The organism is Methanofastidiosum sp., from assembly GCA_035362715.1.
Classification (GTDB): Archaea; Methanobacteriota_B; Thermococci; order Methanofastidiosales; family Methanofastidiosaceae; genus Methanofastidiosum.
In genome coordinates this window covers 112,663-169,653 of record DAOSDU010000001.1, presented here as the reverse complement: position 1 = coordinate 169,653, position 56,991 = coordinate 112,663, and the positions used below count along the sequence as shown (strand labels likewise).

The following is a 56,991-nucleotide window of genomic DNA, read 5'->3' as shown; positions in this document are numbered from 1 at the left end:
GAACCATTTTCGGCTAAGACATAAGCCATAAACAACGTTAAGGTAAAAAAAATAAGAGAAAGTGAAATACCCACCCTGAGTTTCCTGTCCATAAACAGCATTTTGGAAAAGAATATTTAAATCTTTCTAAAAAGATTAAACTATCGTCTATAATCTATAACAAATACTGTATATAACGATGATAATTAATAATTAATTATCAGTTTTTACAAATATTTATATAGATATTTTTTTAGTATTAGTAGAAACAAGTGATATTATGAGTAAAAATATAATTGCAATACTCGGCATACTTATCCTTATTCTCGGGGCGGCATCTTATTTGATGTTCACTGAAAATAAGGATTTGAAGGATGATATTGAAACGCTTACTATGGAAAAAAATCTCGTCACAGATGAGAGGGATAATCTAAAAACACAGATGGAAACAATGATCCCAATTTCAGAGAAAAATGCATTGAAGCTAGTAGATGCTTATATCTGGGAGAATGGGCAGAAGATAGCAGACACAAGATCATATTCATTTCACCCTTACAGCCCAACATACAAGATAGCCGACAAAGGTACTTACTATGAAATAGAAGTTTTGAGAGGAATTGGAAAACTTGAAGGAAATAATCTCACTGTAAGCTACCACGCCTTAAAATTTGAGGTTAGCAAAAATACAGGAGAAGTAGTTTACAAAGGGATGGCAGAATCAGGTTTCCCAAACACCGTTTACATAAGAGTTTCTTAAGGATGGCCCTGAAACAATATATTCAGACAATTAATACAATAAGTTTTCTTTTTTTCATCTATGTCGTAGATATCTTTTGAAATGTTCATTGCGCACCCAGGGGTCTTACAGTGGTCAAGCCCAAGAGTATGGCCAAGTTCATGCATGGCTTCTTTTAATGCTCTTTCCTTAATGAGAAAACTGCTCTTGAAGTGATTTTCTAGGGGGGCTGTCGATATAATTGCTATTTCTTTCCCGACTTCCGCCTCTCCAAATAAGGTTCCCGTAAATCCTTGCTTGAATATCTCAACATCTACGATAACTAATACCTTTATTAGCGCATCTAACTTTCCTACTTTTTTTAATGACTCTTCTCGCTTTTTCTGGCCATAGGCAAATAAGGTGTGCGTATTATACTTTCCAATATGGGATGTGTAGGCTCCACTTGGGATATGATCAATTTCAATGCTGCTCCCTGAATTAGAAAAAAAACAAGTTGCTTTTATCCCAAGTTCCCAAAGAAGGTTTTGTAATTCTTTCTGAAACTCTAAGAGAAATTTTTTTTCGAAGTTACCTGCAGCAGCCATTCTGATAAAGACTGGTTTATAAGTCATTAGTGTCCCATGAATGAGGCAACTTAAAAGTTTTACTATAATGGGCTTTTAGCTTCTTTACACTAAACCATAAAAATCAAATCACCCCTAATCAGTATATGAAACGATTCATAGTCTTTGAGGGCATAGATGCATCAGGGAAAGAAACACAGGCAAAATTACTATCCTCATTTTTTAAAAAGAAAGGTTTTGATGTCCTATTGACTCACGAGCCCATATATGAGGAGCCTATTGGAAAAGTCATTAAATCAAATCTAGAAAAAAAGATCTCTCTTGCGTCTGAAACAATTGCAATGCTCTATGCTGCCGACAGGCACGAACATTATCTCAAAGTAAAGAAGGCACTAAATGAAGATAAGATTGTGATATCTGATAGATATAAATATTCTAATATGGCATACCAAGGTGCGAATGGAGTTGATCCTAAATGGATTGAAGAGATAGAGAAATATTCTCTTGATCCTGATATGGTATTCTATATCCGCGTGAGACCCGAATCTGCTATGAAAAGGAGAAAAGAAAAAGACCTTTACGAAGAAAATTTTGATTTTCAAAAGAAAGTTTTTGATATATATGAAAGTCTATCAAAAAAATACAAATTCATCATAATTGATGGGGAAATGAGCATAGAAGATATCCATAAGAACATATTAAAATATTTAGAATAATTACTTGTAAGAAGGCTTTACGACATGCTTCATTGTATCCTTAAACTGTTTTAGATCACGAAGAACTATCGAAAGATCCTGATTTTCAATTTCTTTTGGGAGTTTAATAAGCCAAAACTCACCTAAATGAAAACTTTTATAAGCAGTGCTACGAAATCACCATTGGTGCTATGGTGATAAAATGAAAGTAACAACGATTGATTTTGATAACATATCCTCAGAAGATTTATCTAAAAGACTTTCTGAGTTTCATGGGCATCTCGGGCCTTATCTGGTGCTTGGTGCAAAAATGGGCATCTTTGCGAAAAAGACCCTTAGTAGCTCTCCGTTTGAGATTTCTGCCGAGATTACAATGCCCCTAAAGCCACCTCTATCTTGTACAATTGATGGGATACAGTTCACATCAGGTGCAACAACTGGGAAGGCGAATCTAAAAGTGTCCGATGGTTTACCAATAAAGATTGTTTTTTATAAAGGCACTGAAGGCATTGCCATTATCCCCAAAAAAGATGTACTAGATGAAATTAGACATCATGTTGGGCATGACGATCTTGAAATGCTTGCCGAAGAGATTATGGGTAAAGATTATACTGAACTTTTTGAGGTTCAAAAATGGACAAAGCAATAGAGCTAAATGCAGTAGACACAACATACGAAGGAGAAAAAATTCCTTGTTTAAAAAATATCTCGCTTAATATAAACAAAGGCGAATTCATAGCTGTGATTGGCCCAAATGGCGCCGGCAAAACAACCCTGCTTGAAACTATCAACGGGCTCCTTGAATCCAACAGTGGCGAGGTCAAGGTACTGGGAAAAGCTTTGAGAGGGGATGGGAATAGTATAAGAAAATATGTTGGCTACGTCCCTCAGGATTATTCTATTGACGAGCTAACTCCATTTTTAGTTTCAGATGTTGTTTTAATGGGAAGATATGGAAAGATTGGCCTATTGAAACCAATAACAAAAAAGGATAAAGAAATTGCGAGCAACATGATGGAGTATATGGGTATCAATAGTATTTCAAAAAGACCCATCGGAAAACTCTCAGGTGGCCAAGCACAGAAAGTAATGATTGCAAGGGCACTTGCAAAGGAACCAGAGATTATACTAATGGACGAACCTTTTTCAAATCTTGACTTTGAAGCAAGAAGAGAAGTTTCAGAAAAACTTATCCATTTTCATAAAAGCAAAGGCATGACCTTTGTGATCGTTATCCATGATATAGCCTCGATTCCAAAATCATGCAACAGAGTCATTGTGATGGACAATGGGAGGATTGTTGCTGACGGCAATAAAGAGGATATCTTAAAACCAGAGCTTCTTGAGATGGGATACAAGGGAATGGTATGCTAGACTTCTTTTCTACAAAAATAATTCTTTTTGCGATTATAGGCGCTGTTTTAACTGGCTATACCTGTTCTTTGATGGGCACATTCGTTGTGAGGATGAATCTTTCTTCTCTGGGATTTGCCATGTCCCACGCAGCATTTGCAGGTGCAGCCCTTGGTTTATTCTTAAGGAAGGATCCTTTAATTTTTGCACTATTATTTTCTACTTTTGTTTCGCTGGCTCTAGGGCCTTTGGCTGACAAAGCAAAGCTAAAGACGGATGTTGTAATTGGGGTAATATTTTCTTTATCAATGGCAATAGGATTATTGTTTCTGAATTTATCTCCCGACACGGCCATGTCAAGCACTGCTATGAGCATACTATGGGGTAGCGTATTAGGAATGACAACAGCCGACATCATTTATTTGTTAATCATCACAGTTATTGCAATATTATTTGTAGTAATGTTCTTTAAAGAGATCAACGCAATTTTATTTGACAGAAAACTTGCAAGGTCCTCAGGAATAAACGATAAGCCCTTTTATTACCTGATTCTTATTTTAACAAGCCTAACAGTGGCATTTTCATTAAAACTTGTTGGTGGGCTATTGGTATTTGCTCTGATGATAAATCCCACCTCTTCAGTATACCAGTTTTCGTATGACATGAAGAAGATAATAATCTTCTCGCCTATAGTAGGGGTGGTATCGTGTCTTTTAGGAATGCTGATGTCATTTTCCTTTGATTTGCCGACAGGCTCATCAATTGCCATAGTGTGTTCGGCAATATTTGGAATATCTGTTCTTATCTCTCCAAAAAGAAGAAAAGGCTAAATATTAGCAAAGATATTTATATTTGTAGATTTATAATTATGGCATGACAATAGTTTTATCGGTACTTAATGAAGGAGAAGTATTTATCGTAAAAGAAATTGACCCAAAAGTGATTAGTTACCTAGAGAGAAACATTGAAGGGCTCATGATAAAAACTGATAACTTGCAAGGTGTAGCTGGAATGAAGTATATCACGTTCCCAAAAGGCTACAAGATAAAAGCTGAGGATAAATTAATCAAAATTAGTTTTCCAGAAGGCAAGATAAAAAAAGGGCCAATTAATATTCTCTATTAGTATCTAAATAGGTCCTTCTCTTTTTCTCTTAATAGTTCTTTTGAAGAACCTTCGCCTTTTAGGTATCTTGCGCCCCTAATAACTACAACTGGGATTCCTTCGTCTGCTTGCCCCATGAGAAGTGATGCTGCCGAAGCCGCTTCGTCTGCAGTTGCTATTATCGAAGATTTTAACTCATACCCATATAGGTCCTTTTCCCCAGCCCTTTTCCACAAAGGCTTCATGCCTGAAACGCCTATTGCAACTCCAATAGCACCGCTTCTAAAGGGTCTTCCTTGGGTATCTGATATAATTATGGCCACATCTTTCCCAGTTATCTTTTTCAATGAAATCCTAATTTTATCTGCTTCTTGATCCGGATCTTTTGGCAGAAGCCCGACAAACGATTCATCCCCGCAGACATTTGAAACATCTATGCCAGCGCTTGCGCATATATTTCCATCTTTAGTCTCAACTACAATAACTGTGTCGCCAGTTTTCAGCACTTCCTTTGATTCATCAAGAATAAGTTGCACTAGCCTTGGATCTTTTCCAGTTTTTTTAGAGAGTTCCATAGCTTTATTGCCCGGCTTTATTTTTTTGATATCTATGATTCTCCCTTGCGCTTTTGAAACGACAGTTTCACAGATGACAATAATATCATTATCTTTTAGTTTAATTCTTTGAGAAATAATCTTCGCAAGGTCATCTTTTTCTTTAATAAGCGGTATGTCTAAAACTGGTATTATTCTTATTTCCTCTGTCAGCTATTTCACTCTCTTAAACATTTAATCTTTAGCTTGCTTTTCAGACCTATTAATTATCCTTTGTTTTTAAGATATTTGGCCGCTTTTGTATGCCTAAGTAACTCGATGAAATAATATCAATATATTTTAAGAAAAGTATAAAATAAAAAGTCTATGCAATTGTTGCTAGAACATCACCAGTTTGTACGATATCGCCTTCTTTTACAAAGACCTTCTGTAGGACACCGGATGCGGGAGACACAATTTCATTTTCCATCTTCATTGCAGATATGATGAAAACGACTGAATCCTTTTTCACAGGCTTTCCTATCTCTCCAACTATTTTTAGGATAGCTCCTGGTAAAGGAGCCTTCAAAGAGACGCCCCCATTAGGCTGTGGTTGCTGTTTTACTGGTTGAGTTTTTGTGATTTCTTTAGGCGCTGCTTTTTCTATTTCTTTGTGCTCAACTTTTGGTTTTGCCACATGATTTTTTCTTTTTTCAAAGAAGGCCAGTGCGATCTCAGGAAAAAGTGCATAAGAAAGTACATCTTCTTCCTTCTCGATTTTGTCCTTTACCTCGTCTTTGAATTTCTGGTAAGAAGGATTCTTTAAATCGGGAGATTTTTCATAAGAAACCTTTTCGTTCCCAATTATGAGCTTTTGGATATCTTTGTCAATAGGTGCAGCGGGTCTGCCGTAAAGTCCCTTAACATAGTTCTTAACTTCGTTTGGGATAAGTTTGTATCTCTGGCCAGAAAGGACATTCAATGTAGCTTGGGCACCAACTATTTGACTAAGAGGGGTAACTAACGGCGGGTATCCTAATTCTTTCCTCACTTTTGGAACTTCAAGAAGTATTTCGTCAAGCCTGTTCTCTGCATTCTGATCTCTTAGCTGTGATACGAGATTTGACATCATGCCCCCAGGTATCTGGAAATGAAGAATCTGAGTGTTTACTGTGATCGATGCTTCACTAAGAAGTCCTTTGTATTTATCCATTAATTTTTTGAAGTAATTGGCAATCTTGTAGACTCTTTCAATGTCTAGGTCAGATTTGTATTCTGTGTTTTCAAGCATTGCGCACATTGTTTCTACGCCAGGCTGGCTTGTTCCAAATGAAAAAGGGCCTATTGCGGTATCAATTATATCGACACCAGCTTCAATTGCCTTGAAGTAGCTTGTTGGCGCCATCCCGCTTGTGCAGTGTGAATGTAAACATACAGGCAGATCAAAGTTCTCTTTAAGTGATTTGACAAGATTAAAGGCATCCATCGGATTAATCAAGCCCGCCATATCTTTAATACAAATAGAATCAATTTCTAAGGCAACCATCTCTTCGGCCACCTTGATGTAATAATCAATTGTGTGAACAGGGCTAATTGTATAGCTTAGTGCAGCTTGGGCATGTCCGCCAACTTTCTTAATAGCCTCAATTGGAACTTCCATGTTCCTAACGTCATTTAAGGCATCAAAGATCCTAAAGATATCAATACCCCTTGTAAACGAGGCCTCAACAAATTTATGGACAATATCGTCAGGGTAATGTTTGTAACCAACTAAGTTCTGCCCCCTTAAGAGCATTTGAAAGGGTGTTTTAGGTGCAATTTCCTTTAGCTTTGTGATTCTTTCCCATGGATCCTCATTTAGATACCTTATAGCAGAATCAAAAGTGGCCCCGCCCCACATTTCAAATGAATGGAATCCTACTTTATCCATTTCTCCAACTATCTCTAGCATATCCTCAATTTCAAGCCTTGTGGCTATCAGTGACTGATGAGCGTCCCTCAATGTTGTGTCTGTTATTTTGACCTTTGACATAATAATCCCCACCCTAGAATATAAGTAAAATCATAAATTTACTTCAAATTAGGAGCCTATGAATAAAATTAAAATCCCGTCGTATTAATAAAAGTAGTTTTCATACTTATGGGCTCCATAATATCTATATTAATCTGATTCCAAATGATTTAAAAATATTACTGTTAATTTATCAACTTAATTATCCATTTTTGTTCTATAATGGTCATATTCAAGCTAAATTCTACTTTTCTAAATTATAAATTACCACTGGCCCAAATTATTTTTCTAGTGGGCGTAATATCCCCATTAAAGTCAAATAAAAATATCATACTGGCTTTATCTGGCCTAGATTAATCAAGTATCTATAAATAAATATAAATATTAGAGGATAATAAGATTATTTAGCTATTAGATATACAAATGAAAAATAAATATTGTTTCTAATGGAATTAATAGATTAAGGAGTGATATAATGAGAAGAAGAATAGGATATCTGGAAGGTACGGATTCAAAGATATTAAGCTCTTTCATTGCGAAAGGATACAATACAATGACATTGGGAAACGGTTTAGATGGCCATGGAAAGTTTCTTGCACATATCGATTCTACTGATAAGCTGTGTGCAGTTGTTGGATATCTCCACAAGTTCCTGCCATTGACAGACCAAAAGATAACACCAAATGATTTGCTTTATGGATGCAGACTTCAGAACATCCCAGTTTTCATAATGGTGCCCAAAGAGGTAATGGCAGAAGGGAAAAAAGTCTTGGAAGACGTATCAGATTTTGTCAATTTTGTAGAGCCAGAATCCGCTCTTGAGGCAATTTTGGTCTTTTTAGAGAATAAATAGGAGTAATTTTTTAAGTCTTATATTTTATTTTCTTTTATGTTCTCTACCTTTGACCTGAAAGAGATTTCAAAAGAACTTGCTGACCTTGAGCGGATGCGAGTTGATAAAATATATCAGCTCGGAAACGAGATAAGGATCAAATTTTTTGGTCGGGGCAGAGAAGATTTAGTTATTAAGCCACCACTTGCAGTTTTTGTCACATCTTATCCCAAGCCGGCACCAAAAAATCCAACATGGTTTGCAATGCTTTTGAGAAAGCACCTGAAAGCGATGTGGCTATTTAAAATAGAGCAGTATGATTTTGATAGGATTCTAATGTTTTCCTTTGGATTTTATGAGGAAAACAATCCAGTTGTAAAATTTGTTTTAATCGTCGAGATGTTTAGGGACGGTAATATATTACTAGCAGATCAAGATAACATGATTGTCGGGATATTGTCAAGAGAATATATGAAGGATAGGACTCTTGCCCCAAAATCGATTTACGTATTTCCAGAAAAGAAAAAGGGATTTGATCTAAGCATTGATGAAATAATCGAACTCTCTAAAGAATATGAGATAGTAAAGGGGCTTGCAACACAGCTTAACATCGGCGGTCTCTACGCCGAAGAAACCTGCCTATTGGCCGGGGTGGATAAATCAAAAATTGGCATCTCAAATGAAGAAGCTGTTAGAATAAAAGAAGCCCTGCTCCAATTAGAGCAATTAAAAAAAGACCCGATGATTATAAAGAAAAATGATCAGGTAGTCGATATACTTCCTTATGATTTAACATCGTACAACGGCCCCGAATATGAAAAGGTCAGATACGAATCTTTCTCAAAGGCGCTGGATGAAGTTTACGGAAAGGGCGAATCTGAAGAGATTATGAGGGAAGAGTTATCCACTCACCAGAAAAAGATCCAGAAATTTGAAAGAATGCTGAAATCTCAAAGAGACCTTTATAACTCATACATAGAAGAAAGAGAGCTTTACAAAATACTGGGGGATTTGACATACGAAAAGTACCCCATAATTGAAGAATCGATAAAGGTCATAGAACAAGCCAAAAAGAATTATTCTCTTGAGGAGATTAAGAAAAAGCTTTCTGAAAATAAATTAATTTCTGATGTTGACTTTAAGACTGGTATAATCACATTCAACTTCGATACACCGCTTCCTATAGAGCTTAAAAAAGATGTCAACGAAAATGCAAATCTATTTTATGAAAAATCGAAAAAGATGAAGAGAAAGATCGATGGTGCTAAAATAGCCATGGATAATACCGAGGCCAAACTATTAACGCTAAAAGAAGAAGAGGAAGAATTTGAAGTTGAAGTGCCTAAGGCAATTGAAAAGAAAGCAAGGGAATGGTATGAGAGATTCAGGTGGTTTACGTCAAGTGAGGGAAACATCGTTCTTGGGGGGAGGGATTCTTCTTCTAACGAAGTCATTGTAAAAAAGTACATGGAAGACAGCGATATTTATTTCCATGCAGATGCGTACGGCGCGCCTCACGTTATCGTAAAGGAAGGCGTCAAGGCAACTGATATCACTTTAAAAGAGGCAGCAATATTTGCAGTATCTTTTTCTTCTCTCTGGAAGGATGGATATGGTGGCGGGGATGCATACTGGGTCAAACCAGAACAGGTCACAAAGGAAGCCCCTTCAGGAGAATATCTGAAAAAAGGTGCTTTTGCAATAAAAGGTAAAAGGAACTACATTAAATCCGTATCAATAAAATTGACGATAGGCATCACTTCTGAAGGTAAGATTATGTGTGGGCCTGATGTTCCGATAGAAAAGCATACAGTTAAAAACGTTAAAATAATGCCTGGCAAACATAAGAAGGAGTCTTTTGCCAAGAGAATAGCAAAGATTTTAGAAACTGATGACATTGATGGAATTGTCCAGGCTCTTCCGCCAGGCGGATGTGATGTAAGAGGGAAGTAAGATGGATCCATATCTGTATATTTTTTTAATATCAATTGTCCCCTGGCTTGAGCTTAGAGGCAGCATACCTATCGGGATAATAATGGATCTAGATATCACAAAAGTTTTCTTGGTAAGCTTACTCGGCGGGATATTAGTTATACCTGTTCTCTTTATCGCCTTTGACCACATATTTCCAATTGTAAGGAGAATAAAGATTATTGATCGTCTGTATATGATATGGGAAACAAGAGTCCATAGGAAGTATGAGAAGTATGCCGATTGGGAGATGCTTGGATTAATGATATTCGTAGCTATTCCACTCCCCGGAACAGGAGTTTATTCTGGGACATTCTTAGCTTATCTATTAGGCCTCAACAGAAAATGGTCATTTCTTGCTATTTCTCTAGGTGCAGCTATTGCCGGAATACTAGTAAGTTTAATATCTCTTGGACTTAAATCTAACATGGTTTATCTCGGAGGATTCTTTTGAAGATTGCCGTAATGTCTGATATTCATGGTAACAGCGAAGCATTATCCGAAGTCCTAATCGATATAGAAAAACAATCAGTTGATAAGATAATATGCACGGGAGACTTAGTTGGCTATGGCCCCTACCCAAACGAAGTTGTCAATACATTCATCGACCAAAAGATCCCATCAACTCTTGGAAATCATGATCTTGCAACTTTTGATATGGAATTATTGAATGACCTTACTGGAATTGCACATGAGAGCATCATGCTAACATTGGATATTTTAGGAAAAGATGAAAAAAAATATTTGCAAAAATTACCTAAGGCAATTGATTGTAGAAATTTCCACTTTGTGCACGCATCTCCTCCGGATAATGTGCGTGGTTATATTACTAAGAAAAGCGACAATGAAATAAAATATCTTTTCGGCCAATTTGATTCTAAACTTTGTTTCATAGGCCATACGCACCTCCTTGCAAAGTATCATCTCGAAAATAATGAGTTGAAGCATGAATCAATGGAGCAGGGAAAACTAAAATTGGATCCGGAAAAGAAATATATAATTAATGTTGGAAGTGTTGGGCAACCAAGGGATGGGGTACCCAAGGCGAAGTATGTAATTTTTGATGAGGATGATTACTTGCTAGAGATCAGATTTATCGATTATGACGTAAAAAAGGTCCAGAATAAAATATTAGAACTTGGATTCCCAAGAAAGAACGCAGAATTTCTCGGCCCTATATAATCAAAAGATCTTTTGTAAAAGTTGTAAGTATTTTTGGCTTTCCCTTTTTCACAACTAGCGTATCCTCTATCCTGACTCCTCCAAAGTCAGGGATGTATACACCGGGCTCAACGGTTAGAACCATATTTTCCTCAAGTGTATACTCACTTATTGGACTTAGACCAATAGTGTCATGAGTTTCAAGACCTATTCCATGGCCTAAAGAGTGGATAAATCTCCCTTTAAATTCTGTGCCATCGATGAATTTTGACACGGCATTATGTACATCTTTTGCAATTGCTCCTGGCTTCAATTCATCAATTCCTAAAAGCTGTGCCTCAAGCACAGTTTGATAGATTTTTTTCTGCTCGCTACTTGCCTTTCTGTAGAAAAAGGTCCTTGTCATATCGGAGCAGTACCTATTATATCTCCCTGCAAAGTCCAATAGAACAAAATCCCCCTTCTTCAAAGGTGAATTTGAGCTTTCATAATGCGGTAAAGAGGAATTGGCGCCGAAGGCTGCAATTGTGTCATATGAAAGTGCTTCAGCCCCATTTTTCTTGAGTTGAAACTCTATCTCAAATGAGAGCTCCTTCTCTGTAAGCCCATCCCTCAACATATCTGGAACTTCACTGAATGTTTTGGATGTTATCTCAGAAGCTTTTTTGATATTATCAATTTCAGATTTATCTTTTATAGCCCTTGTAAAATTGATCTCCTTTGTTAGGTCTATGAGGTTTCCCTTATAGGTCTCCTTTAGCTTTTCAACTTCAAAATAAGTTATCGAGGAAAAAGAGAGGCCGAGATTCTGTCCTTTTATATGCTCTTCAAGAAGCTTAATCCGCTCATCTCTTGAGTTATAAACATAGATTTCAAAATCCCCTTTGGATTTTTCCGCTGCTTCCAGCTCCATTGTCGAGGTAAAAAGTTTTGAGGTGCCGTCAGGGTATAAAATTAGAAATGAACCGTCAAAAAGGCCCCCCGAAGCGTTACTGAAATAAAAGAAGTTAATGTCAGGAAAAGTTGACCTTGAAATAAGCACGCAATCGACATTTTTCTTTTCTTTAGCGATATATTCAAAAAGCCGCTCGATTCTATTCTTCATCGCAATCACTAACAGTAAATTATATAACAGAATTATTAGATGTCTATAAAAGAGTGATGTCCTGGTGAGATTATGGACGATAGAGCGCTAAAAAAAGATTTCAAGAAAAAAGCAAGTCAAAATTATCAAAAGTATTATGCAGTTGATACATTAAAATCACTTGGTTTTACTAGAAAACAGTGTAAAAAATGCGGCACTTATTTCTGGTCTGTAAAGGATAGAGATATTTGCGGGGACCCTGAATGTGAGGGTGGATATTCGTTTATAGAGAATTCACCTGCAAAGAAAAAACTTGACTTTATACAGGTTTGGAAGGAAATGTCTTCCCTCTTTGAGAAGAAGGGGTATTCTATAATCAAGAGGTACCCAGTTGTAGCTAGATGGAGAGACGACACAGACTTTGTCCAAGCTTCAATTTATGATTTTCAGCCGCACGTCGTGAAAGGGGTACAGGAGCCGCCAGCAAATCCTTTATTGGTGCCACAGTTTTGTGTAAGGTTCAATGACATTGACAACGTCGGTGTCACATTGAGACACTACACAGGCTTTGTCATGATAGGCCAGCATGCCTTTTTCCCGCCAAAAGAATTTTCTCAAGACAGGTTTCTCTCTGACATTTATGACTGGTTAAAGACCGGTCTTGGCATACCTTCCGAGGAGCTTATATTCCACGAAGATGCTTGGGCAGGCGGAGGGAACTTTGGGCCGTGCATGGAATTTTTCTCTAGGGGTTTAGAGCTAGGGAATCAAGTTTACATTGAATACGAAGTAACACCTTCTGGCGGAAAGGAGCTTGATCTGAAGGTACTGGATATGGGGGCAGGACAGGAAAGGTTTTCCTGGTTTTCCCTTGCAAATCCAATCGGTTACGAGACGGTCTTCCCGACAGTTTGTGACCATCTTTACAGAAGGACAGGCATAACTCCCGATAAGTCATTTTTGAAGGGATTCATACCCTACTCTGGAATGTTGAACATGGATGAGGTCGAGGACATTGAGAAGGTCTGGGATAGCATCGCAAAGAAACTCTCTACAGACAAAGAGTATCTGAAGCAACAAGTCTTACCCCTTCAGGCGATATATTCTATAGGGGATCATTCTAGATCATTATTATTTGCACTTTCTGACGGTGCCCTGCCTTCTAATGTCGGTGGTGGGTATAATCTAAGGGTAATTTTGAGAAGGGCATTGTCTTTCATAGAGAGATTCTCGTGGGATATTGAACTTCAGAAAGTCATTGAGGAGCATGCAAAATATCTCAAGCCTCAGTACCCCGAACTCAAAGAGAATATTAGCGATATCTGTGAAATAATTTCCTATGAAATGGAGAAGTTTGAAAATACAAAAGATAAGTCAAGAAGGATAATTGAAAGGCTAAATGAAAAAGGAGAAGAGCTATCTGAAGATAAACTAATCGAATTATATGATTCTCACGGCATTACCCCAGAGGTAATGGGGGTAAAGCCGCCCAAGGACTTCTACAAGCGCGTAACTGAAAGGCACGAGAAGAAAGACTCATTGGCAAGTGAAAAAGAAATCCACTACGACATGCCAGACACAGAGAGACTCTATTATGACGGCATAACAGAATTCTCTGCCAAGGTGCTTGATATTAAAGATAACATCGCCATACTTGATAAGACTGCATTCTACCCCGAAAGCGGAGGTCAAGAGGGAGACAGAGGTCTGATAAACGACTGTCCTGTTTCATACACCGAAGTTTCTGGGAATGTAATCCTCCACATCATGGAGGGCAAGATTAGCTTCAAGAAAGGTGACACAGTAAAAGGTGTTGTCGATAATGAAAGAAGATTAAATCTGACAAGGCACCACACAGCAACTCACATCATAAATGGCGTTAGCAGACAGATCTTAGGGAATCACATATGGCAGGCAGGAGCAGAAAAGACTGAAGAAAAAGCAAGGCTTGACATAACTCACTACAAACTGATTGATAACGAAGATCTATTCAAGATTGAGAAAATTTCCAATGAACTAGTCCTAAAAAATCTCCCCATAGAAAAAGGATTTTTCCCAAGGGCCGAAGCAGAAAAAAAGTACGGATTTAGATTATACCAAGGTGGAGCGGTACCGGGAAAGAAAATCAGAGTCGTCAATGTCAAAGGGCTTGATGTCGAAGCGTGCGGGGGAACTCATGCAGATTCTACCGGCCAGATAGGACCTATCAAGATTTTAAAGCAGAGTAAGATCCAAGACGGAGTCGTTAGGCTTGAATTCTGCGCTGGACTCAAGGCACTTGATGCGATTCAGGAAGAATCTATGCTATTAAGGGATTTATCAGATGTCTTTAAAGTTGAAAAAGATAAACTCCTTGACACTGGAAAGAGATTTTTCAATGAGTGGAAAAACAGGGGAAAAGAGATTGAAAGACTCAAAGCTGAAATGTCTTGCCTTAAGAAGGAAGGGCTTGAATGCAATTATGTAGAATCTGACGGGATACTATTTATGGAAGAAAATGTGGATACATCACCTGATGAAATGAGAAAAATTGCAAAGGAGCTTTCAGGGGACAACAAGGTAATTGTATTGACCAATAACGAGGGCAACATAGTTGTATCATGCGGGAAGATAGCCATAGAAAGCGGACACAAAGCCTGCAATGTAATTAGGAAGTACGGTAAAGGCGGAGGAAGAGACGACTTTGCCCAAGGTGTAAAAGGATAGTTTTTTATTATACTATCCTCTATTTTATTTTATGAATAGAAAAGCAGTTTCCCCAGTCGTTGCTACAATGTTACTCGTTGCTGTAGCTGTCTCTTCTGTCAGCGCTTATTGGGTGTGGGTTAGGAGTTTTCAGACCCAAATTCAGGAAGAAGTTGAGCAGAGGGCCGGAGTTTCAACTAGCATAAAGTTGGATGTTTTGAGTATAAATGACGATGGAAATAAATATTATGTTACTTTAAAAAATTCATCTTCATCAGGAAGTATTAGTTTAAGCAATTCAGATTTTATTCTGGATGGCCAAAATACTTGGATTGAAATATCTCCACTCCCATCTTCCTTAAACATATCTGCCGGTTCTACGAGAACATTTGTTTTGACTCCGCCAATGAATAAAAAACCCGTTTCAGGTACCCAACACAGCTTTGTGTTCATAGGTCACACTCCGAGGGATCAAGTCGTTGCAACATTCTCCTACAGAGATTCATAGAAATAAATAAGATTTTTATATCTTAATTTAAAATTAATTTTGGTGTTTAAGATGACCAACCTTAAAATTACTGCTGGAGGATTTATTTTTAAAGCAAAGCTAGAAGAAGAAAACGCACCAAATACTTGTTCTGCATTCCTGAAGTTATTGCCTTTTAAGAACAAGATTATCCACGTGAGGTGGAGTGGTGAAGCTGTCTGGATACCTTTAGGTGACTTTAATCTAGGTCTTGGATATGAAAATCATACAAGCCACCCTTCAAAGGGGGAGATCCTTCTCTACCCTGGTGGGATAAGTGAAACTGAGATTTTAATCCCTTATGGAAGCACCTGTTTTTCAAGCAAGATGGGCCAGCTTGCCGGAAATCATTTTCTTACAATTATTGAAGGAAAAGAAAAATTACCCGAATTGGGGAAAAAAGTATTATGGGAAGGAGCCCAAGATATATTATTTGAAAAGATATAAAAAATTAGATATTTTTCTTGATTTCGTCTATCTTTACCCTGTGCTGATTCATTGAATCCCTTTCCCTGATTGTCACGGTGTTGTCTTCTAATGTCTGGAAGTCAATAGTTATTGCGAAGGGTGTTCCAATCTCATCCTGTCTCCTGTATCGTCTGCCTATCGAGCCTGAATCATCATAGAAAACATCGCAGCACTTCGATAGATTGTCATAGACGCTCTTTGCAACTTTCTCGAGGTCCCCTTTCTTTTGAAGCGGGAAGATTCCAGCTCTAAAAGGAGATACTTCTTTGGGAAGTGCTATTACTTTTCTGTCACCTTCATCTTTGTAGAATACATCAAGCAAAGTCCAGAAGTTTCTATCTACGCCAAATGAAAGCTCAAGCACATGAGGTACAAACTTCTTGCCGTCAATATTGACGTCAAGCCTTTCTCCGCTTGCGTTTTGGTGGCCGCCGAGGTCGTGATCAGTCCTGTAGTGGAGACCCCCCATCTCCTTAAAGCCGCCAAGAGATTCTGTGTATACTTCAACATCCCAGTGGATCTTGTTATAGAAAGCCCTTTCATCTGCAGAAAGCTCCCTGAATCTGAAGAGCTCTCTTGGGAATTTCATTTTATCAAGGTAGAACTCCTGAATCTTTGCCAGGTGATAAATGTAAAACTTCGGTATGCCATAGTTCTTATGGAGGTCTGATGCAGTTATATCATCAACTTCACCGCTAGCCCTGTTTTGAAGCGGGAACATCCTTAGATTTACGTCCTTTATTTTGTCAAAATCAGGATGGTCTTCGATTGTATCTGGATCAAAGAATATCTGAAGCTCAGCCTGATTAAATTCTCTTAACCTATAGAATCCCTGCCTTGGGGAGATTTCATTCCTGTAGGCCCTGCCTATAATTGCGAGGCCCATTGGGAGTTTACCCCTTAAAGTGTTAAAGCTTCTCTTGAAAGCCAAAAATGCTCCCTGTGCAGTTTCGGGTCTAAGGTATGCTACCTCTGATTCCCCAGTGGCGCCAACTGATAGCTCAAACATCATGTTGAACATCTTCACATCAAGAAGATGCCCACCGCACTTTGGGCATGGGATATTGCTGTCTTTTAGCAATCCTGTCATCTCTTCTGCAGACATGCCTTCTGCGCTCCTTTCTAGAAACTCTTCTACAAGGTGGTCTGCCCTAAACCTCGAGTGGCACTTCTCACATTCAGTCAGCGGATCATTAAAGTTTTCAAGGTGACCTGAGCCCACAAAAACATTCTTTGGCATTATATTAGTAGCATCAATTTCAAAGAAATTAGGATTTAGGCCAAGGTAATGCTTTCTCCAAGCATTTTCCCATTTCCTTCTCATAAGGGTACCTAGATGACCGTAATCATAAAAACCAGAAATACCGCCATAAATTTCAGAAGATGGATAAATAAACCCTCTCCTCAATGCAACGTCCATTATCTCATCAGATTTCATGTAACTACCTCTTCTTTAGCAAAGAACAGCGAAGACGACTTATAAATTTTTTGTAGTTATATCTTTCTGACTAATCAAATATCAATTAAAATGTAAAAAAAGCTAATCTAAACGTAGTTATCTTGTTTAGAAGCAATATATTTTAAAAAAGAAAAAATTTACAAAGATTTTTTTAATTCTTCAATTCTTTCTTCAACACCTTGCTTTTCCTTATCAAGCCAGGTCTTGTATTCTTCGAGCATTTCTATTTTTTCCTGCTTTGTATAGAAGTGTCTTCTACCATGGCAACCATGCCTATGTTCCATATGTCCATGTCTTGGTCCATGCCCCATATTTTCATTTTTCCACATTCCTATCACCCCCTTATCGGTTCTCCAATATCGTATATCCGATATTTATTTAAAAGTCTTTCGGTTAACCGATATGTTTTAATACTACAAATATATTTGTTAAACATGCGAGACCATAAGCACCAGGGCAGAGGATTCCTATCATTTTTGATTTTGTGGATGTTAAGAAACGATAAGATGAACGGTTCTGAGATAACAGATGAAATGGAAAAAAGAAAGGGCCGTAGGTTTAGTCCAGGAACAATTTACCCTGTCTTAAAAAAACTTAAAGACAAAGGCCTAATTCTTGACGACGAAGAAAAAAGATACTCGCTTACTGAAAAAGGGAAGAAGGAGCTCATCATACGTATTGACAACTTTTTCAGATCATTCCACGATTTGGAAGAAATGCGAAAATATCGAAATGATTACGAATAATAATCAAGAAATATAGTGAAATCATTTTAGTTTAACTTATTTAAACTCAATAGGCAAATGCTTAAATATAAATCACGATTTATTTATGCAATTATAAAGGAGATTTATTATGAATAAAATACTAGCTATTACGTTATCTATGGTATTATTGCTGGCGGGAGTGGGAATGCTCTACGCCAAAGGGGGAAACTATATTCAAGTCTATGACAATTCTATTTCCTCTTGCCAGAGAGAGCTCCTCATATATGACCTTGATATACCTTCAATCCCCTATACTTTTAATCTAGAAAGATGTATCCAGCCGGCTGCTTTGTCAGGAGTATGTCTTGATTGCACTGTTGAGCCACCCATTAACCTTGGACGATGCGAGTATACGCTTTCAAATTACCGCTGCGAACTAATGGGGGAAAGCTTTTGGCTTTATGTATACTATGATGGATCAGGTACTATAACAGTTAATGGAAGGAATTTTGATACATCTGAATACCCATCTCCTTTACCATTTTTAATCTATGACAGCCAAGAAGAAGACCCCGATCCTCGTGTCTTTTCACAAATCCCTTCGTCAGTTACAATAAGCTCTGATGGACAGTTCACTCCAGGAGAATTTGGGATTATTTTAGAAAGAGAGTGCTGCTGGAACTGCGTAAAGAAGTCGTTTCCTGCCGCCATTCTATATCCAAAGGTCGATATAGAGAGCTTCAATGTAGAAGGAGGGCCTCAAGTTATAAAGGACGGCAAGGTACTTTCAGAATTCAAAATGTCACCGGGCAGCCAAAATGTTTTCCTGCAAGTTGAGAACAGGGGATTCTTTACCCAGAATGATGCAAGGGTGAGATTTGAAGGGCTTCCAGAAGGTGTAACAGTAAATATAACTCCGGAAACACAGACAATAAATGCACACAACATAGGCACATACTCTGCCAACTTCACAGTTGGACCAAACGTCCCGTCAAGTACGTATCAAGTAACTATGGTAGCATTTTCCCCAAATGGCGTCTTTGACATAATAACATTTGAGTTCGTTGTTCCTTAAGACTAAATATATTTTATTTTTATATTACAATCCTTTCTTGGATAAAACAACTTTTATAGTCTAGGCTTATCTTAACGCCCCTATAATATAAACTTAGTAAAATAATCTTGTATCAAGTTCATCGAATATAGTTTGATGCAATATAAAGTCCAATTAAACTTCCTATAACTGCTCCAATCAATGAGCTTCTAAAATATCCTCCGATAGCATATCCCAAAAATGTCCCCACCGCTACTAATAAATACGCTACAATCTGATTTGAACTATATTTTTTAGCCATTGTTTCACCAACATATATATGAATTGTAAATATTTAACTCTAATGGGGCATAGTTATATTTTTTCTTCATAATAATAATCTTAAGGGATAATGAAGGACAGTTGAAATTCAAAATATATAATAACTCCATATTAGATAAAAGAATCAATCACATGGACAATTCCTCTAAATGCACGCTCTTCTTCTATGTCCTTAGTATCTAAAAGCCTTTAATAAAGTTCATTTTGAGAATAAGAGTTAACTCTATAAATCTCAATTCTGTATTTTGAGTAATTGGGGGAATATTGTTGAAATTGTGGATATTGGCAGAAGAACGACCTAAAGTTGAAGTGATTAAACAAATACTAAATAAAATTTCTGAAGATTTTAGTTATGATCTAAAAGTCGATAAAATATTTATTAAGCCGGTTTTTATCGAGAATCATTTTTCATTTGAATATATTGTGGAAGGAGCACATATACCTGAATTTAGTCAAATTGTTATAAGAATTGTAAGTGGCGGAAGCAGTTTTGTTGATTTTCTTATTTATTTTTCAGATAATGAACCTTGTTCAAGCCAAGAACCTGTATATGCAATAGAAGAAACAAAAACTTCAGACAAGGAATCCCGAAATACTGGAATATATCAAAGAAGTTCAAAATTTGTTTATGTAAATCTTTATTATCCAAATTGTAAAAAAATAATGCTTTATAATTTAAGAGTGAAAGATAATTTTAAACCTACCGAAACAAATATTTTTGGCAGTCGACTGCTTAAAACAATTGGTGTAGAAATTATAGGAAAAATACAAGAAGATAATCTATTTCGCAGTTTTAAAAATATTGAAGAAATTATTGAGTTTAAATCCAAAATGAGGAAAGCACCTAAAGGAAATGTACCAATCACTATTAATAAACATGAAAATAAAATTTTAATTTCTGGAAGATTGTATAAATCAGGTAGTCTAAGTCATGACCCTAATATTGGAGCTTTATCCCTAATATCTCAAACATTAAGAAATTTGGGCTGGAATAAAGAAATAATTATTACTAATCATAAATTATCTGATTCTAATCTGGGAATAAAAAATAAATTTATACAAATAGCTAATGAGCTGAATATAGTCCTTGATGGATTAAAAATGCCAAAAACAATTTTACCTAAAGATTATTGGCATTTTGAGAACAATTCTGAAAAAATAGTCTCTATTTTTTTACATTTATTACTAGATCAACTTGATAATTATACAGTAATTTATGAAAATCACGCAGGTTGTGAAAGAGGATATTTTTATACAAATGAAGGAGTTCCCACGACAGTCCATAAATATATTAAAAATAAAAAAAGTAATGGAATTATTTATTTACCTGATTTAATTGTCAGAGATGATCTTAATAAAACTATATACACTCTAGAGGCAAAGAGATATGAAAGAAGAATGGAAGGTCTTAAAGAGATAAATAATTTTTATTTGATTGAAGAAGAATATATTAAATATTACTACCCCGATTATAAAATTATTCGAGGGGTAGTTATATATGGTGGAACTACCTCAGTAACTATCGATAAAATCTATGTCCAAATTAATTGCCTTGGAGAAATATTTATTTCTGATAATGCACCATCAATATTTAAGAAAGAAATAAAAAATATTATTCCCGTCTAACATTACAATAAAAAATATACTCTTTTAATATTTTCTTTTCATTAGTTCCATTTGAATTACTTTTGAATCTTCTATATTCTTTCGTATATATTTTTATCTCACCTTTTTTCGATAGAATTCTAATTATTTCGTTATAAGGAATAATACCTTCTGAATTATAACTAAATAATATATATTTACACTTTGCGTTATTTATTAGATATTCAAATGCGGAAATACATTTATTTTTTAAACAATATTCTGATTTCTGGTATATATAGTCTCTCAATCCTGTTTTATTATCTTTTATTTTTTTATCCCAAACTGCAATAGTCTCAAGTACGTGATAATTTGGTGCGTATTGCCTTGAATTGTAAGGGGGGTCAATGTATAGAATGTCTGATTCTATTTCTTTGATTAGTAAGTTACTGTCTTTTTTATATACTCTATGATTTTTGCCTTTAAATATTAGTCTCGGTATTTCTAAATTAAGTTTCTTAAATTTACGCGGATCATCAATTTTCAGAAAAGCGCCATACGTTCCAGATATATTTGAAATTGATGGAATTATTTCAAGGAGTGATGTTAGTAAAATATAAAATTCATTTTCTGTAATTTTATTTTCTTCATACCAAATTTGAATTTGTTCCCTGATTGCATCTATTTTCTGAGCATTCTCAGAAGAAAAATAATTTCTTTCATGTTTTTTATTTTTTGTTCCTTCTTTAGAAAAATTATTATATATAAATCCTTTTATTCCGGGTATTTCGTTAAGAAAATTAATTGCGTCTTGAAGAGAAGCAATATTTACTTCAGATTTAAGTCCTTCAAAAGTTGGAACATTATTATTTGAAATATACGCTTTTTGAAACACATAAGAATACTCCATAAAATCATTAGAAATCACCGTATAATCTCTCTCTTTAAAATATTTAGCAACACTAGTTGTTCCACTAAAAATATCACAAAAAACTTTTTCATTAATACAATTTTCGGTAACAACTGAATATATAAACTCTAATAAATTTTGTTTATTTCCTATATATCTCATTTAATTCCCTTAGAAAATAACTTGTATAATTAAATACTAATGTATTTTTTTATTTATTTTAATTTTAATTCATTATTTAAAACATACATGGGCTATTGTTTATTAGTTTTATTAATTCATCAATTGGCCTTAATTCTTTGTCATATAGAACATAATTATCTAAGTATCCATGGTTTTCAATACGATTTATTTTAATAATATCTTCTTTTGTTGCCCAGCCTACAATGAACCCTTGTTCTTCTTCTGGGAATAATCTTACTGAAACGTAAACGTCTTTAGGCTTACTCTCAAATTGTTCCTTCATTTCTAAAGTTCTAATATGGTAATCTTTTGTTCTTGTTTTTACATCAATTAATAACCCACTAGGCAAGATGAAATCATAAGTGTCAGGTAAAGTAAAATCAGTTTGATCTTCCTTAAAAGTTATTTTGTTTTCAATAAGAAATAATTTAAATATCTTTTCTCCCATCTTACCTTCAAGCATCTTTCTCTTTTTAGCATCAAGACCTCCTTCATGAAAATCATGTCTGTTGGAAGTGTATTCTTTAGAGGCCATTGCGTAACCAATAGCTTCCTTCATTAATTCTTCAGGTATTCGATATATCTTAGGTGGCATTTTTTTCTTCCTTTCTAAATATTAGAATAAATTGATGTAGTTGATTTGATACATAAGAAAAGGGATACCCATATGGATAAAGATTAATGGTCTTATCATACCATATTTTATAACCTTTAAAATTTAAATTAGGTATTTTAATAAATTCTTCGACTATTTCAGCATGGACCAAATTATGGTGTTTATCTGTGGGTTGCATATCTTTACAAAAAATAACTAAATATCCTTTGTTTTTGAGCAATGAAACTGATTTTTCTATAATATCTCTTAATTCAACAAAAAAAGATTCATAAGACATGTTGCCTAAATCTCTATCATCATTAGTAAATGCCCCTTTATCCTTTCTATCGCCTCCTGTTCTTTTACGAGAAAGCATATTTGCGTAAGGTGGATCTGTTAATATGAGGTCGAATTTCATATTTTCTATTTCTTTAATTTTTAAAATATTTCTTGAATCATCACATATAGTTATTTGTTTTTTTAATTTTTCTTGTTTGCAAACATCTTCATATATCCTAATAAAGCTTTTTTCAAGATCAATTCCAATAGCATTCCTTTCAGGTAGTAATGAAGCTCCTAGTAAGGTTCCGCCTACACCCATAAAAGGGTCCAATATCCAACTATTTGATTTTGTAAAGAATGCAATAAGATCTCTCATTAATTGAGGGGGTTTTGGTGAAGGGTGAGTTTTTCTAAGATTATGTCCAAAAGAATCTTCTCCTTTAGTTGAGTATTTAGTTTCTATAATAGAAGTTTGTAAGAATTTCCATAATTCATATTCGTCTTGATTATTGGCAAAATCAGTTATTTGAACAGAATTGATGAAATAAGTCCACTCTTTTCCAGTTAAATCGTTTAGTTTATTTTTCTTGTTATATATCCCTCTTTCCCCCATATCAACTTCATATTCTTTTAATTTTCTCTTTATTTTCTTGGGATTAGAGTAATCTAAATTTTCTTCTTTATATCCGCCGGTCAATGTTGTTTGTTTAATTTTATCCATTTTAGAATATCAACTCACATTTACTACTCGGTAATTATACTCTGTCAAAGTCGATATATACTTTTCTATAATTTTTAGGAAATGTAGATATTAATTATATATTTTATTATTGATAAAGCATTGGACAAATACTACAATTAATTAAATAAACAAATCTATAACGTTTACTATTCCTCTAAATGCATTTTCTTCATCTTCGGAGCTAGCTATAATAACAACATCATTGTCCTTCAGTTCTAATTTATTCAATAATTCATTTTCTAAGTCTTTATTTAGATTAATCTTTATATTTGGGATTTCTAATTCAGGCTTAATTTTTGGTAGATAAAAATGATTTTTCGCATAAATTAATGTAATTGCAGATTTTGCCCCTCCAAAAACAGCCCTGTCTCTTTGTTCCATTCCGTCTTTTATTTGATTAGATACTCCGCTTATTACAGATCCATAATTTTGTTTATTCAGTGTAAGATTCATAGCATCAACTTTAACAGGCATAGTAAACTGAATAGATTTGCTAATATAATTTTTTCCTTTGTTTGTTAGTTTATGGCCCAATCTAGAAGAAGTAATATAATCCATTTCCTTTAACTTTGTAAGAATTGATCTAATACTTGTTTCATTTAGAAAAATTCTCTTTGATAGAAGCTTTCTCCCGATACTTTCCTCCTTCTCAATGATCTTTAGCACTATAAGGATGTCTGCATTGGTGAAGTTTGCCTGCGGGATTATCCTTCTCTCAAACATATCAATCAATTTGAGATGTTAATATATATTACTTTTGTTTGAAAAACTAAAGAAAAAGAAAAAATTATAGTATCATATCAAGAAGATATGAAAGCTGTTTGATTGGCTCGTTTAGATCAGACACATTGGTTGCGTTTAGGATGAGTATATCCTTTTTGCCGTAGATGTCTTTTAGGTATACCATGCCTTCAGAGTCAATGAAGTTTCCAATATCGTAGACCCTCTTTATTTCTTCGTTATTGTCCTTGTTTCCAATGAGGATCATGTTATATTTTGCTCTGTCAGTAGCTGTAATTTGCTTGTCTGTCCTTATCAAGTTAGTTGGCTCAACCTTCACATTGACTGTCTCTTTCTTTGGAACTAGGTCAACCCTCTGTATCTTGTATTTGACATAGTATTTCTCTTCATCGTAGTCTTCAACATATACTCTAAAGTACCTGTCCGGACCCCAGAATACCGCACCTTCTTTAAGGCAATCAAATGGGATTGGTTCGCAGAGCTCGATCTTAATTGAGCGCAAATCCTTGGTACAATCTTGGCATCTATCCACCCAGGGGCTGTAAACATTGCCGTCGTTTATCATGAACTTTAACTTCCACTTTGAGCCGTCGTTTGATATGTAGTTGCAGTCACAGTCGTCAATGCAGCCGTAGTCTGTAAGGGAGTAGATATTAAACTTTGCAATCATGTGCTTCTTAATCTCGCCATCAATGTTCTTCTCTAGATCGTGCTCCATCCCAACAAAAGCGACATCAGCGCCTTCAATTGCAAACTCTACTTCTTCCTCCAATTTGTCGCAGTCTAGATCTTTGTTATACTCAACGATACACTGACAGTCTGATGAAGCAATGTCTGGCGATAGATTTGCACCTGGGGTTGGGGTGAAATGCCTTATTGCAGAACCATAAATTTTTCCTGTATTTTTATCCTGAAGGAATGCTACCATACCACAGTAGTTTGTACCGCAAAGATTAATTTCTGTTCTGTATACGTCGCCACCCTCTAAGTCCTTCCAATTGTAATCTGCAACTTTTTCACTGCATTCTGTTGTCCAATTATTGATATTCTGCCAGTATTGTGAAGTTATTAGCCCTGTAACAACAGGTGCACAGCAATCGCAGCTTATACCCCATACATTAAGGTAAAGTTCTGTATTTGGAAGATCTTTGTTTAATCTTACAGTTACTAGGGCTTCTTTATCTTTGGTAGTTGTAAATCTTTCAGAGTCCATGTTTGTGTTGATAACTATCTTTGCATCACAGCAACTGCTGACATTTGATTCATATGCTGCTTTGAACGCTTCATAATATACGTCTTCGGTATTTGGCAGTATTTGAATTGCTTTTGATTTGTTTCCGTTGAAGATTAATGTTGGATAATTTGTGGCTGCATTATAGTCGTATCCATAGCCATAGATGTATGCATAGGATGGCCATGAACCACTAGCCCCTGCGGCAAAATGATATCTAGCCGCTTCAAGATATAATGGATCAATTGCGGATTCACCCATATTTGAATGAAATATTATAGGAGTAATATCACAAAGGTATCCTTCCTGTTTCAATCTACAAATTGCCTTTGTTGCAGCATCTGATTCTGCTTGGGTGTCTACAAAAAGCTCAACAAGAGTATTATCGCAACAATCAACTGTCATTATATGCCATTTAACAATGCCATCTGGGTCTGTAACTTCTACAGTTACCTTCTTTTCTCCTAGATAATCTTTTCCAGTTTTGTGGTCAAAGTTAACTGTTGTCTGACTCTTGTCCCAGTTGATATCAACTAGTTTTACCTTGTAGCCGCCGTATGTCTTAGTTTGCCCAACTTTGAACTCTTCATCTTCCCATATCCTTGGAGTTCCATAGAAAATTCTACCAACTGTTTTATCCGGAAAAGTTTGATCTTCGTTATATTTGTACATTCTTAGAAGATTCACTTGTCGACTTAGGAGATTATAGCTTGACGTTTCAACTGAGTAGCTCTTTCCGCCTGTCTGGATAAAATCTCCAGGCAATGTTTCTTTAACATCCTCAATCCAGTAATCCAAGTTCTTTAGAAGATTTTTATCCTGTCCTGGAGTCTTATCTGCCCAAGTGAAATCTACATAGTAACTGTTTCCATAAAGGACAGAAAATGAAGTTCCCTTTACTTCAAATTCATATAGAGAATGAGGAAATGCAAGATTTGGAGGCATATTTGGAAAAGTTGGGTCTAGTACTATTAGCAATGCATTTGTTTTAACAGGCTGAGTCAGACTAAATGAATCTGTTATTTTAGGTGCAGAACCAGCACGTGGCCATCCCCCTGTCACAGGTAAAAGTTGCCAATTACCAGTAAGATTCCACGAAGTATTAGGGCAGTAGCTGCTTAGATAGTAAACATCATAATCAGTTAAATTTTCAAATGTAAAGTTTATATCTGATATTTCTTTGTAGTCGTTGAACTTTACAATAATTTCCTTTGAAAATTCCCAGTTAGCAAAATCAAGATTATGTCTACCTACAATCCTAGTGTTTCTATCCCCGTCAAATAAAGCCTCTACACTCTCTTTATAAAAGGGACAAAACGGAGATAGTGGTGATGGGTCACCCCCGTGAGAGAAGAAATAGGCTGGGGTAGTGAATCTTCTGTAATTGTAGCCCCAATCTATATTTGACTTTACACCAGTATAACCAAGCGCAACATTGTCATGGTCATCTTCAGTGAAGTTTCCAGACTCCCATATTATCTTCTCATCAGTACCAGTCACACTGTAGTAAGTTTCATTTGTAATTTTAGTTACAACTTCCGCCACTTTCTCTATGTCCTTTGCAGTGGCAGATTCACTTACAACTATCAAAGCTTGGGGATTTCCATTTTCATCAATAAAGAAGTCTCTTCCAGGCAGTTCCTGCGCAGAGTAGTTTGGCACTATAGATAGTACAAAAGCTAATAGTATAAATATAGAAATAATTTTTTTCATAAGCTCACCTTAATTTTGGAACGAATCTGTGTATTTCCACTCGATTCTCATGCCGTTAGCCACTTTAATATTGGAAATACCTAGTTGCGAATAGTCATTGTTAATCCAGTACTGCCAGTATCTTCCAGTGGACCTGTTTTCAGCAAGACCTTCTATGGAAGTAACAAAGACCCCCAGTGACTGTATATTGTAGTCAAACTTCATTCCAGAAGCCTTCATCGCATCAAAGATTGTAGAGTCTTTTGAAACTTTCACATCCTTCCATTCTTTGGTGTAACTGTTCCCAAAGTCAGCTGTGATATTAACTGTTACATTGTTTTTGTCTTCTGTAGTAGTTGTAGAAACTGAGATTGCAGGCGCTTCTGAGGTGATAGTTATCTCATCTTTTTGAACAAACTGGTCACCGTTATTATCCTTCCACTTTAATAGTAGAAACTGTGAGTTCCCGTATTTCTGTAAGTTTGCCTGATCTTCTAGAATAAGCCCTGCTGCAAAAGTACCTTCCCTTGACGCGCCCCATAGCATCAGGACATTTGAGTTATTTGACTTCCCAAAGTAGATGATCCCTATGTCTTCCCCAGAGCCTATTTTTGCTTTAGATAGAGTAAGGTCTTTTGCAGTAATCAATACTCTATCTTGAGTTTCCTCATACTTTATTCCAAAAATATCATTTAGTTCCTTTGTCTTGGAATTAATTACTGGCCCACCTACAACAACAAGCTGCTTATTGGAAGGTGCTTCAAAGTCCAAAGAATTTGTGCTTAAAACACCCATTTCTTTGAAGCTTTTTGAGACAGTATCCCTTGTAAGAAGGTCAAGCGAGTTTGCACTCTTCCCCGTTACAAAGACTGTACCATTGGAGAATGCAGATTGCACGTTGCCTATACTCTCTGCAATAAATGGAGATGGCAACTGCACAAATAATATCAGAAATACAAATAGTATATAGAAATTCCTAAACTTTATCCCTTTCATTTTATTTTCCTCCGGTTTAATATTGCTGTATGGATGGTGTAGCCATCCATATATATAGTTTTCGGATTTAGAATTAGAAAAGGTTAAATAATACGGATGGCTAGACCATCCAGGGATTAAATGCTCGAACTTGTCTACAAAAGAAAAAGGTCAGTCTTCCATGACGCCTCGCCATTTTTGAAAATGTCATGGCTTTTTTCCATACTTATGATTTCTATCATCTTTGAGCACCCTATAATCCTGTTTATAATATTCCTATCTTCACTGCTTATGGCTTTGATGTCAAAAATATTCTCCGATTGGGCAAGGGTAATGAAACTTGTCGTGTTCTTTGTCCCTTTCGTTATACTGTTTAATCTTTTGGTGAATGCTAATGGCGAGACGGTGCTTTGGCAGTTGCCTTTTAGGATCCCCATATTTGGCATACTAAATATTACCTTAGAAGAGCTCGCCTTTTCACTCACAATGTGTATAAGGATTGCTGCAATCTTAGGTGCTTTTGCAGTCCTGAATCTCACAACAGACCCAGACGACCTTTTGATTGCAGTCACAAAACTTAGGCTGCCATACAAGTCTGTAGTTGTAACATCCCTCTCAACAAAGTTTGTCCCTGTCCTGTTTTCTGACCTAAAGAATATACAGGAGGCCCAGAGGTCAAGGGGTGTTGACTTCTCAAAAGGAAAGCTTTTTGATCGAATAAAAAAATACGGCGCCATATTCTTCCCCCTTCTTTCAAAGAGCCTCGATAGGAGTGTCCAGATCGCAGAGTCCATGGAGACAAGGGGATTTGGGAGGTATGAAAAGCGAAGCTTCTATAAGGATACTAAAATTTCTGCTTCGGACATACTTCTAATATTTGTATCAATTGCGCCCCTAATTATCTCGCTCTTTATGGTGTCCCAAGGTATTGGAGTCTTTAAGTTCTACCAAAGGATAGACTCCCTGGTAAAATCAAATTCTGAAGCATATTATATCTTAGCCATCCTCCTAGTCCAAGTATTCCTATTGCCCTTGCTAAAAATCAAAGAGATGATGACATATGATTAAGTTCAATGATTTTTCTTTTTATTATCCTGATTCCCTAAAGCCCTCTCTTGACAAGATAAATGTTGAGATAGAGGAAGGGGAGTTTTTAGTCATAACAGGCCCATCAGGGGGTGGGAAGTCAACTTTCCTTAGGTCAATAAACGGTCTCGTCCCTAATTTCTATGGCGGGAAGATAAAGGGCGAGGTAATAGTCCACGGCAAGAATGCTTCAGAAACTCCAACTAACCAGATGTCAGAGCTCGTCGGTATGGTCTTCCAAGACCCTGAAAATCAGCTGATATCTAACAGAGTGGAAAGGGAGATTGCCTTTGGGATGGAAAATTTATGCTTTCCAAATGAGCTTATGAAAAAGAGGATAGAAGAGGCGCTTGACGCTGTTAATATCTCAAGGCTTAGGAATAGGACAACATCAGAACTTTCAGGGGGGCAAAAGCAAAAGGTTGCAATAGCATCCGCACTTGCAATGCACCCAAGCATACTCTTGCTTGACGAGCCCACATCAGAGCTTGACCCAAGAAGCGCTGAAGAGGTGCTAAACGTTATAGAAAAGATTAACGATGAGCTCGGCCTTACAATACTTTTAGTCGAGCACAGGTTAGAGAGGGTCATTCACCACGTAGATAGGATGCTCATGATCGACGGCGGCAAACTGATCTATGACGGGAGCCCCAGAAAAATAAAATCAGCCCACATAGAGAACTGGAAAGTCGGACTTCCTCCAGTGACAAGGCTATCGCTTCACTTCAAGGACAAAATAGCAAACAACGGGATACCCCTCACAGTAAAGGAAGCTAGGCTTGCCCTAAAAGACGTCTTGATTAATCCAAAGAAAAATATCGCTTGGGAGAGGAAAAATAGCTCTGGGAAAGTTTCCATTTCCATGGAGAAAGTTTTCTTTTCATATGACGGCGAAAAGGATGTTTTGAAAAATATTTCATTTAAAGTTTACGAGGGGGATATGATAGCGCTCATGGGTAAAAATGCGAGCGGTAAAACTACCCTTGTAAAGCTTATGAACGGTCTTGTAAAGCAGAGAAAGGGGAAGATAGAGCTATTTGGAAAAAAGATCAATGATTATTCATTAGATGAGCTCATCCAAAAAGTTGGCATAGTATTCCAGGATCCTAACTTGCACCTTTTCAACGACACTGTCCAGGAGGAAGTTGCATTTGTATTAAGGAATCTTGGCATGGAAAAAGAGTTGATAGATAAGAAGGTAGAGGGGATACTCAGGCGATTTAAGATATATCAGTACAGAAACAGCTATCCCCATGATCTCTCGGGCGGGGAGCGGCAGAGGGTCGCACTTGCATCAGTCTTAGTTTCAGAGCCCGAGATACTGATACTAGATGAGCCTACAAGGGGCATGGACTACTACTTGAAAAAAGAGCTGATTTCTTACCTAAAGGAAAAGGCCAAGACTGTCATAGTGGTGACGCATGACGTTGAGACTGCGGCAGAATTTGCGGATAGAGTTGTCCTACTAAGCGAAGGTAACATAATTTCTGATGGCAATAAGAGAGACGTACTATCAAAGGCACTGCTCTTCTCTCCGCAAATTAATAGGTTGGTGCAGCCCTACGCTAAATATGGCATTCCTGACGATACCTTGACAGTTGAGGAAATATTAAAGGTGATCGAATAAAACTAAGTGATTTATTCCCCTTAATCGTTGTGGCAATAGCTATACTCCTTTTTGGCGGAGGCTTAGTATTTGATGAGTCTAGGACAATAGTTAAGCTCTGGCCATATGAGATAATAGGTATTTTTGTCCTTGTGATATTTTCTTTTGTATACCAGTTTGAAAAAAAAGAGTTCAGCACAAAGCAGCTTACGCTTATAGCAATGCTTTCTGGGATATCGGCAGTCTTAAGAATTCCATTTTCTAATTTTCAAGGGATACAGCCTTGTACGACACTGATCATCTGTTCCGGACTTGTCTATGGCCCTATTGCAGGTTTTTTCGTGGGGGCTTTGACGCCATTTGTCTCAAACTTCTTTTTAGGGCATGGTCCATGGACACCCCTACAGATGATAGGCTGGGGGCTCCCAGGGCTCGCAGCAGGTTACCTTGGTAAAAAAGATATTAACTTTAAATTCATTATGGTGTTTGCAATCGCTTGGGGATTTCTCTACGGCTGGATAATGAATATTTGGCACTTTGCCTTTTTTGTGAAACCACACACATTTGAAACTTTTGTTAGGACTTATGTCCTTAGTATCGGGTGGGATGTTAGCCATGCATTTGGCAATGGATTATTCATGGCAATAATAGGCGAAAGGACAATTAAGATTCTAACAAGATACAAGAAAAGATTTACAATTGAAAGAATGTAGTTATTCTTTATGTTGGACGGTCTTACTTTTGCAGAAGTGACAAATGTGATCTTTCACAGGATAAAGGTAACATTTGCATTTGGGGCAATATTCCCTGACATCTTTTGGGAAATTTATAATGACTTTATTCTTCAATTATAACTACCTCTAGGGACTCGCTGTTTGCGATTGCAGAAATAATTGATATCAATTTATTAGCTTTTTCATCGTTCATATCTTTGTTTGATATTTCAATCCGCAACATAGACGCTCTCTCTTTTCGAGTAGTTATTATTTGATTCTAATTGGGAAATATATTTTTCATAGCATTCTCCGCAGATTATGTAAATATTCTTTTCTAATTCACATTTACAAATAATGCATTTATTGTTCATATGGATGGTGTCGCCATCCATAATATATAAATATTTCTGTAATTTAGGCGTAAAATGCAGAAAAACAGTTAGGGGGAAAAGTTTATAAATTCCCTAAAATATTCACTTCTTATTAGGTAAGCCGCGGTCGCCTAGCCTGGGAGGGCGCCAGACTGAAGATCTGGTATTCCGCTGGTTCAAATCCGGCCCGCGGCACTCCTTTTCAATTAGAAATCCTTTAATTGTTATTTTTGCTTTTGGTGCTCCTAAGATAAGATTCATTCTTAGAAACAGCTTCTCTTACGTCTTTATCAATGTCTTTTGATAATTCAGCCAAAATATCTAAATGAGTTTCTTCATTAAAGGCAACTTCTTCTCTTACGCCTTTATCTGTGTCTTTTGATAATCTTCGTAATATCTCTTGATTTTTTGTATGCATTGCAACTTTCCATCTTACGTCCGATTTTCTATCTTTTGAAAGGGTATCCATCGTTTTGGTAGGAGTTTTTTCATTGCAGGCTACAGACATTCTAACCGTTGTACTAGAATCTCTGGACAAACGATCCAATGTTTCTAAATCTAAATTATCATGAGATGCAACACTGCCTCTTATTCCTTCATCTGGATCTTCGCTTAACTCTTTCAAAGTATCTTGGTCTGTATTAGAGTTATTAGCAACCTCGTACCTGACATATTCTGATTCATCTTTGGCCAATTTTTTTAACGTTCCTGGGGTTGTAGATCCATTTTTTGCAATTGCTTTCCTTTCATCCTCATCAAATTGGGGAAAATGTATGTTCTTACTCATAATAAACCTCTTTTTTGGATTTATTTAAATTTTTCCACTTTAGAATATTCTATTTTAGTATTATGAGCTTATATAAGCGCCCTAACAATGTTAGGGAAAAAATATCATCAGAAAAATGGTTGTTTTTGGCTTGTAAAAAGCTAAAATCACATCAAAAAAGTTAGGAATTTTTTGATTATTTTTCTGACCTTTAAAATATAGATTTCCTGGAAAAAGGAGTTATTTAAGATTAATTTCACTTATCCAAAGCATTCTTAATAATTGTCAGCGCCATAGCCCTAATGCAGGGATCCCCGTGTCTTGCAAGCTCTTCTAGCCACTCTTTATTCTCGTAATAGTATTTGACGAGTTTTAGATTTGCCTCACTAGATTCTTTCATTATGGTAATACCTCCCTAAAAAATCTACGAATTGGTTTAGGCAGAATTCCTAATAATTTGAATAATAGTATTTTAATTTTTATGTCATAGCAAACCGATACTTTCATTTAGTATTACAAAGATTGTAAATAATAGTCCAATTAGTCCAATAATAAACCACTCTAAATCAACATCTTTTTTGAGTCTGTCAGTAGAAAAAAACACTATTCCCAAGATTCCAAAAACTACGGTGAAGAATAGACCCCATTTCCCTTGGAAATTGCTAATTTGCCACCTTTCATTTGCCATCTCTAGATTCGTAGTATCCAACAGATTTGCAACAATTTCATTTGAATACTTAATATTCTCTATATTTACATTATTAACTTTTTCATTTTGATACTCAAGTAGGCTATGGACTTGATACAATACTTCATTATTGCCTTTATACCAATATAAGTTATTAGAAATGCCAATTAAAGAAACTTGAACTTCTTCTAATGTAACTAAATTTTCGTCAAGTTTTGAATTCAATAATCTGTCTTTATGGTTTTGTGTCTGCTTTAGACTTTCTTTTATTTCTAATGTTCTTTTTTCTATGGTTTTCATTTGAAAATATTCATTAATAAATTGGTTCCAGAAGTCCCAATAACTTGTTTTTGGCGGATAGGTATCAGGAACAGAAGAGTTAATTTCAATTATTGTAGGCTCATATTCACAATTAACGATTCCTATAACAAAAGGATTCTGGGTATAAACATTGATTTTTTTTCCAAAATCAATTTCTGTTTCTTTTGATTCTTCTTTAATCTTGTCTTTAATCATGGCTTTGAGTTGGCGTAGTTTTTCCGAGTCTTCTATGTCTTCAGAATATTTTAAAAATGCAATATTTACATTACTTATTGACCTGTTGGAAAACGGTTTGACCATTAAATGATGAAATCCATATTCTTCTGAAAGAGAGCTATTAAGAAGTTGTTTTACTTGATCTCTTGCATTACCAAAGTCTCCATTAACAAAATCATGAAAAAGATAAACTGATTTCCCATTATCATAATATGATATATATAGGTCTTTCATGATTCCACTATGGGCAACTATTCCCTTATCTATAAAATGAGAAGAGCATAGTCTTTTGCCATCAAAAATAATGAAATCTCTTTTATTTGGATATTCTGCATCTTCTTTAATTATAAAAATAATCCCCAATATTTTACTAACTCTTTCTTTGTTTTGTTCATATTCATCTAATGTGAATTCATTATTTCCATTAATTGAAGATTCACTAATAATTTTTATATTTTTAATCTTGTCGTATTGATTACTCTCATTAGTATTTTGAGACAGTATGTCATTGGATATATAAAAAATATTTTCCATCTGTTTTCTGTCCAATTCACTTTTTTTAATTAAATAATTAAATTTATTTGTATCTTCCTGAATTGCTTGAGACAAAGAAGGTAAATTGTCTGAGATAATACGATCATACTCAAATGGAAATGGATCAATATCTTTTTCGTAAATATATATATCGAAATCTTCTATTTTTATTATCCTGCCATAATCAAACAATAATTCGTTATCATTTCCATTTACCGGAAAAACAAAAATATTTAGTAATAAAAAGAAAACAAGAAATATATGTAAGTATTTCATGCATTATTATAATCTTTATAATTTATAAATACTTTTCTTTTCCCCTCCGGCCTCCCCTCTTCGAGTGGAGGGAGGTCTCCGGGGGGGAGAGAATAGAAAGTTTTTCGTCCGCTAAGCAGACGGGGGAGGGCTAAAGCCCTCTCTTTGCCCACCCATAGTACGATGTTATATTTTACTATTAGAACTGTTCATTTATTTAGATTATTTTTCTTTTTATTGTTGAATAGGCTATATTTTGATTTTATTTCATTGGCCTTTTGTTCGTGGTAGTGTAATTTTGAATGTTCGCTTCTTGACATCACGATTAAATTATCTCTGCTGAAATTATTTTTATTTCCATCTTTATGGTGAACAACTCCATCGGGGTATACTTTTCCGCCCAACTGTTTTTCTTTAACTGCAATATGGACAAGTTTTCCAGTATCCTTAAATCTAGGGTATCCTTTTTTATCTTTATAGATCTTATTCGAAATATCTAATTTTGAATTATCTGTTTTCTTTCTTTTTTTCCAAAACATAAGAATCCCTTAAAAATTATTAGTTTTCATATTCTCCATTAATATTTAGCTTAGAACCGCATTTTTTACAATATAATTCAGTTTCTTCAACACCGGAACCACAAATCTTACATAAAGACCTTCTTTGAATTATATTATCCTCTGATTTTTTTAAAAAACTAAATTTTGATTTTTTCTCTATAATGTTTTTAGGAACTAATTGATTGTTACTTTTGAATCTCAGGAAACCACTTTCATCTGCATATATGTTATCGCTAAAATCTATTATTCTATTCTTCTTTTTATTTTTGAATTCCATAATAATTCCATTAATAACAAACCCAACTATTCCGATTATTGCCAAAATATCATCGCCCCATCCTACAATAGGAATATCAGGAATTAAATCAATAGGTGAAGCGACATATACGCCTAACACAGATGCCATAATCCAATTTACTATTCTGTAACGTAGTAAGTAAACTACAAGAGCGATTAAAAAGAATAATCCCAAAATAACAATAAGAGCAATATAATACCATTCCATTTAATCAACAATATTTTACTTTTTCCATATATAAGAATATGGAAAAAAATAGGGAAAATATGGAAAAATAATCTTTTTCCATTAAGAATTCTGCAATATGTCTCCGATATGCTTTTATCTAATAAATTATTTACTACAAACATATAATGGTGATTTTATGATTGTGTTCTACAATTCAAAGAATATGATTATCCTAAAAGAAGAAGATTTTGAAAATACATAATTTTTGATTTAAATATAGATAAGAGAAGATTAATATGTTGAATTATCTAGTCCGAATATCTGCTGTTAGTCGTGAATTAGCTAGATACGATGTTTCAAAGCTTGAAGAAATTACTGGCTATAGAGATCAAGATGGAAGCTATTTTATCTCTTTCAAAGAGACACATTTTTCTTATTTGAAATTTATCTTGGATACAAAAAATTTAAAAGATACAGAAATAGAAGACATGATTTCTAGATATTCTAAAATTGATGAAGATTCTGTGAGAGATGCCATTGGGATTATAGAATCATCAAATATTGGCAAATACAAACCACCTGGGAAAAAAGAATCACTTCTTGAAATTGAAAATCGTATTTTTAAAAGTAGAAATATTTTCTTAAAATCTAAAAAAGATTATCTAATTAGTGCTTTCAATATTTTTAAAGAAGAATTCCCTAATAAAATTGAATCTAAAGTCGGCAATTCAACAGATTTAGACTTATGGCAGATAATTAACCCAAAAATAAAAGATGTATCTAAAAATCGTTTCGACGATGGGCATTATGCAGATAGTGTCGAAGCCGCATTTAAAGAGATAAATTCAACAGTTAAAAAGATTGTAAAAACTAATAAAAATCAAGAAAGAGATGGAAAGGATTTAATGTTTTTTGCCTTCTCAAAAGATAATCCTGTAATAACTTTAAAAGATCCTTTTAATGATTTATCTGATGTAGATTTATTAAATATTCAAGAGGGATTTTCCTATATTCTTGCAGGCTCAATGCAAGCAATAAGAAATCCTAAAGCTCATTCGAATATCGAAATATCAAAGGAAAGAGCAATTCATTTCATTTTCTTGGCGAGCCTTTTGATGGAAAAGATTGAAGAAGCTTTAAAATAATAAGTTTTAAATTTCACTCTGCGTAAACTTTTATGTGGCTCTGATAAATCACTCGCTTAAAAGTTTCGGTTAAAAACTTCCAGAGTGAAATTGAGGGCATTAAGTTACTATTTCTCTAATCTCTATTCTTCTATTCTAAAATAGCAATTAAGCCCTGGCATAAAAAATCATTCTGATTTTCCATTTTTCTAAAAAACTTTGTTGCCTATATTCGGGGAATTTATGCGAAGCACAAAAACAAGTGTTTTGGAAAGTTTTCGGTTCTCCGAAACGGCTCTTTGAGCCTTGATGCCTTCTAGGCATGGTAAAGAGGAAAGAGCAAAGAGAGTTTATTATGAAAGATATAAGAAATGGTAAAATAAGGGAATCTTTAAGAAATGTAGTTGAGGCGTTTAAGGAGAGATGTTTCGGATGAATACTTATGATCTTAAATATTCTAACTGAAAAGTTTTTATACTATAATTAATTTTAATTCGTAAATGGTTGAAGAAAAATCTGATTTTGGAGGATTAGTAAATTTTGAAAAAATATATGATGATGAAATAAAAGATGAAAGTGAGGATAAATTAGGATTTTCAAATTTCACAAATACCTTTACCAGATATATTAATTTATTTAAAACTCCATTAGTTGTAGGGGTATATGGAGAATGGGGATCTGGGAAAAGTTCATTTGTAACTCTAGCTTTGAAAGAATTACCGCCAAACAATAACGAGAAGCTCGAACCTATTATTTTTGATTCATGGAAATATAAAGAAGAAACGTGTTTATGGAAATCGTTTTTACTCCACATATTAGGTAAATTAGATTATTATGATTTTATTAAGTCAGAGGATTATATTGATATTAAAAATAAATTATGTTATTCGGAAGATAAAATCCATATAGATAAAATAATTATGGGCTCTATTATTTTTATTTCTTTATTATTCGCATTTATTTCTATATATTATCCTTCTATAAGAAATTTTGAGATAAGTATAATTGTTTTCATTTTTTCTATTATGTTAGGAATAGTTCAAATAAACAGGAGCAGAGGTCCAATCAGTTCATTTAAAGAATTTGAAGATAAACTACAAGATTTGAAAGATGAATTTAAGATTATTAATGATAGGGTAATTGTAATAATAGAAAATCTGGATAGGGTAGAACCTAAATACGCATTGAATTTACTTGAATCGATAAAGATGCTTCTAAATTTCGAAAATTTCATATATATTGTGCCGTGTGATCCAAATATGCTGAAGGAAGAGATCAAAATTATGTATAATAACAATAATATTAACTCTGATGATTATCTGTCAAAAATAATAACTATCAATTATAACCTGCCCCCAACTAAACCAGAATACACTAAAATATTTATTTCTAGTATTATTAATCCAAATAAATTAAGTTCTAATAATACCTTCGAAATATTCTCAAAAGCTAACATTGTAAATCCTAGAAGAATAAAAAAGTTTTTACGTGAAGCCGATATGGCATATAGATTTATGATTGCAAGTGGTGAACCAGAAATAAAAATAAATCCATACTTGATTCTAGTACTTATAGTATCAAAATATAATTTTCCTGATTGCTACAACCTAATTATAAACGCAGTTGAATTTCCTTCTGAGATAGGCTCATTTAGAAGTATTTTGGAGTACATTTTTAATCCTCAAGACGGCTCGAAACAAAGTACTATTAATTATTGGAATTCATTAAAAGATGTGGTCAATTTCTATAGTGGAATGGATTTGTCTGATTCAGATATTAGAACTCCAATTAGAGATGAAAAAGCTGAAAATATAAGGCAGGAGACTATTAAATTCATGAAGTATTTCAATTATTATACAAAAGAAAGAATAATACCAACTGCGAACGAGGATTTCCTTTTGAATGATTTACCAAATTATTTACTATCAATATCTACAGTTAAACATAATAAAGAGCCTGAAGCAATAGAATTTGGAATTGGATTATCCTCTGATGTAGAATATAGTCATATAAAAGGCCCAGTACCCGTAAGGGAATATTATAAAACCCCTAAATCAATAAAAAGAAAATATAGATTATATGTCCCAAAAGAAAGAGTGTTTAGCGCATACGGATATAGTTGTGCAATAACTAAAGAAAAAACTCGTGAACTTCTGGAAGTGGCCCGTATTAAACCTCTTGAAGAGGGGGATATAGACAATGTTGAAAATTATATCGTTCTCAAGACAGATTTACATAGACTTTTAGATAAAGGATTGATTTCAATTGATGAGAACTATAAACTACATATAAGCCCAGAACTTAGAAATACCCCTTATGTTCAATATGATAACATGACTATTAACTTGCCCAAAGAAGAATCTTATTGGCCATCTAAATTAGCACTAAAATATCACTATGAGAATAAGTTCAAGAAATAGGATCTATTTTGTTCTCGTTAGCTAGATTACGCTTTAGATAAATCATTAGATGATTGGGGTCTGTCTAACTCTTAAACACCCTCCAGCTTAGAGTTAGCCGATTGGCTAGCAACTTTTGAATAATATGTTTAGATCCTTTTTAGACAAATTAGAGGGAGAATAGGGCTTCTTTATAGAGGGCAGAATCAGCTATATTATTATTACTATTATGAAGATGATAACGATAAGAAGTTATTATAAAATTATTGAAAAAAAAATTAAAGCTCTTAAGTTCTTTTTTGGTTTCGATTCGTTTTAGTTGTGTTCTTCGGTCAGCAGATATCCTTTTTGTTTCAGCTTCAACTTGTGTGAAGAGAATTGGACTTGTATCCTTGGGAGAATATCTGGCATTCCTTTTCTTATTAGCTTTAGATATTCACTAAAGAATCTGTAAGGATTCTCAACATCCAAAAGCTGTTCCAGTGCAAAGGAATATTCTTCTGCTTTTTCAGCATCCATAAATTCTTGGATATCCTCTTTGCACTTGTCCATTAGCTGAGTCAGGCGCTCGCGGTCGAAGATTCTTCTGCCATTTGCAATAACGAATAGTTTTGGATCTCTTTCCTGTATTTCAATGTATCCTAAGTCTTCGAGACTATGTACAATTGTCCTTGCTTGATGGTAAGAGATATTGCAGCTCTTTGCAACTTGTTTAATTCTCGGTAATATCTTTCTGTCCTCGAACCTACGAATAGACGACATAATCTCTATTCCTTTTGAATCAGGTATTTTTGGATGCATTTTTGTCCATTCTCTCTTGAATAAATCATTGATTTTCAATTGAATTCCTCCTTGATTTTATTGATTGGAGACAATAATGGGAATGATTTTCTTTGATGTCATTATTTAGATTATTTTCCATTTTACATGGCGTCTCCATACAGTGTTGATACTGGATGTCTTGGGGTATTATCAAAAAGAGACCGAAACTAGTCCACCGTATTTCGTTGAAAACTAGCTTTAGCTATTCTTTGTGATATCGAAACCTTTTTAAGTGTCAAGAAGAAAAGAAGATTGCATTTATCTTTCATTTCTTCTTGGGCTTCGTGCCCATATATTTTACTTTTTTACATACAATCACCTAGCATTTTATTAACATCCTTACGGATATGTTTCTTAATTATAAATCTTTTGGTAAACGATTTTTAAAATTTGATATTGCAAAATTATTTCAATATTTTTTATTTGATTAATCAAATTATTGAAGGCAAATATTAGTGTAATTACCCCTCTAGTTATCAAAGTTAGAATTATCTTAAATCCCGAGGTTCTTATTGTGTTTTTAGGCCTTATTTCTGCAACCACATATAAACTATTAACCTTTTATTTATAAGGTTTTTGGGTTATATTATCTATTTAGTATGTACTATTTTTTAGTATGTACTATTTTTTAGATATAAATGATTCAATTTCTTCTTTCATCTTTGGATTTGAATTAATAGTTTCAACAATCTCTAGAATCTTCTCGAAATCTTCAATCACACTTCTATCTATTTTTGAAATATCAAAGAACTTTTCCCTCATTTCTGACTTTCCATCTCCATTATAGATTTTTATCTTCATCAAGGAGAATGGCACACCTAAAACAGTATTTCGATGCAGGCTGTGACTTTTGTTTAAATATCTATAATCGTTCATTTTATATTTCTTGTTTTCCTTTTCATTATTGGTGTTATAATGAAAGACGGCGTATTTTACGGAAAAGGTGTAAACAAAATAAAAAATGAATATCCAGAGATATATGAAGCTATAGTAAAGCTTGACGAAGCAGTTTTCACTGGAAGAGTCTTAGACTATAGGACTCAGAAATTAGTTGCACTTGGAATAACAGCAGCTAGAGCAGATGAAAGTGCAACAAAAAGACAGATGATGTCGGGGATGAATGAATTTAATATAACAAAGGATGAAATTGTTGATGTACTAAGAGTTGTCTTACTAACTTCAGGCATGCCTGCATTTAACAAAGGGATGAGAATCTTAGATGAGATAGAAAAACAATAATTTTCTATTTTTCTTTTAATTAATCTTAATTCTTATATATAGCAAACTCAATCTATACCTTAGAGCCAAGAGAGTGTTTAGATGAAAGACGTTGAAATAAAGTGTCCTCATTGCGACAAGAAGATTATCATCCCTGAGAGCCTTCTAGTAAAAATTATAGACAAATATCAACAGAATAAAATAGAAGAAAATTCAACCTCAATAGAGGGGCCTAAAGTGAATACGGCTATCCAAGAACTAGAGGCCGAACTTGTAGTAAAGAAAGAGCAGCTATCTGAGGTAATGTCAAAGCTTGAACGAAATCAAGCTGATCTCACGAGGGTTGTTAAGAGGAGTAGTGTCAAGACTGAGGATATGTATCGGATACAGAAGGAGAGGACAATTCTTATCCAGAAGGCAAAGAATCTCCAAGATGAAATAGCTGCAATAGCTAATCAACTTGGCAAACAAAATAATAAATCAAGTAAGGTAAAATATCTTTAATCTTTTAATCCATATATCTCAACATCAGACCTATCAAAACCTTTATCAAAAATATTGATATATTTGATAATGTCTTCAAAATGATTTTTTATTTTGGTATTTTCTTCACCATATGGATAGTATGCAAAGAAGAGGTAGTTCCTAGTTTTCTCTGTGATCATTGTCCTTCTATCTGGCCCAAACAAAACACTTGATATTATCCCAAATTCATCTTCTGTTGTAATATCCTCTGGCTTTAGCTTCATTTCTTTTCCGCTGATGTTCACATACTCTTCGCTGCCTTTTGTTATCTTTGTACTCAAGCTGCCCTTGATTAGGTCAAGGTCATGGCCGGCTGTAAGATACATATTCTTTAGCTCAGCCATGAACATCGCCTCAACAACAGTATACTGCGATGGGAAACTCTTGCCACTGGCTATCGATTTAATCTGGTATTCAATCGGGTACTTCTTTTCAAATTTCTTAAAGAACAGGCTATATTTCTTTATAGTCTCAGATTCTAGGTAATCTTTAGCGTTATTTCGAATATCTGCTTCAATCCTTCTCTTTTCCTTCTCTAGAGACTCATCAACTTTTTTATTTTCTAAATTTCTAACTTCCATCGTAGAAACTTTTAGATCGGGAAAATAATCCGCCAAATACTTTGAAAAATCTACCTTCATGATTATATTTTCCTAGATCGATTTAAATTTTTATTGAAAGGATGGGCAGTAAAGATTTTAAAGTTTGTTCTCTCTAATTACATGGGGATTAAATGATCTGTAAAAATTGTGGCAAGGAGATAGAAGACACTGTGAAATTCTGCCCTGAGTGTGGCTCTTCAACGGCAAAGAGGGATGAATTTTACGTGGATTCAGATCACCTTGTAGAGGAGATAAAGAAGATTATCGATGAGGGGATTGCAACAAGAATTATTATAAAGGATGAGGCCGATAAAACGCTTCTAGATATCCCTCTTGCAGCAGGTGTTGTGGGCGCATTAATTGCCCCGTGGCTTGCAGCTCTTGGAGCAATAGCTGCGCTTGTTGTAAAATGCAAGATAGTTGTAGAGAAACCTAATTAAATTTTTATTTTTTATTCTAGTAAATTATTTAAATAAATTTAACTCATTTGAATAGGTGAGAAAATGGATCCTTCCGATGATATAATTATTATTGAAACTAAGAAGATTGATGTTGATAGTCCAATAGTTCTAGAAGGTGTTCCCGACATGGGGCTCGTTGGTTCAATTGCCGTAAGTCACATGGTACAAGAGCAGAATTTTGATGCAGTGGGGTACATCAAGTCTGATCTTTTCCCTCCAGTAATGGTAGTCCACGAGAGAAAGGTATTGAATCCTGTCAGGATATTCCAAAAAGGGAAGATAATTGCAATATTGTCTGAAATCCCAATTGACCCAAAACCAGGGTATATGCTCTCAAAAAGGCTCACTGAATGGTATAAAGAAAAGGGCGTGGAGCTTATAGTCTCTATAAGTGGAACGCCCCTCCAGGAAAGAATTGACATCGATGAGCCAGAAGTTTTTGGGACATCAAATAATGAAGAGATACTGAAAAAAATGGAGGATTCAGGAGTTAAGATCCTCGAAGAGGGTTTTGTTTCTGGATTTTATGCATTGATACTTAAGAACTCTATTGAACTAAATTTAAATTCATCTGTTTTACTGGCCCAGTGTTATTCAAGTTACCCTGATCCAGGGGCTGCAGCTTCAATTCTAAAGATTCTGAATAAAATGACAGGCTTGAATGTAGATGTCAAACAGTTGATTGAGCAGGCAGAAGATCTGAAGGTCAATTACAGGGCACTCATGGAGCAGACAAACGCATCTATCCAGAGGGAAAACAAAGTTGATGTACCGACTATGTATAGGTAGATACAATGATAAGAAGGTACTATATTATTAGCAGAGATGCAAACCATTCATTTAAAGAGCATTATTGGCATATTAACTACTGTAGCTGCAATAATGTTGAACCCCTAACAGAGTTCAATGAGACTAAGGGATCCTTAATTGCAACTTTGGATATGCCCTGCGTTGAAAAGGAAAAAATAGAGGTAACGTCCGAAGAAAAATGTGTCAGTGTGTTCGCACCCACCACAAAAGGATTCTGCTTTAAAAGAGATATTAATCTTCCATTTTCAACTGACCCTGAAAAAGTCTTGGCCACCTTTAAGAAAGGGATCTTAGTAATCGAAATACCGAAAAAAGTTAAGCATTTTAAAGTAGAAATAAAATAATTCATTGCCATTTTTCCAATGCTTTTCTTAGCTCCACGTGGGTCTTTGCATACTCTTGTAGCGAAACCCCTTCCATTACGGCATCGACTGCTTGCCTCATAGCAGTTGCGCCTTTTATCGTTCCATCAGGGTGTCCGTGGATTCCGCCACCGGCTTGGATTATTGTGTCATCTCCCATAAATTGTACTATCTCGGGTATATGGCCCGGGTGAAGCCCTCCAGAGTTTACTGGAAAACACGGATTCATGCCAAAAAGGTCAGATACGATCTTCTCCTTATTTTTCAGTACTTCAGTTAGTTCCCCTTCCATTTTACCAACTACAGTCCCAATATGCAACTGGTCAATTCCCGAAAGTCTTGAGAGAAGTGATAGCACCGGCATCGAAATACCGTGTCGCTCATATCTTGTCATTGCAGCATGCATCGCCCTGTGACCATGTATTATCATCTTAAATCCGTGGTCTCTTATCTCTTGGACTTTGGAGAATCCGGCAACTAGGATGTCAACCATTATGCAAGCCCCGCCATGGTCTTTTACAAACTGTGCCCTCTCCGTCATATTTACTCCAGTTATGTTTGGGGCATAGAGCTTCTTTTCCCCAGTTTCACTCTCGGCCCTGTCAAGGGCATCTAGGACTTTTATGACCCTATCTTCAAAAGGGCAGAACCTCTGATTTGTTAGATTCTCATCGTCCTTTACAAAATCGCATCCCCCATACCATGATTCGTATGAGACAGTGGCAGTATCCTCTGGATTTAGTCCAACTTTTGGCTTAACAATAGTGCCGATATGAGGTCTCCCCGTCTTATAGGTCTTCATGTATTTTCTGACGCCTTCAATTCCAAACTCAGGCCCTTTGAAAGTCTTGATGTATCTGTATGGGATCTCGATATCAAATAGTCTTGCTTTAGGTATTATCTTCATACCGAGGATGTTCCCTGAAATATCGGAGAGGATTTGCGGAACTGAATTATCTTCAAACAGCTCTATCGGGTATGCAACTTTGATATGCGCAGCTTTATTCCCTTCAATTTCAAATAGTTCTTTTGCATAAAAAACAAAAGCCGATAGGCTAGAAGTATACCCTTTAGCAGTTTTTAGCGGGGTCCAAGTACCATTGGAAGATTCCTTTGCAAGCTCTCCCGCATTTTTCAGGATATCATCTGTTTCAATATAAAAATCCGCAATCAGATAGTTATCTTTATCGATATCCTCCCCCAGTTTTACAAAATCCATCTAATCACCTTATTAATTAAGAAAAGAATCTATTTAAATCTAAGGGATTTAATGAATAAATAAGAAATTAAATTAAGAATAGTTTATTAAAACTAGTTTTTTTCGACTTGAACTTCGACATCATCTATGTACCAGCCACGGTAGTCGTTTGCCAGTTCATCGCTCATGTCAAAATAAAAGCTTACCTCGATAACTTTCCCTTTGTAAGCTGAGATGTCATAAGTTTTCTGAAGCCACTGTTCCATTGGGTCGTTGTTTAACTGGTCTAGATCTATCCAGTTTCCATTCCCAACTTCCCTTATCTGGACAAATCTCTGGTCGTAAAGTTTGCTCATATTTTCAGTCTGATACCAGTACCAAAATGTTAAAGTTGCTTTAGTTGAATCTTTGAGATTTATTTGGGGGGATACAAGTCTCCCGCTGTTAGCAGTCCCAGAATCATAGGTTCCTGTAAGGTCACTTCCATACCAGAAACTTGAAACTCCGCTATTGGCGTTTCTGTATTGAGACGTTTCATTTACAATATGCCACATACCTGTTGATTCCCAATCATCTGCACCTTTCTCATAATTATAGGTGTAGTTGTCGCTGAATACAGGCACAGCAACTATCAAAGATAAAACTGCAATCGATAACAGAGCAATTCCAATCTTTTTCATTGAAACCACCTTCATGTTATTAGCTACCCCAGACCTAATTTATAAGCCTTTCTACAAATATATACTATATATTATAAAATTATTAAAATATATTTATATTTTCAATTATTATTTATGATAATCAATAAAACAAATTAAAATTTAAAAAATAGATTGATATTGAGATTTTTATACTAATCGCGACATGTAACTAAGGAACCTAAGCGTGTACTATCCCAAGATAGGCAATTTAACCCTTTGGATCTTTCTTATTTTAGATTTTGAATTACTTGCATGCCTATTTTTTTGTCAACTCATCAAGGATTCTCATACCCTTTGTGAAGGCTGGCTGGCCTGATGTCAATAAAACTACTCTCAAAACATCGACTATTTCATCTGGCGTAACCTTTAGCTCCTTAATAGCTGAGCGCATCTGTTTTTCTGTGGCTGTTTCATCACAGTGGCCGGCAGCGATTCCAATTGCAATAAGCTTCTGTGTTTTATAATCTAAGGCTTTCCCGGTGTAAACAACTTCGTTAAGAGTCTTTATAGCTTCATAAATATCGGGGTACTCTTTTTTTACCTTCCCCATGCCCTTTCCATAAAATATTTCATATTTCATTTTATCCCAATTACTAATTAGTTTTAATCTTTATAAACATAATTACTTTTGAAATATAAATAATCAAAAGACATTTAATGAATTTTCTTATCTGGAAAGTAATGGAGGAGCTGTTACTTCTTTCTATCGGTTTTGGCGTAGGATTATCGGGGGCAATTGCACCTGGCCCGCTATTTATGGCCACAATAAAGGATACTTTGAAGTACGGCCCGCTTTCCGGCCCAATGATATGTGTCGGGCACCTTTTTGTAGAGATCCCGATAATAATAGGCCTTTCCCTTGGCATATCTTATGTCATCAATATCCCGATTGTGAGAGCCATGATAGGGTTAATTGGAGGGGTGAGCCTTTTTTACCTGGGGGTTCAGATCATAAAAGACAGGAAAAAATTTGAAAAGGTTTCTGAAGAGAGTATGAAGGATATTGAAAATGATAATGTAAGAATTAAAAAGGAGTATTTGCTCCCGATGAAAACAGGTTTCATATTCACAATTTTAAATCCAGCAATGTTTATCTGGTGGTTTACAGTTGGGAACGGTCTTGTTATGAGGGGCCTTGCAATTGGATTTATGGGGGTTTTCCTATTATTTGTGGGCCACTGGTTAGCAGATCTTTCATGGTATTCATTTCTTTCATTTTCAGTTTCTAAAGGTAAGAAGTTCATAAGTGCTAGAATCTATGAGGTAATTCTCTTTGCCTGCGGGATCTTCCTTCTTTCCATCGGATTGTATTTCCTCTACGGTTCCCTCCCTTATTTTAGTCACTATATCTAATATTTTTATATTAGAAAATATAATAGTATAATATGCTTGAAATAGATGGTAGTTTTGGGGAAGGAGGAGGCCAGATACTCAGGACTTCACTAGCCCTATCTGTTTTAACAGAAACTCCTGTCCACGTCTATAATATCAGGAGGAACAGGCCAAGGGAAGGATTAGCCCCGCAGCACTTGAAAACAATATCTGCAATTGAAGAGCTCACTGGCTCGATAGCAGAAGGGAAATCAATAAGCTCAACTGAAATTAAGTTTATACCCAAAAATGAGTTCAAAAGAAAGATCATGATTAATATTGGAACTGCAGGGAGCATTACTCTGCTATTGCAGTCCCTCATGGTACTTTTACCCTTTTTAGAAAATAAAACAACTGTCGGCGTCTACGGGGGGACAGATGTCCCATGGAGCCCCCAGATAGACTATCTTAGGGAAGTAACTGTACCGACTCTAGAGAGGATGGGGTACAGTATTTCAATCGGCAAAATAACGAGAGGGTACTATCCAGAAGGCGGGGGTTACGCCGAGATAGAGGTAAAACCTGTTAAAAAACTTAAATCAATCCAAATCGACAAATTTGAAAAATTGTCAAAAATTCAGGGTATTTCTTACTCCACAAATCTCCCTGAAAATGTTACTGAACGGCAAAAAAAATCCGCAAGGTGTGTGATTTCTAGAGAAGGTATCACGCCTAACATCAAACTTCAAGTTGAAAAGGATTCAAGCCAAAGGATCGGCTCCGGCATATTCCTTTTTTCAAAAGATAAGGACTCAATCATCGGAGACGGGTCATTGGGTGAAAGAGGGAAAAGGGCAGAAGAGGTGGGCCAAGAGGGGGCAAAACAGTTTATGGAGAAGTATTCGGAAGGGTTTGATTGTCACCTATCCGACCAACTAGTCCCATATATGGCTCTAGCGGAGGGGACATCTTCTATATATACCAAAAATACTTCTCATCTTGAGACAAATATCTCGATTTTGGAGAAATTTTACGATATTAAATTTTTATGGAAGGATAATTTGTTAGAAGTAGAGGGCATTGGGCTTGAAAATGTTTATATAGATTGAACTTTAATAAACTAAGGTGAGAGAATGGGAGAGCTAAAGAAAGTATCTGAATTTGTGTATGAGATTGAGAAAAAAGGTGAGATGAAAGTACCAGCTAGGATTTATGCCGATGACAAACTTATAGTTAAAATGAAGGAAGACCTGACATTAAAACAGGCGGAGAATGTATCTTGCCTTAAAGGGATTGAAGGTTATTCTTTTGTCATGCCTGATGGCCACCAGGGCTATGGATTCCCCATAGGTGGGGTCGCCGCAATGGATTATGAAAATGGCATCATATCCCCTGGGGGGGTCGGATACGACATAAACTGCGGGGTAAGGCTTCTAAAATCTGACTTAACTCATGATGATGTTTTTGAGAAAAGAAAGGATATTATTGATTCTATATTCAAAAATGTCCCTTCTGGGCTCGGTTCCCAGGGCAAGGTAAGATTATCTTCTAAAGATCTTGATGAGGTCCTGATGGTCGGGGCAAAATGGGCAGTTGATGAGGACTACGGCTGGAAAAAAGACCTGAAGCGCATTGAGAGCGAAGGCAGCATGGAAGGAGACCCAAGCAAGGTCAGCAGCAACGCAAAGAAGAGAGGGATGCCTCAGCTAGGAAGTCTTGGCAGCGGTAATCATTTCCTTGAAATGCAGGTTATCGATGAGATTTATGATGAAAAAATAGCTGCTGGATTTGGGCTCCGGGAAGGGCAGATCTGTTTTATGATGCATACAGGATCTAGAGGGTGCGGTCATCAGATATGCTCTGACTATATCCAGACAATGGAAGGGGCGCATAAAAAATACAATATAAAAATTCCAGATAGGGAGCTGGTATGCGCACCCGTCCACTCTAAAGAAGGGGAGGATTATTTCAAAGCCATGAGTTCAGGTGCTAACTTTGCATGGGCGAACAGGCAGATGATAACGCACTGGATAAGAGAATCTATTTCAAAAGTGATAGATGAGGATCCAGAAGATCTAGGATTAGAAATACTTTACGATGTTGCCCATAATATAGCCAAGCTCGAAAAACACAACGGCAAGAAGTACTGCGTCCATAGAAAAGGTGCAACAAGGGCATTTTGGAAAGGAAGAGAAGAACTACCAAAAGAATATGAAGACATTGGGCAGCCAGTTATAATCCCCGGTGATATGGGGACAGCATCTTACATAATGGTTGGAATTAAATCATCCAGTCAAACATTCGGCTCGACATGCCATGGTGCTGGAAGAGTACTTTCAAGGAGTGCAGCGATTAAGAAATTTAGGGGCGAAGACATAATTAAAATGCTTGAAAAACAAAATATATATGTCAAGGCAGCCTCTCCAAAGGTCGTTGCCGAAGAGGCGCCTGACGTATACAAAGATATCCACAACGTAGTGGATGTATGCGATAAAGCAGGGCTTGCAAAGAAGGTTGCAAAATTAAGGCCAATAGGGGTGGCTAAAGGATAGTTAATCCTTTAGATAGCCCTCGATGCTTTGATCCCACATCTTGTAAAAGAAATCCTTTGTTTTCTTTATTGTGGCCTTGTCGTTAGTTATTATTCCTGCTTCAAAGTGATCATAGAAGCTGTCTCTTGTTAGATCTGAGGAAGAAATCAACGCCTCTCTATCATCAGAAACTAAGAATCTAGCATGGCATTCCCTATTTACTCTGACCTCTGCGCCATTTTTCTTTAATATTTTGAACGCCTTTTTATTGCCTGGCCTTGTAATGTGTCTGAATATCACTCTTACTTTTGCACCCTTTTTCACAACATCTATTATAAAAGATACAATGGAATCATCGAGATACCCTGAAATAAGAAGCTCATTTTGAGTGTTTTCTATGAGATTAATGGATCTATCTTTTATAATTTTGTCTTGGGGGGTGGTGAAGATTAATTCAAAAGGAGATTCCAAAGGCGGTAATTTTTCGTAAGTAACTTTCTTAGATGATATTTCTTCAACTTCAGCGGCCTGGCCTAAAGTATAATAGACTCCGGGGTCTGCTACTACACATTCAGTAATCTTACTGATTTCTTCCCACAACTCTATTAGTTTTTTAGGATCGCCATGATTTAAAAATACTTTTTTTGGTGGTTCTTTAAATGATGAAACATAATCGATTAGATCTGGATGGGAAGCATGGGCAGAGAATTCAATCCATTCTACCCTCGACTTAATCTTTCTTAGTTTTCCATCCTCATCTTTAAATTCTCTTAATCCATCTAAAATTTGTCTGCCAAAAGTTTCTTCAACCTGGTAACCAACTAATAAAAGTGTGTTTTTTTCATCAGGTGCCCATGATTTAAAATAATCAATAACTGGACCCCCCGACATCATTCCCGCAGTAGTAACGACTATTACCGGCTCAGGTGACTGAATTATTTTCTTCCTGTTCCACACCTCTCTAAAAATTGTGCTGTTGAAAGGATTTTCTTTTTTGAAGAGATTTATCATCTTTTGATTCATCCAGTTGGGGTAGTTGTCGTAGATGTCATTTGCTTTGACAAGCATGCCCTCAAGGTATATGGGCTGCGATACCTCGCCCCTTTCCTTTGCCTCTTTTAGAATCATCATTATATTTTGGGCTCTGTCTATTGCAAAAACAGGTATCAAGACATTTCCTTTCTTCTTTTTTGTTTCCTTAATTATTCGGATGAGGTCCTTTTCTCTCTGTTCTATTGGTGGGTGTGTGTCACTTCTCATTCCATAAGTTGATTCTAGTATTAGGTAGTCCACTCCGGGTATTCCTTTTTTAACTGGATTTAAAGTTCTAACATCGGAGCCGATATCCCCTGTATAGACAATTCTTCCGTAAGGTGTGTCAAGACATATTTGAGCCGCGCCCAATATATGGCCGGCATCATAAAAAGTAAGGGATATGTCATCATTTATGTAGACCTTTTCTTCATAGTTTAGAGCTACTGCTCTAGCGATCTCTTTTCTTATATCTTCTTGATAATAAGGAACTTTTTCTCCCTGAAGCTCTTGGACTTTGATAAAATCTTTCTGGATTAAAAGTGCCAGGTCCATAGTTGGCTTAGTAAAGTATATGGGGCCGTTATATCCAAGAGAATAAAAACGGGGTGCATATCCAGAATGGTCAAGATGTGCGTGAGATATAATAATAGCTTCAATTGCGGATATGTTAACATCCGATAAATCAGGATACATTCCTTCCCCAGAAAGCTTTACTCCGCAATCAAAAATAAATATTCGTCCATCAATATCAACTTCAACGCAAGATCTTCCGACCTCGCCAGCAGCGCCTAACCATCTAATCTTCATGGACATTCAAAAGTAAAAACCTTTAAATGTTTTATGAATTATTAACTAACATGGAACTTCAATATCATATTAAGTGTAAGGATGGCGATATATTTCCTTACGTTATCATGCCAGGGGACCCAAATAGGGTAAATTTAATTGGGAGCTTTATGGAGGATGTCAAGCAAATTGCATCCAACAGGGAGTATACTACCATTTCGGGGTATTACAAGGGTGTTGGGATAAGTGTTACATCTACGGGAATTGGCGCACCCTCAACTTCCATTGCAATAGAAGAGTTAGCGAGGATTGGTGCAAAGACTTTGATTAGGGTGGGGAGCGCTGGGGCATTGGAAGAAACAATAAAATGTGGGGATTTAATAATAAACACAGCTTCAGTCAGATATGACGGTGCAACGAAAGATTATGTCAATCCATTTTACCCCGCAGTTGCGTCCTACGAAGTAACTCTTGCGTTAATAGAAGCATGTGAAAAACTTAATTATAGATATCATGTCGGCATTGGTGCCAGCAGAGATACATTTTATGGCGGGCAGGAGAGGCCTTCTTTTGGGGATTATCATCAGTCTTTCATGGATGATCTAATAGATGATCTGGAAAAAGCTAAAGTTTTAAATTTGGAGATGGAGGCATCAACAGTTTTTACACTTTCAAGTCTTTTTGGACTTAGGGCAGGAGCAATACTTGCTGTATTCGGAAATCGCAAGACTCAAGAGTTTGAGGTTAAAGGAGAAGAAGAGGCTGCAAAAGCAACACTTGAGTCGATAAAGATTCTCTCTGATTGGGATAAGATTAAAGAAAAAAAGAATAAAAAATACCTCTATCCCTCTTTAATCTAAAAAATTAGAGCAAATGTTTTAAAACGACCTAATTTTATACAATTAATCATGCCGTTGTAGCAAAGCTCGGCCATGCGCTAGACTCGTAATCTAGTTCGACGGGGGTTCAAATCCCCCCAACGGCTTCATATTCATTCTGAGTTCCGATTTGAAAAAAAATTCAAAAAGAAATAACATATAAGAAAGGTCAAAACTTATATAAAAGATTCTTCCAATTTATAGAATAACGCCGAAATATAGGGGATTTTTCAATTGAATCTTCACAGAAAAAGTAGACTAATTATTTCTTTGATGGTTATAGTTTCAACTATCTTAGTTTCCTTATTTTCTGGATTATTTATAATGGGGACATCTAATGAAATTGAAAATGACGCTATAACAAAGGAAATTGAGAAAACTGTCAAAATAATTAATTACGAAATATTAAACCTGGATTCAACTACAATTGATTGGGCATTCTGGGACGATACTTATTACTTTGCGATAGATAAAAACAATGACTATGTAGCCAATAATCTTATGGATGATACTTTTTCTTACCTAGAAATTAATTTTTTTATTATCTTGGGTACTGACGGTAAAATAATTTATAAAAAAGCTTATGACTTAGCTGAAGAAAAAGAAATAGATTTTCCTATAAGTTTAGAAAATTCAATATCTAATAATGAAACATTTTTACTAACAAAATCAGACAGCTTCGTAAGAGGGATCCTAAACACCGAAGAAATATCTGCTATTTTAGCATCTCGGCCGATTTTAAAAAGTGATTCCGCAGGCTCTATATATGGGACACTTATACTTGGTCAGTTTATAGATCCAAGTAAAATTAATACTTTATCAGAAATATCCCCACATAATATCCAATTATATAAAATAGATTCTCCAGAAGCAGATCAGATCTTGAAAGACTCACCTAATGATTTCTTAGAAGGAAAAAAGATGCATTCGAAAGTAATTAACGATTCTACAATTAATGGCTATTATATCTTGAAAGATATATACGGGGCACCAGGGCTCCTACTTGAAATTGAAGTGCCCAGGAACATATACTTAGCATTAAAGAAAGCAAGATTCTATTTTTTAGGGGGAATGTTGGGATTTGGTCTTCTTTTTGAGATAGCATTCCTTCTAGTACTAGAAAAGGGAATCCTTTCAAAAATTTTCAGTCTCGAAAAAGGAGTAAAGGAAATATCAACAAAAAAGGATTATTCTTCTAGATTAAATATTCACGGGGATGATGAGATTGATTCGCTTGCCTCTAATATTAATGAAATGATTGAAAATATACAAAAATCATCTATAGTACTAAAAGAGAGTGAAGAGAGGTATCGAACTTTATTTGAGGAATCGATGGATGCAATCTGGACTACGGAGTTAGATGGTAAAATTATCGCTGCAAATGAAGCTTCAGCAAAATTACTCGATATCCCTCTAAATCAATTGATTGGCTCAAATATCCTAGATTTCTATGAATCCCCAGGGGATAGAATTGAATTTCAAAATAAAGTCGCCGAATTAGGTTCAGTTAAAGAATACCCCCTAGATTTAATTACTAAAAAAGGGCAAAGAGTATATTGCCTTATTTCTTTTTCTGCTTGGCGGAGCAATAAAGGGGAGATTATTGGTTACCGTGGGATTGTCCACAACATAACAACTAGAAAATTATATGAAAAACAATTATTAGAATTAAATGATACTCTTAAAGTAATAAACAAAATATTAAGGCATGACATATTGAATGAACTCACTGTAGTCATGTCTATATGTGATTTGATAGAGACTGGGGACAATCGTCTAAAAGATAAAATGATAAAAACAATATACAAGTCAGTTAATCTAATTGAAAAGATGAGAGAGCTTGAGCAAGCTGTAACTTCAGGTGGGCAAATGAAGATATACAATCTTCAAGATGTAATAAATGAAGTAATCAAAAATTACCCCAATATAAGCTTCTCAATTTCTGGAGATTGTAATGTTGTTGCAGACGGAGCACTTAATTCTGTAATTGATAATCTTGTCCGCAATGCTATTGTACATGGAAAAACAGATAGAATTGACTTCAAGATAGAAAATGAAGAAAGATTTTGCTTCATGAAAGTTATAGACTATGGTAAAGGGATTTCTGAAGATATAAAAAAGAATATTTTTGATGAAGGGGTAAGTTTCGGTGAGAACAAGGGAAGTGGTCTTGGTCTCTATATCGTGAAAAAAGTAATTGAACGTTATGGCGGCACCATAACAGTGGAAGACAATAAGCCAAGTGGCACTATCTTCGCGGTAAAATTAAGAAAAACATATGAATTTAGCTAAGTGCTATCAAGTGAATTGTCACTATTCTTTGGATTACAGCTTAATTTTCCCGTATATTCTTTAAGTAATATGCTTCCCGTTAGTATAAACAGTCCTAACGCAAATCCGCCTATGACGTCTGTCAACCAGTGGACATTTAGGTATATTCTTGAAAATCCTATTAATAAGATCATAAAAGATGAAATGCTTATTGTGACCCCTTTTATCGCACGAGATTCACTCTTGTGCATAATAAGATAAGTTAGAAATCCAAAAAATACCACCGCATCAGCCGTATGGCCACTTGGAAATGAAAAGTCTGTTTTAGATATAATTCCATTTAAGGGTCTTGCCCTCATAATTATCTCTTTTAATACTAATAATACTATAGCATCTAACAATATAGTCATTGAAAAAAACAGGGCAAATTTTTTACAGTACCTTCTCAAAAGAAATACGGATAATAATATAGATATTACAATCATGGATACAAGATCAAAAATAACATCAATTAGAATTGATAATGACGTAAAGAAAGAATTCCTGATTTGAGGTATTGCCATATTAATAAATAAGTCAAATTGAACTAATGTTCCACTATTCAACACTTCTAGAAATATTACGAGAAATAATATTAAGGAAAATGTGTTAATAATGATTATATTCACAGAAGTTTTCATAATATTAATAATAAAAAATATTAGTTATGGAGCTTCTGAGACAGGCCCGTCATAAATTTCATCGCCTATCTTTATTTTCGTGAGATTGTTCAATCTTTTTTCAACTTCTTCAATACTCTTTTTTATTTTTTCTATTTCCTTTCTTATAGCTTTAACATCATTTTCTGCCATAATATGACCTCCACTAACAACTTAAGGGGAAAGGAAACAATAGACATTTTTATGATCATATCAAGATTTTATAATTAATCAATTCTTTCCCCAGTCATTATAATATGTTACTACTTGTATATTTATATATTTTTGGCTTTCAATAATATATATCCAATAGGCTTAATAACTAATTTAATATTTCCAAATCAAAGGTATATCAGGTGAAGAAATGAGACTAAGTGAATTTGAAAAGATGGTTTATGATGGCTTGATGAAGTGCGATAATCTTGAAGATTGTAAGACTATTGTAAAAGAATCAATAAATATGCTTAATGAATTTAAGGATGATGAAAATTCCAAGTCACACTACCTAATGACACTATCAAATCTTTCTACTATGCTTCAAATGATGAGCCACTCCTTGTCAGTTGAGCAGTTTAAGGAAGAGCTAAACAAAATTGTAGAACTCTGAATCACAAATAGTAGTAAAATCTACACTTCTCTCCTTTATTTACCCCTTCTGTATTTTCATTGATTAGTGCATAGCCAGTAGAACTAGAAATAGAAGAAATCACCCCAGAACCAGAAAGCCTTACCGGATAAATCTCACTGTCTTTTAAGATACACCTTACGAATTCGACTCTCCCTAATTCAGAAGAATAATTCTCGGAGAATGTTAAATCAACTGATTTCAATATTTTTGTTTTGAGGATATTTTCTAAATAAGGGACTACAAAGAGATAGAATTGGACAAAGGAAGCTACGGGGTATCCTGACATGATGAATATTGGGATGCCTTGAATAGAAAATCCTATTGGTTTACCTGGCTTAATTGTTACCCCGTGAAATACAATATTTTCTATAATTTTTGGAAGATAATCTTTTTTGCCGAATGAGCTACCCCCTGTAATTAATATAATGTCTGAATCTTTCTTAGAGATATTAATAACTTTTAAAATTTCTTCCTGATCGTCGGGTACTCTAAATTTGTGGACTACTTTACAAAAAGCCCTTATCGATAGTGAAGACAACATTATTGAATTTGAATCGATTATCTTTCCACTTTCTACTTCATTTGCGTCTTCAACTAATTCGTCACCTGTTACTATAATCGAGATCCTTGGAAGCTTCTTAACAACAATTTTTTCGATACCAAGTGATTTTAATAGTGAAAGATGTTCGGGGCCTATAATAGTTCCTTTCTTTAATATAAGATCCCCTTTTCTTATGTCCTCGCCTTTTCTAGAAACATGAAGATAGGGGAAGACTTTTTTGTAAATGTGAACTTTATCTTTTTCTCTATCTGTGAACTCCTGCATTACTACAGAATCCGCACCTTTTGGGATCATTGCCCCAGTC

Annotated in this window: 64 protein-coding genes and 2 tRNA genes (2 of these 66 cut by a window edge); 35 read left to right on the top strand and 31 right to left on the bottom strand. The window is 35.3% G+C overall.

Annotated features, from left to right (window positions below; all coding sequences use genetic code 11):
* On the bottom strand, positions 1–92 hold the 5' portion of the coding sequence (locus PLI06_00970) for a hypothetical protein (GenBank protein ID HOI76170.1). The gene continues 1,036 nt to the left of window position 1, outside the view; only the first 92 of its 1,128 coding nucleotides appear in the window; it begins with the start codon at positions 90–92; the stop codon falls past the left edge of the window.
* 167 nt (positions 93–259) lie between these two features.
* On the opposite strand from PLI06_00970, the gene PLI06_00965 reads away from it, so the two are divergent.
* Complete coding sequence (locus PLI06_00965) at positions 260–736, top strand: hypothetical protein (protein ID HOI76169.1); 477 nt, start codon at positions 260–262, stop codon at positions 734–736.
* Here the strand turns inward: PLI06_00965 and PLI06_00960 are convergent.
* The gene (locus tag PLI06_00960) at positions 733–1,329 is read right to left on the bottom strand and encodes a hypothetical protein (protein HOI76168.1); all 597 of its coding nucleotides are present in this window, start codon (positions 1,327–1,329) and stop codon (positions 733–735) included. The two genes, PLI06_00965 and PLI06_00960, sit on opposite strands and share 4 nt — an antisense overlap.
* Positions 1,330–1,427: 98 nt before the next feature.
* Here PLI06_00960 and tmk point away from each other — a divergent pair, with 98 nt between their 5' ends.
* The 5 genes from tmk (at position 1,428) to PLI06_00935 (ending at position 4,454) form a co-directional block, all read left to right on the top strand.
* Positions 1,428–1,997: a dTMP kinase gene (tmk, locus tag PLI06_00955; protein ID HOI76167.1), complete on the top strand. Its 570-nt coding sequence runs from the start codon at positions 1,428–1,430 to the stop codon at positions 1,995–1,997.
* Between the two features lie 181 nt (positions 1,998–2,178).
* Complete coding sequence (locus PLI06_00950; protein HOI76166.1) at positions 2,179–2,625, top strand: formylmethanofuran dehydrogenase subunit E family protein; 447 nt, start codon at positions 2,179–2,181, stop codon at positions 2,623–2,625.
* Positions 2,610–3,350 (top strand): metal ABC transporter ATP-binding protein, encoded by a 741-nt coding sequence (locus PLI06_00945; protein HOI76165.1) that lies wholly within the window; start codon positions 2,610–2,612, stop codon positions 3,348–3,350. The genes PLI06_00950 and PLI06_00945 overlap by 16 nt, the downstream gene beginning before the upstream one ends.
* Positions 3,344–4,159: a metal ABC transporter permease gene (locus PLI06_00940; protein ID HOI76164.1), complete on the top strand. Its 816-nt coding sequence runs from the start codon at positions 3,344–3,346 to the stop codon at positions 4,157–4,159. The genes PLI06_00945 and PLI06_00940 overlap by 7 nt, the downstream gene beginning before the upstream one ends.
* Before the next feature lie 43 nt (positions 4,160–4,202).
* Positions 4,203–4,454 (top strand): hypothetical protein, encoded by a 252-nt coding sequence (locus tag PLI06_00935; GenBank protein HOI76163.1) that lies wholly within the window; start codon positions 4,203–4,205, stop codon positions 4,452–4,454.
* On the opposite strand, the gene PLI06_00930 is transcribed toward PLI06_00935, so the two are convergent.
* Positions 4,451–5,200: a coenzyme F420-0:L-glutamate ligase gene (locus tag PLI06_00930; GenBank protein ID HOI76162.1), complete on the bottom strand. Its 750-nt coding sequence runs from the start codon at positions 5,198–5,200 to the stop codon at positions 4,451–4,453. The two genes, PLI06_00935 and PLI06_00930, sit on opposite strands and share 4 nt — an antisense overlap.
* A gap of 151 nt (positions 5,201–5,351) precedes the next feature.
* Positions 5,352–6,998: a pyruvate/oxaloacetate carboxyltransferase gene (locus PLI06_00925; protein ID HOI76161.1), complete on the bottom strand. Its 1,647-nt coding sequence runs from the start codon at positions 6,996–6,998 to the stop codon at positions 5,352–5,354.
* A gap of 454 nt (positions 6,999–7,452) precedes the next feature.
* Between PLI06_00925 and PLI06_00920 the strand changes: the two genes are divergently transcribed.
* The 4 genes from PLI06_00920 to PLI06_00905 are packed head-to-tail and all read left to right on the top strand — an operon-like array spanning position 7,453 to position 10,962.
* A complete protein-coding gene (locus PLI06_00920) occupies positions 7,453–7,830 on the top strand; it encodes a hypothetical protein (protein HOI76160.1) in 378 nt (125 codons plus the stop codon).
* Positions 7,831–7,866: 36 nt separating this feature from the next.
* Complete coding sequence (rqcH, locus tag PLI06_00915; GenBank protein ID HOI76159.1) at positions 7,867–9,762, top strand: ribosome rescue protein RqcH; 1,896 nt, start codon at positions 7,867–7,869, stop codon at positions 9,760–9,762.
* A gap of 1 nt (position 9,763) precedes the next feature.
* Complete coding sequence (locus tag PLI06_00910; GenBank protein HOI76158.1) at positions 9,764–10,234, top strand: small multi-drug export protein; 471 nt, start codon at positions 9,764–9,766, stop codon at positions 10,232–10,234.
* Positions 10,231–10,962 (top strand): metallophosphoesterase family protein, encoded by a 732-nt coding sequence (locus PLI06_00905; GenBank protein HOI76157.1) that lies wholly within the window; start codon positions 10,231–10,233, stop codon positions 10,960–10,962. The genes PLI06_00910 and PLI06_00905 overlap by 4 nt, the downstream gene beginning before the upstream one ends.
* On the opposite strand, the gene PLI06_00900 is transcribed toward PLI06_00905, so the two are convergent.
* Positions 10,955–12,046, bottom strand: a complete 1,092-nt coding sequence (locus PLI06_00900) for a Xaa-Pro peptidase family protein (protein HOI76156.1) — start codon at positions 12,044–12,046, stop codon at positions 10,955–10,957. The two genes, PLI06_00905 and PLI06_00900, sit on opposite strands and share 8 nt — an antisense overlap.
* 72 nt (positions 12,047–12,118) lie before the next feature.
* Between PLI06_00900 and alaS the strand changes: the two genes are divergently transcribed.
* From alaS to PLI06_00885, 3 genes are read left to right on the top strand one after another with little or no spacing between them, the layout of a single operon-like run.
* Entirely contained in the window at positions 12,119–14,731 is a 2,613-nt protein-coding gene (gene alaS, locus PLI06_00895; protein ID HOI76155.1) for an alanine--tRNA ligase, read from the top strand.
* A 31-nt stretch (positions 14,732–14,762) separates the two neighbouring features.
* On the top strand, positions 14,763–15,218 hold the full coding sequence (locus PLI06_00890) for a hypothetical protein (protein ID HOI76154.1): 456 nt from the start codon (positions 14,763–14,765) through the stop codon (positions 15,216–15,218).
* A 51-nt stretch (positions 15,219–15,269) separates the two neighbouring features.
* The gene (locus tag PLI06_00885) at positions 15,270–15,683 is read left to right on the top strand and encodes a DUF3830 family protein (protein ID HOI76153.1); all 414 of its coding nucleotides are present in this window, start codon (positions 15,270–15,272) and stop codon (positions 15,681–15,683) included.
* Positions 15,684–15,687: 4 nt separating this feature from the next.
* On the opposite strand, the gene PLI06_00880 is transcribed toward PLI06_00885, so the two are convergent.
* Both PLI06_00880 and PLI06_00875 read right to left on the bottom strand, forming a co-directional pair.
* A complete protein-coding gene (locus PLI06_00880) occupies positions 15,688–17,142 on the bottom strand; it encodes a glycine--tRNA ligase (protein HOI76152.1) in 1,455 nt (484 codons plus the stop codon).
* Positions 17,143–17,300: 158 nt separating this feature from the next.
* Positions 17,301–17,492, bottom strand: a complete 192-nt coding sequence (locus tag PLI06_00875) for a DUF5320 domain-containing protein (protein HOI76151.1) — start codon at positions 17,490–17,492, stop codon at positions 17,301–17,303.
* 105 nt (positions 17,493–17,597) lie between these two features.
* On the opposite strand from PLI06_00875, the gene PLI06_00870 reads away from it, so the two are divergent.
* On the top strand, positions 17,598–17,909 hold the full coding sequence (locus tag PLI06_00870) for a PadR family transcriptional regulator (GenBank protein HOI76150.1): 312 nt from the start codon (positions 17,598–17,600) through the stop codon (positions 17,907–17,909).
* A 109-nt stretch (positions 17,910–18,018) separates the two neighbouring features.
* Positions 18,019–18,945, top strand: a complete 927-nt coding sequence (locus tag PLI06_00865) for a hypothetical protein (protein HOI76149.1) — start codon at positions 18,019–18,021, stop codon at positions 18,943–18,945.
* Between the two features lie 118 nt (positions 18,946–19,063).
* Here PLI06_00865 and PLI06_00860 read toward each other — a convergent pair whose 3' ends face one another.
* The gene (locus PLI06_00860; protein ID HOI76148.1) at positions 19,064–19,225 is read right to left on the bottom strand and encodes a hypothetical protein; all 162 of its coding nucleotides are present in this window, start codon (positions 19,223–19,225) and stop codon (positions 19,064–19,066) included.
* 287 nt (positions 19,226–19,512) lie between these two features.
* Here PLI06_00860 and PLI06_00855 point away from each other — a divergent pair, with 287 nt between their 5' ends.
* On the top strand, positions 19,513–20,871 hold the full coding sequence (locus tag PLI06_00855; protein HOI76147.1) for a hypothetical protein: 1,359 nt from the start codon (positions 19,513–19,515) through the stop codon (positions 20,869–20,871).
* On the opposite strand, the gene PLI06_00850 is transcribed toward PLI06_00855, so the two are convergent.
* From PLI06_00850 to PLI06_00825, 6 genes are all read right to left on the bottom strand, one after another.
* Positions 20,858–21,901 carry a DNA adenine methylase gene (locus PLI06_00850; GenBank protein ID HOI76146.1) on the bottom strand — a complete coding sequence of 348 codons (1,044 nt, stop codon included), beginning with the start codon at positions 21,899–21,901 and terminating at the stop codon, positions 20,858–20,860. The two genes, PLI06_00855 and PLI06_00850, sit on opposite strands and share 14 nt — an antisense overlap.
* A gap of 76 nt (positions 21,902–21,977) precedes the next feature.
* Positions 21,978–22,517: a hypothetical protein gene (locus PLI06_00845; GenBank protein HOI76145.1), complete on the bottom strand. Its 540-nt coding sequence runs from the start codon at positions 22,515–22,517 to the stop codon at positions 21,978–21,980.
* Positions 22,507–23,520 (bottom strand): DNA methyltransferase, encoded by a 1,014-nt coding sequence (locus PLI06_00840; protein ID HOI76144.1) that lies wholly within the window; start codon positions 23,518–23,520, stop codon positions 22,507–22,509. The genes PLI06_00845 and PLI06_00840 overlap by 11 nt, the downstream gene beginning before the upstream one ends.
* 141 nt (positions 23,521–23,661) lie before the next feature.
* Positions 23,662–24,264 (bottom strand): hypothetical protein, encoded by a 603-nt coding sequence (locus tag PLI06_00835; protein ID HOI76143.1) that lies wholly within the window; start codon positions 24,262–24,264, stop codon positions 23,662–23,664.
* A 64-nt stretch (positions 24,265–24,328) separates the two neighbouring features.
* Positions 24,329–27,226: a hypothetical protein gene (locus PLI06_00830; GenBank protein HOI76142.1), complete on the bottom strand. Its 2,898-nt coding sequence runs from the start codon at positions 27,224–27,226 to the stop codon at positions 24,329–24,331.
* Positions 27,227–27,235: 9 nt separating this feature from the next.
* Complete coding sequence (locus PLI06_00825; GenBank protein ID HOI76141.1) at positions 27,236–28,201, bottom strand: S-layer protein; 966 nt, start codon at positions 28,199–28,201, stop codon at positions 27,236–27,238.
* Between the two features lie 120 nt (positions 28,202–28,321).
* Between PLI06_00825 and PLI06_00820 the strand changes: the two genes are divergently transcribed.
* From PLI06_00820 to PLI06_00805, 4 genes are read left to right on the top strand one after another with little or no spacing between them, the layout of a single operon-like run.
* Positions 28,322–29,248 carry an energy-coupling factor transporter transmembrane component T gene (locus PLI06_00820; protein HOI76140.1) on the top strand — a complete coding sequence of 309 codons (927 nt, stop codon included), beginning with the start codon at positions 28,322–28,324 and terminating at the stop codon, positions 29,246–29,248.
* Positions 29,241–30,893 (top strand): energy-coupling factor transporter ATPase, encoded by a 1,653-nt coding sequence (locus tag PLI06_00815; GenBank protein HOI76139.1) that lies wholly within the window; start codon positions 29,241–29,243, stop codon positions 30,891–30,893. Before PLI06_00820 ends, PLI06_00815 begins: the two co-directional genes overlap by 8 nt.
* 29 nt (positions 30,894–30,922) lie before the next feature.
* Positions 30,923–31,585, top strand: coding sequence for an ECF transporter S component (locus PLI06_00810; protein ID HOI76138.1), 663 nt, complete (start codon positions 30,923–30,925; stop codon positions 31,583–31,585).
* Positions 31,586–31,594: 9 nt separating this feature from the next.
* Positions 31,595–31,726, top strand: a complete 132-nt coding sequence (locus PLI06_00805; GenBank protein HOI76137.1) for a hypothetical protein — start codon at positions 31,595–31,597, stop codon at positions 31,724–31,726.
* An 89-nt stretch (positions 31,727–31,815) separates the two neighbouring features.
* Here the strand turns inward: PLI06_00805 and PLI06_00800 are convergent, their stop codons facing one another.
* Entirely contained in the window at positions 31,816–31,959 is a 144-nt protein-coding gene (locus tag PLI06_00800) for a hypothetical protein (protein ID HOI76136.1), read from the bottom strand.
* Positions 31,960–32,079: 120 nt separating this feature from the next.
* Between PLI06_00800 and PLI06_00795 the strand changes: the two genes are divergently transcribed.
* A tRNA-Phe gene (locus PLI06_00795) sits at positions 32,080–32,154 on the top strand.
* Positions 32,155–32,176: 22 nt separating this feature from the next.
* Here the strand turns inward: PLI06_00795 and PLI06_00790 are convergent.
* The 5 genes from PLI06_00790 to PLI06_00770 form a co-directional block, all read right to left on the bottom strand.
* On the bottom strand, positions 32,177–32,746 hold the full coding sequence (locus PLI06_00790) for a HEAT repeat domain-containing protein (GenBank protein ID HOI76135.1): 570 nt from the start codon (positions 32,744–32,746) through the stop codon (positions 32,177–32,179).
* A gap of 235 nt (positions 32,747–32,981) precedes the next feature.
* Entirely contained in the window at positions 32,982–33,125 is a 144-nt protein-coding gene (locus tag PLI06_00785) for a hypothetical protein (GenBank protein HOI76134.1), read from the bottom strand.
* 84 nt (positions 33,126–33,209) lie between these two features.
* The gene (locus tag PLI06_00780) at positions 33,210–34,760 is read right to left on the bottom strand and encodes a hypothetical protein (protein ID HOI76133.1); all 1,551 of its coding nucleotides are present in this window, start codon (positions 34,758–34,760) and stop codon (positions 33,210–33,212) included.
* Positions 34,761–34,948: 188 nt separating this feature from the next.
* Positions 34,949–35,278, bottom strand: coding sequence for an HNH endonuclease (locus PLI06_00775; protein HOI76132.1), 330 nt, complete (start codon positions 35,276–35,278; stop codon positions 34,949–34,951).
* 19 nt (positions 35,279–35,297) lie between these two features.
* Complete coding sequence (locus PLI06_00770) at positions 35,298–35,804, bottom strand: DUF1232 domain-containing protein (protein HOI76131.1); 507 nt, start codon at positions 35,802–35,804, stop codon at positions 35,298–35,300.
* Positions 35,805–36,061: 257 nt separating this feature from the next.
* Between PLI06_00770 and PLI06_00765 the strand changes: the two genes are divergently transcribed.
* Both PLI06_00765 and PLI06_00760 read left to right on the top strand, forming a co-directional pair.
* A complete protein-coding gene (locus tag PLI06_00765; GenBank protein HOI76130.1) occupies positions 36,062–36,910 on the top strand; it encodes a TIGR02391 family protein in 849 nt (282 codons plus the stop codon).
* Positions 36,911–37,389: 479 nt separating this feature from the next.
* Positions 37,390–39,309, top strand: a complete 1,920-nt coding sequence (locus PLI06_00760) for a P-loop NTPase fold protein (protein HOI76129.1) — start codon at positions 37,390–37,392, stop codon at positions 39,307–39,309.
* 294 nt (positions 39,310–39,603) lie between these two features.
* Here the strand turns inward: PLI06_00760 and PLI06_00755 are convergent, their stop codons facing one another.
* From PLI06_00755 to PLI06_00745, 3 genes are all read right to left on the bottom strand, one after another.
* Entirely contained in the window at positions 39,604–40,128 is a 525-nt protein-coding gene (locus tag PLI06_00755) for a hypothetical protein (GenBank protein HOI76128.1), read from the bottom strand.
* 336 nt (positions 40,129–40,464) lie between these two features.
* Positions 40,465–40,653 (bottom strand): hypothetical protein, encoded by a 189-nt coding sequence (locus PLI06_00750; GenBank protein ID HOI76127.1) that lies wholly within the window; start codon positions 40,651–40,653, stop codon positions 40,465–40,467.
* A 78-nt stretch (positions 40,654–40,731) separates the two neighbouring features.
* Positions 40,732–40,911 (bottom strand): hypothetical protein, encoded by a 180-nt coding sequence (locus PLI06_00745; GenBank protein HOI76126.1) that lies wholly within the window; start codon positions 40,909–40,911, stop codon positions 40,732–40,734.
* A gap of 114 nt (positions 40,912–41,025) precedes the next feature.
* Between PLI06_00745 and PLI06_00740 the strand changes: the two genes are divergently transcribed.
* Both PLI06_00740 and PLI06_00735 read left to right on the top strand, forming a co-directional pair.
* Positions 41,026–41,349, top strand: a complete 324-nt coding sequence (locus PLI06_00740; protein HOI76125.1) for a carboxymuconolactone decarboxylase family protein — start codon at positions 41,026–41,028, stop codon at positions 41,347–41,349.
* Positions 41,350–41,430: 81 nt separating this feature from the next.
* Positions 41,431–41,832 (top strand): hypothetical protein, encoded by a 402-nt coding sequence (locus tag PLI06_00735; GenBank protein ID HOI76124.1) that lies wholly within the window; start codon positions 41,431–41,433, stop codon positions 41,830–41,832.
* Here the strand turns inward: PLI06_00735 and PLI06_00730 are convergent.
* Positions 41,829–42,494: a hypothetical protein gene (locus PLI06_00730; GenBank protein HOI76123.1), complete on the bottom strand. Its 666-nt coding sequence runs from the start codon at positions 42,492–42,494 to the stop codon at positions 41,829–41,831. The genes PLI06_00735 and PLI06_00730 overlap by 4 nt on opposite strands.
* Positions 42,495–42,586: 92 nt before the next feature.
* Here PLI06_00730 and PLI06_00725 point away from each other — a divergent pair, with 92 nt between their 5' ends.
* The 3 genes from PLI06_00725 (at position 42,587) to PLI06_00715 (ending at position 44,070) form a co-directional block, all read left to right on the top strand.
* Positions 42,587–42,895 (top strand): DUF4342 domain-containing protein, encoded by a 309-nt coding sequence (locus PLI06_00725; protein ID HOI76122.1) that lies wholly within the window; start codon positions 42,587–42,589, stop codon positions 42,893–42,895.
* A 63-nt stretch (positions 42,896–42,958) separates the two neighbouring features.
* Positions 42,959–43,705 carry a PAC2 family protein gene (locus PLI06_00720; GenBank protein ID HOI76121.1) on the top strand — a complete coding sequence of 249 codons (747 nt, stop codon included), beginning with the start codon at positions 42,959–42,961 and terminating at the stop codon, positions 43,703–43,705.
* Between the two features lie 5 nt (positions 43,706–43,710).
* Entirely contained in the window at positions 43,711–44,070 is a 360-nt protein-coding gene (locus PLI06_00715; GenBank protein ID HOI76120.1) for an Hsp20/alpha crystallin family protein, read from the top strand.
* Position 44,071: 1 nt separating this feature from the next.
* On the opposite strand, the gene PLI06_00710 is transcribed toward PLI06_00715, so the two are convergent.
* The 3 genes from PLI06_00710 to PLI06_00700 form a co-directional block, all read right to left on the bottom strand.
* Positions 44,072–45,307, bottom strand: a complete 1,236-nt coding sequence (locus PLI06_00710; GenBank protein ID HOI76119.1) for a ribulose-bisphosphate carboxylase large subunit — start codon at positions 45,305–45,307, stop codon at positions 44,072–44,074.
* A 92-nt stretch (positions 45,308–45,399) separates the two neighbouring features.
* Positions 45,400–45,981 (bottom strand): immune inhibitor A, encoded by a 582-nt coding sequence (locus PLI06_00705; protein HOI76118.1) that lies wholly within the window; start codon positions 45,979–45,981, stop codon positions 45,400–45,402.
* A gap of 262 nt (positions 45,982–46,243) precedes the next feature.
* On the bottom strand, positions 46,244–46,567 hold the full coding sequence (locus PLI06_00700) for a carboxymuconolactone decarboxylase family protein (GenBank protein ID HOI76117.1): 324 nt from the start codon (positions 46,565–46,567) through the stop codon (positions 46,244–46,246).
* Between the two features lie 77 nt (positions 46,568–46,644).
* Between PLI06_00700 and PLI06_00695 the strand changes: the two genes are divergently transcribed.
* The 3 genes from PLI06_00695 to PLI06_00685 are packed head-to-tail and all read left to right on the top strand — an operon-like array spanning position 46,645 to position 49,850.
* Positions 46,645–47,340 carry a LysE family transporter gene (locus tag PLI06_00695; protein HOI76116.1) on the top strand — a complete coding sequence of 232 codons (696 nt, stop codon included), beginning with the start codon at positions 46,645–46,647 and terminating at the stop codon, positions 47,338–47,340.
* Between the two features lie 32 nt (positions 47,341–47,372).
* The gene (gene rtcA / locus PLI06_00690) at positions 47,373–48,407 is read left to right on the top strand and encodes an RNA 3'-terminal phosphate cyclase (protein ID HOI76115.1); all 1,035 of its coding nucleotides are present in this window, start codon (positions 47,373–47,375) and stop codon (positions 48,405–48,407) included.
* Positions 48,408–48,431: 24 nt separating this feature from the next.
* Positions 48,432–49,850, top strand: a complete 1,419-nt coding sequence (locus PLI06_00685; protein HOI76114.1) for an RtcB family protein — start codon at positions 48,432–48,434, stop codon at positions 49,848–49,850.
* Here PLI06_00685 and PLI06_00680 read toward each other — a convergent pair whose 3' ends face one another.
* Complete coding sequence (locus tag PLI06_00680; protein HOI76113.1) at positions 49,851–51,671, bottom strand: phospholipase D-like domain-containing protein; 1,821 nt, start codon at positions 51,669–51,671, stop codon at positions 49,851–49,853.
* 50 nt (positions 51,672–51,721) lie between these two features.
* Here PLI06_00680 and PLI06_00675 point away from each other — a divergent pair, with 50 nt between their 5' ends.
* The 3 genes from PLI06_00675 (at position 51,722) to PLI06_00665 (ending at position 54,820) form a co-directional block, all read left to right on the top strand.
* Positions 51,722–52,510 (top strand): nucleoside phosphorylase, encoded by a 789-nt coding sequence (locus PLI06_00675; protein ID HOI76112.1) that lies wholly within the window; start codon positions 51,722–51,724, stop codon positions 52,508–52,510.
* 50 nt (positions 52,511–52,560) lie between these two features.
* Positions 52,561–52,635: transfer RNA gene (locus PLI06_00670), tRNA-Thr, on the top strand.
* 127 nt (positions 52,636–52,762) lie between these two features.
* The gene (locus tag PLI06_00665; GenBank protein ID HOI76111.1) at positions 52,763–54,820 is read left to right on the top strand and encodes a CHASE4 domain-containing protein; all 2,058 of its coding nucleotides are present in this window, start codon (positions 52,763–52,765) and stop codon (positions 54,818–54,820) included.
* Here PLI06_00665 and PLI06_00660 read toward each other — a convergent pair.
* Both PLI06_00660 and PLI06_00655 read right to left on the bottom strand, forming a co-directional pair.
* Positions 54,817–55,467: a phosphatase PAP2 family protein gene (locus PLI06_00660; protein HOI76110.1), complete on the bottom strand. Its 651-nt coding sequence runs from the start codon at positions 55,465–55,467 to the stop codon at positions 54,817–54,819. The two genes, PLI06_00665 and PLI06_00660, sit on opposite strands and share 4 nt — an antisense overlap.
* A gap of 36 nt (positions 55,468–55,503) precedes the next feature.
* A complete protein-coding gene (locus PLI06_00655) occupies positions 55,504–55,650 on the bottom strand; it encodes a hypothetical protein (GenBank protein HOI76109.1) in 147 nt (48 codons plus the stop codon).
* Between the two features lie 211 nt (positions 55,651–55,861).
* Between PLI06_00655 and PLI06_00650 the strand changes: the two genes are divergently transcribed.
* Positions 55,862–56,104 carry a hypothetical protein gene (locus tag PLI06_00650; GenBank protein ID HOI76108.1) on the top strand — a complete coding sequence of 81 codons (243 nt, stop codon included), beginning with the start codon at positions 55,862–55,864 and terminating at the stop codon, positions 56,102–56,104.
* A 1-nt stretch (position 56,105) separates the two neighbouring features.
* Here PLI06_00650 and PLI06_00645 read toward each other — a convergent pair whose 3' ends face one another.
* Positions 56,106–56,991 carry the 3' portion of a molybdopterin molybdotransferase MoeA gene (locus PLI06_00645; GenBank protein HOI76107.1) on the bottom strand. The gene runs 308 nt beyond the window's last position, so the window shows 886 of its 1,194 coding nt (coding positions 309–1,194); its start codon lies beyond the right edge, outside the window — the gene reads right to left on this strand; it ends in the stop codon at positions 56,106–56,108.

Excerpts from the sequence above, each read along its gene's own strand:
- PLI06_00680 (HOI76113.1), bottom strand. The coding sequence starts at position 51,671 with ATGAAGATTAGATGGTTAGGCGCTGCTGGCGAGGTCGGAAGATCTTGC.
- PLI06_00885 (HOI76153.1), top strand. The coding sequence starts at position 15,270 with ATGACCAACCTTAAAATTACTGCTGGAGGATTTATTTTTAAAGCAAAG.
- PLI06_00695 (HOI76116.1), top strand. The coding sequence starts at position 46,645 with ATGAATTTTCTTATCTGGAAAGTAATGGAGGAGCTGTTACTTCTTTCT.
- PLI06_00870 (HOI76150.1), top strand. The coding sequence starts at position 17,598 with ATGCGAGACCATAAGCACCAGGGCAGAGGATTCCTATCATTTTTGATT.
- PLI06_00760 (HOI76129.1), top strand. The coding sequence starts at position 37,390 with ATGGTTGAAGAAAAATCTGATTTTGGAGGATTAGTAAATTTTGAAAAA.
- PLI06_00940 (HOI76164.1), top strand. The coding sequence starts at position 3,344 with ATGCTAGACTTCTTTTCTACAAAAATAATTCTTTTTGCGATTATAGGC.
- PLI06_00865 (HOI76149.1), top strand. The coding sequence starts at position 18,019 with ATGAATAAAATACTAGCTATTACGTTATCTATGGTATTATTGCTGGCG.
- tmk (HOI76167.1), top strand. The coding sequence starts at position 1,428 with ATGAAACGATTCATAGTCTTTGAGGGCATAGATGCATCAGGGAAAGAA.
- PLI06_00805 (HOI76137.1), top strand. The coding sequence starts at position 31,595 with ATGTTGGACGGTCTTACTTTTGCAGAAGTGACAAATGTGATCTTTCAC.
- PLI06_00770 (HOI76131.1), bottom strand. The coding sequence starts at position 35,804 with ATGGAATGGTATTATATTGCTCTTATTGTTATTTTGGGATTATTCTTT.
- PLI06_00880 (HOI76152.1), bottom strand. The coding sequence starts at position 17,142 with ATGAAATCTGATGAGATAATGGACGTTGCATTGAGGAGAGGGTTTATT.
- PLI06_00950 (HOI76166.1), top strand. The coding sequence starts at position 2,179 with ATGAAAGTAACAACGATTGATTTTGATAACATATCCTCAGAAGATTTA.
- PLI06_00785 (HOI76134.1), bottom strand. The coding sequence starts at position 33,125 with ATGAAAGAATCTAGTGAGGCAAATCTAAAACTCGTCAAATACTATTAC.
- PLI06_00920 (HOI76160.1), top strand. The coding sequence starts at position 7,453 with ATGAGAAGAAGAATAGGATATCTGGAAGGTACGGATTCAAAGATATTA.
- PLI06_00925 (HOI76161.1), bottom strand. The coding sequence starts at position 6,998 with ATGTCAAAGGTCAAAATAACAGACACAACATTGAGGGACGCTCATCAG.
- PLI06_00835 (HOI76143.1), bottom strand. The coding sequence starts at position 24,264 with ATGTTTGAGAGAAGGATAATCCCGCAGGCAAACTTCACCAATGCAGAC.
- rtcA (HOI76115.1), top strand. The coding sequence starts at position 47,373 with ATGCTTGAAATAGATGGTAGTTTTGGGGAAGGAGGAGGCCAGATACTC.
- PLI06_00900 (HOI76156.1), bottom strand. The coding sequence starts at position 12,046 with ATGAAGAATAGAATCGAGCGGCTTTTTGAATATATCGCTAAAGAAAAG.
- PLI06_00960 (HOI76168.1), bottom strand. The coding sequence starts at position 1,329 with ATGACTTATAAACCAGTCTTTATCAGAATGGCTGCTGCAGGTAACTTC.
- PLI06_00820 (HOI76140.1), top strand. The coding sequence starts at position 28,322 with ATGCTCGAACTTGTCTACAAAAGAAAAAGGTCAGTCTTCCATGACGCC.
- PLI06_00840 (HOI76144.1), bottom strand. The coding sequence starts at position 23,520 with ATGGATAAAATTAAACAAACAACATTGACCGGCGGATATAAAGAAGAA.
- PLI06_00730 (HOI76123.1), bottom strand. The coding sequence starts at position 42,494 with ATGAAGGTAGATTTTTCAAAGTATTTGGCGGATTATTTTCCCGATCTA.
- PLI06_00765 (HOI76130.1), top strand. The coding sequence starts at position 36,062 with ATGTTGAATTATCTAGTCCGAATATCTGCTGTTAGTCGTGAATTAGCT.
- PLI06_00700 (HOI76117.1), bottom strand. The coding sequence starts at position 46,567 with ATGAAATATGAAATATTTTATGGAAAGGGCATGGGGAAGGTAAAAAAA.
- PLI06_00775 (HOI76132.1), bottom strand. The coding sequence starts at position 35,278 with ATGTTTTGGAAAAAAAGAAAGAAAACAGATAATTCAAAATTAGATATT.
- PLI06_00830 (HOI76142.1), bottom strand. The coding sequence starts at position 27,226 with ATGAAAAAAATTATTTCTATATTTATACTATTAGCTTTTGTACTATCT.
- PLI06_00725 (HOI76122.1), top strand. The coding sequence starts at position 42,587 with ATGATCTGTAAAAATTGTGGCAAGGAGATAGAAGACACTGTGAAATTC.
- PLI06_00825 (HOI76141.1), bottom strand. The coding sequence starts at position 28,201 with ATGAAAGGGATAAAGTTTAGGAATTTCTATATACTATTTGTATTTCTG.
- PLI06_00720 (HOI76121.1), top strand. The coding sequence starts at position 42,959 with ATGGATCCTTCCGATGATATAATTATTATTGAAACTAAGAAGATTGAT.
- PLI06_00710 (HOI76119.1), bottom strand. The coding sequence starts at position 45,307 with ATGGATTTTGTAAAACTGGGGGAGGATATCGATAAAGATAACTATCTG.
- PLI06_00780 (HOI76133.1), bottom strand. The coding sequence starts at position 34,760 with ATGAAATACTTACATATATTTCTTGTTTTCTTTTTATTACTAAATATT.
- alaS (HOI76155.1), top strand. The coding sequence starts at position 12,119 with ATGGACGATAGAGCGCTAAAAAAAGATTTCAAGAAAAAAGCAAGTCAA.
- PLI06_00745 (HOI76126.1), bottom strand. The coding sequence starts at position 40,911 with ATGAAGATAAAAATCTATAATGGAGATGGAAAGTCAGAAATGAGGGAA.
- PLI06_00875 (HOI76151.1), bottom strand. The coding sequence starts at position 17,492 with ATGTGGAAAAATGAAAATATGGGGCATGGACCAAGACATGGACATATG.
- PLI06_00935 (HOI76163.1), top strand. The coding sequence starts at position 4,203 with ATGACAATAGTTTTATCGGTACTTAATGAAGGAGAAGTATTTATCGTA.
- PLI06_00705 (HOI76118.1), bottom strand. The coding sequence starts at position 45,981 with ATGAAGGTGGTTTCAATGAAAAAGATTGGAATTGCTCTGTTATCGATT.
- PLI06_00685 (HOI76114.1), top strand. The coding sequence starts at position 48,432 with ATGGGAGAGCTAAAGAAAGTATCTGAATTTGTGTATGAGATTGAGAAA.
- PLI06_00945 (HOI76165.1), top strand. The coding sequence starts at position 2,610 with ATGGACAAAGCAATAGAGCTAAATGCAGTAGACACAACATACGAAGGA.
- PLI06_00860 (HOI76148.1), bottom strand. The coding sequence starts at position 19,225 with ATGGCTAAAAAATATAGTTCAAATCAGATTGTAGCGTATTTATTAGTA.
- rqcH (HOI76159.1), top strand. The coding sequence starts at position 7,867 with ATGTTCTCTACCTTTGACCTGAAAGAGATTTCAAAAGAACTTGCTGAC.
- PLI06_00740 (HOI76125.1), top strand. The coding sequence starts at position 41,026 with ATGAAAGACGGCGTATTTTACGGAAAAGGTGTAAACAAAATAAAAAAT.
- PLI06_00650 (HOI76108.1), top strand. The coding sequence starts at position 55,862 with ATGAGACTAAGTGAATTTGAAAAGATGGTTTATGATGGCTTGATGAAG.
- PLI06_00815 (HOI76139.1), top strand. The coding sequence starts at position 29,241 with ATGATTAAGTTCAATGATTTTTCTTTTTATTATCCTGATTCCCTAAAG.
- PLI06_00965 (HOI76169.1), top strand. The coding sequence starts at position 260 with ATGAGTAAAAATATAATTGCAATACTCGGCATACTTATCCTTATTCTC.
- PLI06_00715 (HOI76120.1), top strand. The coding sequence starts at position 43,711 with ATGATAAGAAGGTACTATATTATTAGCAGAGATGCAAACCATTCATTT.
- PLI06_00850 (HOI76146.1), bottom strand. The coding sequence starts at position 21,901 with ATGAGATATATAGGAAATAAACAAAATTTATTAGAGTTTATATATTCA.
- PLI06_00735 (HOI76124.1), top strand. The coding sequence starts at position 41,431 with ATGAAAGACGTTGAAATAAAGTGTCCTCATTGCGACAAGAAGATTATC.
- PLI06_00790 (HOI76135.1), bottom strand. The coding sequence starts at position 32,746 with ATGAGTAAGAACATACATTTTCCCCAATTTGATGAGGATGAAAGGAAA.
- PLI06_00890 (HOI76154.1), top strand. The coding sequence starts at position 14,763 with ATGAATAGAAAAGCAGTTTCCCCAGTCGTTGCTACAATGTTACTCGTT.
- PLI06_00655 (HOI76109.1), bottom strand. The coding sequence starts at position 55,650 with ATGGCAGAAAATGATGTTAAAGCTATAAGAAAGGAAATAGAAAAAATA.
- PLI06_00910 (HOI76158.1), top strand. The coding sequence starts at position 9,764 with ATGGATCCATATCTGTATATTTTTTTAATATCAATTGTCCCCTGGCTT.
- PLI06_00800 (HOI76136.1), bottom strand. The coding sequence starts at position 31,959 with ATGAACAATAAATGCATTATTTGTAAATGTGAATTAGAAAAGAATATT.
- PLI06_00845 (HOI76145.1), bottom strand. The coding sequence starts at position 22,517 with ATGCCACCTAAGATATATCGAATACCTGAAGAATTAATGAAGGAAGCT.
- PLI06_00675 (HOI76112.1), top strand. The coding sequence starts at position 51,722 with ATGGAACTTCAATATCATATTAAGTGTAAGGATGGCGATATATTTCCT.